Below are 52,849 nucleotides of genomic sequence, written 5' to 3' on the forward strand. Positions count from 1 at the left end.
CGCCGAAAAGCCTCGGTTGAGCGACACGGCCGGGCGTTCGGCGACGCCTGAGAACCGCACCATGTGGCGGCGCTTGCGGACATGGATGACGCCGTCCTCGATGCTGGCGCCCTCGACGCCGCTATACTCCACGGCCTTGCCGCCGGCGCCGATCAGGCCGAAGGCGAGCGGGATGTGCATCAGCCGCTTGCGGCTTTCGGAAGGCGTCGGCGGCACCGACTGCTCGATTTCGAGCGTGAATTCTTGCGCGGCCGGATTGTGCGTCGAACTGATCGTCAGGTTGGGCGTTCCTGCCTGATGATACCAGAGCGCGAACTGCGACAGGTCGCGGCCGGATGCATCTTCGAACACTTTGATGAAATCCTCGATCGTCGCCGCGTCGCCGTCGTGCCGCTCGAAATAGAGGTCCATGCCGGCGCGAAAGACCTCGGCCCCGAGAATCGTACGGATCATTCGCACAACTTCGGAGCCTTTCTCGTAGACCGTCGCCGTGTAGAAATTGTTGATCTCGCGGTAGCGGCGCGGCCGCACCGGATGCGCCAGCGGGCCCTGATCCTCGGGAAACTGGTGGGCGCGCAAGGTGCGCACCTCGGCGATGCGCTTGACCGCCCGCGAGCGCTGGTCGGCGGAGAATTCGTGGTCGCGGAAGACCGTCAGCCCTTCCTTCAGGCAAAGCTGGAACCAGTCGCGGCAAGTGATTCTGTTGCCTGTCCAATTGTGGAAATACTCATGCGCGATGATCGCCTCGATATTGGCGAAATCAGCGTCCGTCGCGGTCTCGCGATCGGCCAGCACATATTTGTCGTTGAAGATGTTAAGGCCCTTGTTCTCCATCGCGCCCATGTTGAAGTCGGACACGGCGACGATGTTGAAGACGTCGAGATCGTATTCCCGTCCGAACGCCTCCTCGTCCCATTTCATCGACCGCTTCAGGGCGTCCATCGCGTAGCCGGCCAGCTTCTCCTTGCCGGGCTCGACATAGATGCCGAGCTCGACCGCGCGGCCGGACAGGGTGACGAAACTGTCGGCGAGCTGGCCGAGATTGCCGGCCACCAGCGCGAACAGGTAGGACGGCTTGGGGAAAGGATCGTGCCATCTGGCATAGTGCCAGCCGTCGCCGAGATCGCCTCTGTCGAGCGGGTTGCCGTTGGACAGAAGCAGTGGCGCCTCGTCACGCAGCGCTTCGATCCGCACGGTGTAGACGGACAGGATGTCGGGGCGATCGAGGAAATAGGTGATGCGGCGAAAGCCTTCGGCCTCGCACTGCGTGCAGTAGACATTGCTCGAGCGGTAGAGGCCCATCAGGGCTTCATTGCCGGCCGGCGCCAGCTCGGTCTCAATCAGCAACTGGAAGCGATGCGCGGCCGGCGGCTTGAGAATGGTCAGCTGATCTGGGCTCGCCAGCAGATCCGCCGGTTTCACCTTCTTGCCGTCGATCTCGATGCGCTTGAGCGTCAGGCCGTCACCGTCGAGCACCAACGGAGCCGACGCGGATACGCCGTCACGTCGCTCGACGGTAAGCAAGGCGGTGACGCGCGTTGCGTCTGGCGAAAGGCGGAAGGTGAGGTTGGTTTGCGGAATGAGGTAGTCGTTGGGGCGATAGTCTTCGAGCTTGAAGACCTGGCCGGTGTCCGTGCGCATTCCGTGGCTTTCCTGTCGATTGCGTTGGCGGCGGATTGTGTCCGCTGGCCAAGAAATTTGAAGTCCGCGCTCTTTACACGAAACGGCCCCTCGACAAAACTAAGGCAATGCCTATTTCAGGCGTTCTTCTCCCGTCATCATCACGAGGCAACTCATGACCGTCGTCACACCGAAATTCGGCATGGGCGCATCCGTGCTGCGGCGCGAGGATGCCGCCTTCATCCAGGGGCAGGGCCGCTATACCGACGATATCCAGCCGGCTGGGGTCCTGCATGGCTATGTCTTGCGCTCACCGGTCGCCAAGGCCAGCTTCACCATCGGTTCGACCGAGGCCGCGAAGACGGCGCCTGGTGTGCATCTGGTGCTGACCGGCAAGGATCTTGCTCATCTGGGAGATCTCAGGTCCGGCGTCATGCAGGAACAGCCGGACGGCACCAGGGCGCCGACGCGCGACATCCCGATCCTGTGCCGCGACCGGGTCCACTATGTCGGTGATGCCGTTGCCTTTGTTGTCGCCGAGAGTCGCGCCTTGGCGCAGGACGCCGCGGAGCTGATCGATGTCGACTATGACAGCGAAGACGCGGCTTCCGGGACGGCAGCGGCGCTTGCCGAAGGCGCGCCGCTGGTCTGGCCGGAACTCGGTTCCAACCGCGCCTTCAGCTACCACATGGGTGACAAGAAAAAGACCGACGCGGCTTTCGCCAAGGCCGCCCATGTCACGCGCATCGAATTCGTCAACAACCGGCTGGTCTGCAACTACATGGAGCCGCGCTCGGCAATCGGCGAGTGGAACGTGGAGGAGAACCGCTTCGTGCTGACCACGGGGTCGCAGGGCGTGCATTCCATGCAGTACATTCTGGCCGGCCTGTTCAAAATCAAGAAGAATCAACTGCGCGTCATCACACCGGATGTCGGCGGCGGTTTCGGGCCGAAGACCTTCGTCTACCGCGAATATCCGCTGGTGCTGGAGGCGGCAAAGCGGCTTGGCCACCCGGTCAAATGGGCCGGCGACCGCACCGAACACTTCCTGACCGATGCGCAAGGGCGCGACAATGTCGTGACGGCCGAGATGGCGCTGGACAAGGATGGCCGATTCCTCGGCATGAAGGTGGACCTGCTCGCCAACATCGGCGCCTATATCTCGCAATACGGCCCGTTCATTCCCTATATCGGCGTCACCATGTCGACAGGCGTCTATGATATCCAGGCGCTCGACGTCTCGGTCACCGGCCTCTACACCAACACCTGCCCGGTCGACGCCTATCGCGGTGCCGGCAGACCGGAGGCAGCGTTCCTGCTGGAAAAGCTGGTCGATGCCTGCGCCCATGATCTCGACCTGCCCGTCGAGGAGATCCGCCGCCGCAATTTCATTCGGCCGGAACAGTTTCCCTACCGCACCCAAACCGGTCGCCTCTACGACACCGGTGAATTCGAAGGCCATATGGAGCGTGCCATCGAACGCTCCGAATGGAAAGCGTTCCCGGCGCGGCTGGCGCAGTCGAAAGCCGGCGGCAAGATCCGCGGCCTCGGCATGGCGACCTATATCGAGGCTTGCGCTTTCCCCGGATCGGAACCGGCCTTCGTCGAACTCAACGGCGACGGCACGGTGACGCTGAAAATCGGAACCCAGACCAACGGGCAGGGGCACGCCACTGCCTATGCGCAGTTCCTGTCGGAAAAGCTCAATCTCGACATCGACAAGATCCATGTCCGCCAGGGTGACACCGACGAGCTGAAGGCTGGCGGCGGCACCGGCGGCTCGCGCTCCGTTCCGCTCGGCGGCGTGTCGGCATCGCGGGCCGGCGAAGACCTGGCCAACAAGATCAAGCGCATCGCTGCCGATGAGCTGGAAGCCTCGGCCGGCGACATCGAGCTGTCTGATGGCGCTGCCCGCATCGTCGGCACCGATCGCTCGATCGATTTTTCCACCATCGCCAAGGCCGCCAAGACGCCTGATGATCTCAAAGGCTTTGGCGAGTTCGTGCAGGACGAATGCACCTACCCGAACGGTACCCATATCTGCGAGGTCGAGATCGACCCGGATACCGGCGCCACCGAGATCGTCCGCTACACCATTGTCGACGATTTCGGCGTCACCGTGAATCCGATCCTGCTCGCCGGCCAGGTGCATGGCGGTGTCGTGCAAGGCATCGGCCAGGCACTGATCGAAGACACGATCTACAGCGAGGACGGACAGCTTTTGACGGCGAGCTTCATGGACTACGCCATGCCGCGCGCCGACAATTTCCCGTTCTTCCATTTCGAGACCCGCAACGTGCCTTCGACCACCAATGCGCTCGGCATCAAGGGGGCAGGCGAGGCCGGCACCATCGGCTCGACCCCGGCCGCACTCAACGCGGTGACCGACGCGCTCTGGCGCGCGTATGGCGTCAGGCACATCGACATGCCGGCAACGCCGGCGCGCATCTGGGCAACCATCCGCGAAGCTGTGGGAGCGTGAAAGCCGGCCACGGCAGCCCCACAGTCAGCGACCATGCTGGCGGGCACAACACGCTCACCGGCATCATGCTCAAGATCGTGTCGGTGGCCGTCTTCGTCGGCATGCAGACCTGCATCAAGGCCGCAGGCACCGTTCCAGCGGGCCAGATCGTCTTCTTCCGTTCTTTCTTCGCTATCTTCCCGATTATCGCGTTTTTGGCTTTCAAGGGAAAACTCGGCACTGCCTTCACCACCAAGCGCCCGCTCAACCACATCGCCCGCGGCCTTGTCGGCGTCGGCGCCATGGGGCTCGGCTTTTTCGCGCTGACCCGGCTGCCGCTGCCGGAGGCGATCACGCTGAACTACGCGCAGCCGCTGCTGGTGGTGGTATTCAGCTCGATCTTTCTCGGTGAAACCATCCGCGTCTATCGCTGGAGCGCGGTCGCGGTCGGTCTGGTCGGCGTGCTGACCATCTCGTGGCCGGAATTGACACTGCTCAGTTCCGACCAGGCGCTCGACGACCAGGAGGTGCTTGGCGTCATTGCCGCCCTTGTCGCCGCGGCGATCTCGGCGGTCGCCATGCTGTTGGTGCGCAATCTCGTGCAAAGCGAACGCACCGCGACCATCGTGCTGTGGTTTTCGGTGACGGCGAGCGTCATGTCGCTCTTGTCGCTGCCGTTCGGTTGGCGGATGCTGACACCGCTCCAGGCGGCTCTTCTGGTTGCCGCCGGCTTCTGCGGTGGCCTCGGCCAGATTCTGATGACGGCAGCCTATCGCCATGCCGAGGCCTCGGTGGTGGCGCCGTTCGAATATAGCTCGATGATCCTTGGCCTGGTTGTCGGCTATCTCGTCTTCGGCGACGTTGCCACGGCTCACATGCTTGTCGGCGGCCTAATCGTTGTTGCCGCCGGGATATTCATCATCTGGCGCGAGCGCCAGCTTGGCCTGGAGCGCACTCGCACCCGCAAGGCGTCTTTGCCAGAAGGCTGATTACGACCGTTCTGCCCGCTCCTTCGCCAAGCGTACCAGAACCGTCCTCGTCTGATCATCGGCCGGGAAAAACGATTCGATCGCCAGTTCCGACAATGTCACGTCGAGCGGCGTGCCGAACACCGTGATGGTGCTGATGAACGACAGCACTTGATCGCCGTGCGCAAGCCGCAGCGGGTGCACGATGGCGTTCGGCTCGACCGGCGCCGGCCGGCTGCCTTTCAAGCCGGACGGGTAGCTGCGCAGTTCGCGCTCTAGCTCGACCAGCACCGGGTCGCCGCTGGCATCATTCTGGTGTTTGAGGCGCTCGAGCAGATGCGTCCGCCATTCCTGGAGATTGACGATGCGCGGTGCGATGCCGCCGGGGTGCAGGCTGAGGCGAAGCACGTTGACTGGCGGCTTGAGCAGCGACGGCTCGCTGACATCGGCTAGGAACGGAGCGATAGCGGCATTGGCCGAAACCAGGTTCCAGTGGCGGTCGACAGCGAGTGCCGGGAATGGCTCATGCCCCTTCAGCACGATCTCGACCGCCGCCATCGCCGGCGCCAATGTCTTGTCGGTCAGCGAGCGCTCGCCGAAGCTCGGCGCAAAGCCGGCGGCGAGCAGCAACTGGTTGCGCTGCCGGAGCGGGATCGAAAGCTGTTCGGCCAGATGCAGCACCATATCGCGCGAGGGCGCGGCGCGGCCGCTTTCGACGAAGCTCAAATGCCGCTGTGAGATCTCGGCCTCCATGGCGAGTTCGAGCTGTGACATTCGTCGGCGCGTCCGCCATTCGCGAATGAGGCTGCCGGCGGAATTTTGGGCTGATGTCATGGAGGCATGGTTAGAGCGGCGGACAGCGCATTTCAATTACCTGCGAGGTTATGGTCCTGTCCTTCTCCCACAAGGGAGGGCCGCCAAGCGTCTAGCCAATCGCCCGCAGTTTCGCCTTCACCTCAAGCAAATCCCGCCACGCCAGCTTCTTGTGCGACGGCGTTCGCAGCAGATACGCGGGATGCAGCGTTGGCATGGCGGGAATGGCGACGCCGGATGCCGTCGTGTGGACGCGCCAGTTGCCGCGCAGGCGCAGGATGCCTTCGCTGGTGTTGAGCAAGGTCTTGGCCGACGGACCGCCGAGGTTGATCAGCACTTTCGGATTGACCAGTTCGATCTGCCGCTCGATGAATGGCCGGCAGATCTCGGTTTCGTGCGGCGTCGGCGTGCGATTGCCCGGCGGCCGCCACGGAATAACGTTAGCGATGTAGACCGAGGTCCGGTCGAGCCCAATCGCCGCCAGCATGCGGTCGAGCAGCCGACCCGAGCGGCCGACGAAGGGCACGCCCTCGATGTCCTCGTCGCGCCCCGGCGCCTCGCCAACCAGCATCACGGCGGCTTCCGGGTTGCCGTCGGCGAACACAAGGTTCTTGGCCGTGGCTTTGAGATTGCAGCCGTCGAACGCCGCCATGTGCTGGCGAAGCTCGTCCAGGGTCGTTGCCGTCGTTGCCAACTGGCGGGCCAGCGCCGCCTGCGCTTCGTCGGGAACCGTCGCCGACGGTGCGCGTGCAACGGGTGGTGCATTTGCCCTGTCGATGGCTTCGGGGCGAGACACGGTCGTTGAACGCTGCTGCGCGGCGGTATTGCCCGAGGGCGTCGCCGTCGGCGCACGCTCCATCGGCTTTGGCACGATCTCGGCGAACCGGTTCACCGGCTGGTCTTCAAGCGGCTCGTCGACGCCCACGCTGGCATAAAAGGCCAGCAGGTCGGCAACGTCTGGTCTGTTATGTGAGGAAGCGGCAGTCATGCCGGCACATTCGCCCCCATGACGGCAATTTGCAAGGCTGGCTGCTTGTTCTACCCGGTCGGTATGCGTGGATCCTGCACCAGATAGAAGGTCCAGCGCGGCGTATAGTCGGTCATCAGGAATTCGAATCTGGCGGTCTTCAGCGGGTCGACCTTGCCATTCCGGAACAGCAGTCGGTCATAGGGTTCGAAATCGCGGTCGAAATCGGCGAAATTGCTCGACCAGATGTTATCGGGCGTCTTGTTGCGCTGGTCGAACGAAAGTCCGTCGCCGAACACGCTCGGCTGATTCAGCATCTCCTGCAGCTCGAACTGGAATTCGATCCAGGCCTGGCCGCTGTTGTTGAGCACGTCGATGCGCATATACATGATGCCATTGGCGAATGCGCCGGCCGGGCCGAAAGCCTGGATCGGCTTTGTCGTGCGGATGGTCAGGGTCACCGGCGTTGACGAATTCAGCTCTTCGGTGATGACCAGCGGATCGTCTCTCGTTCCAACGCCTGAAGCGCCGGTGATGTGGAAGCCGCCAAGCTCGTCGGAGAAGGAGTAGGCACCTGCCGCCCATACTTTCACTTCGTCCGCTGCGGCATGGCGCGGGGCCAGCACCAGAGGGGCCAAAAGGAGCGCCCCGCAGACACGGCCGGGCGTGAAAAGAAAGCGCATCGATGAAAAGCCGGCTGGCTCAGGAAAGCGCATGGTTTGAAGTATGGCCGATAAGCAAGGCGTCGAACAATTAAAAACGTGGGCGCGCTGCGCCTCGACGGGGCAAAACAGCCGCCCAGCACCGCAATGCGCGACTTTTTGGCCAAAACGGCATTGTCACGTTTGCGCCGGTTTCCTGTCGCCGATTGATGCGCTATGCAGCGCAGGAGCCAGCAAGATGCCCGAATGGGATAAGCCAGTGCGGAGGGGTTGATGAGCGACATCGAACGCGAAAGCATGGAATTCGACGTGGTCATCGTCGGCGCCGGCCCGGCCGGCCTTGCCGCCGCCATCCGCCTCAAGCAGGTCAATCCCGAACTCTCGGTCGTCGTCCTGGAAAAGGGCGGCGAGGTCGGCGCCCATATACTCTCCGGCGCTGTCGTCGATCCGATCGGCATCGACCGGCTCTTGCCGGGCTGGCGCGACGAGGATGGGCATCCCTTCAAGACGCCGGTCACAGACGACCATTTCCTCGTTCTGGGCCCGGCAGGCTCGTTTCGTCTGCCCAACATCCTGATGCCGCCGCTGATGAACAATCACGGCAACTTCATCGTCTCGCTCGGCGATGTCTGCCGATGGCTGGCTGGTAAGGCCGAGGCGCTCGGCGTCGAGATCTATCCCGGCTTCGCCGCGGCGGGCCTGCTCTACAATGACGCCGGCGCCGTTACCGGCGTGGTGACAGGCGACATGGGCGTCGAGAAGGACGGCACGCATGGTCCGGGTTTCGCGCCGGGCATGGCGCTGATGGGCAAATATGTGCTGATCGGCGAAGGCGCGCGCGGCTCGCTCGCCAAGCAGCTGATCGCCAAATACAAGCTTTCCGATGGCCGCGAGCCCGGCAAATACGGCATCGGCCTCAAGGAACTCTGGCAGGTCAAGCCAGAGAACCACAGGCCGGGCCTGGTCCAGCATTCGTTCGGCTGGCCGCTCGACATGAAGACAGGTGGCGGCTCTTTCCTCTACCATCTGGAGGACAACCAGGTGGCGGTCGGCTTCGTCCTCCACCTCAACTACAAGAACCCCTGGCTGTCGCCGTTCGACGAATTCCAGCGCTTCAAGACCCATCCGGCAATCAGGGGCACCTTCGAGGGCGCCAAGCGCCTGGGTTACGGCGCGCGCGCCATCACCGAGGGTGGCTGGCAGTCAGTGCCGAAACTTTCCTTCCCCGGTGGCGCGCTGATGGGCTGCGCGGCAGGCTTCGTCAACGTGCCGCGCATCAAGGGCTCCCACAACGCGGTCCTTTCGGGAATGCTGGCGGCCGAGCATGTCGCCGAGGCGATCGGCGCCGGCCGTGCCAATGACGAGCTTTCCTCCTACGAGGCTGCATGGCGGGACACCGACATCGGCAAGGACCTGAAGAAGGTGCGCAACGTCAAGCCGCTCTGGTCGCGCTTCGGCACCATCATTGGCGTCAGCCTTGGTGGCCTCGACATGTGGCTGAACACGCTGTTCGGCTTCTCGCCCTTCGGCACGCTGAAGCATGGCAAGGCCGACTATGCCACGCTCGAGCCGGCCGCCAAGCACGAGAAGATCGCCTATCCGAAGCCGGATGGCGTGCTGACCTTCGACCGCCTGTCCTCGGTGTTCCTGTCAAACACCAATCACGAGGAAAACGAGCCGGTCCATCTGCTTGTCGGCGACATGGACCTGCAGAAGCGCTCCGAGCATGATGTCTTTGCCGGACCCTCGACACGCTATTGTCCAGCCAGCGTCTACGAATGGGTCGACAAGGACGGCAATGCCGCCGCCGATCCCGCGGCAAAAGACGTGCGCTTCGTCATCAACGCGCAGAACTGCGTCCACTGCAAAACATGCGACATCAAGGACCCGAACCAGAACATCAACTGGGTGCCGCCCCAAGGCGGCGAAGGTCCGGTCTACCAAGGTATGTAAGCTACGCGCTGGCTGGACCGTCTCGCCGGCCGCACGCAAAATGCCGGTCATGGCCGGGGTTGCCGGGCATGTGAAATATTAGAACTGTTGAAACTGCCGCGCGCTTGTGGTTCCATCCCCTGACGACAGGGAGATGGCCAATGCGCTTGGCGGTTTTAGTATGCCTTGTGGTGATCGGCGCTGTGTGCGGTTCGGCTTCGATGGCCTCGGCTGGCACCAGGGTGCTGATCAAGACGCGGACCTATGACATCACCGGGAACACTGGCCTGGCGCTGATGAAGGCGATGGACCGCAAGGGGCCGAAGCACGGCTTCATGACGCATGCCATCGCCCAGACGGGCTACACCGTGGATTGGAACCTTGACGCCGGCCAGGACAATGGCTTGTGCCGCCTGCGGCGGGCCGACGGCACGCTCAATCTGTTTTACACGTTTCCGCATCTCGCCTCGGCCACCGCGCCGGCGCTCCAGAAGCACTGGTCGCGGTTCTTCGCCGGCGTCCGCGCTCACGAAGAAACCCATGGTCGCATCGCCAGGGAAATGATGCGGGCCATCGAAACATCCATCTCCGGCCTCAGGATTGCCGACGACCCGTCCTGCTCCAAGACACGTCGCGAGGCGCAGCGGCGCATCAAGGCTACCTATGCCGCGTATGAGGTAAAGCAGATCGCCTTCGACGCCCGCGAGCATCGCGACGGTGGCCATGTCGAGCATCTGATCACCGCTTTGATCAAGCCTTGATCTCTTAACCTGGCGTCCTGCCGGTCTGGACTATCGCTGCGGTCGCGGTTTCATGATCATCGACCGGCTTCTGTTGTGCCCCCCTGAGCGAGAACTCCACCATTACCGGCAGGTGATCCGAGCCAGTGTCCTCCAGCCGTGTTGCGGAATGGATGGTCAGCCCGCCCTTGCTGAAAACCTGGTCGATCGGCAGGCCGGCGAAGCGCCGCACGAAGTCCGGCAGCCTGATTTGGATCCAGGTCGGTCCGGCGGACGGCATGACGGTCAGGCCGCCGAGCGAGGCGACGCGCCGGACGGCAGCACTCCACGGCACGGCGTTGCAGTCGCCCGCCATGATGGCTGTCTCGCCGAGCGCGGAGAGCGATTCAGCAAGTTCGCCGATCTGCCAGTACTGCTCGCGTGGCCACGGCCAGCTGAGATGGATAGCGGCGACATCCACGTCAATGCCGCCGAAGTCGACGGTCGCTGTCGCCATGGCGCCGCGCCGTTCGCAACGCGCCTCGGTGCCGGCGGCAAAGGGCCGCCGCGAGATCAGTGCGACGCCGAATATCCCGTTGGGATAAGGACAGAGGATCCGGTATGGATATGCACTGCTGATATAGCCAAACTCGGTTGTCCACATCGCCGACACCTCGTCGAGGGTGATCACGTCGGGATTGGTCCGGCCGATCAGCGACAGCACCTTCTTCGGCGTCGGATTGTTGTAGCGCAGGTTCATCTGCAGCAACTTATAGATCGCACGATCTTCGACCTTGGCTTCATAGGCAGCCTGAACCGGCCATAGACTGGGCAATGTATTCAAGGTCGTGGCAAAGGCCGCCACGGCAAAAAGCAGTGCCACGGCCGCTTGCAGGCGAAATGTCGTGGCCAGCAGCGGCAGTGCGCAAAGCGCCATCAACACGGCAAGGTGGACACGGAAATGCGAGAAAGAATCGAAGGCCGGATGCAAGGTACCCAAGAACCCGGCGACCAGCGCAACCGAGAACATCATCAGCGCGATAAATGCCAGTGATGCCGCCATGTGTCGACTGCGTCTCATCGGGTCAGGTCCGCGCGGATTGTCGGAAAATACCGGCCTGGTTATCGGCAGAAATGCGGCCCAATCAAGATGATGAGATGCTCGGGCAGCGCACAGATCGTCCTATTGGAACGCGGTCTCCGAAAAACTTCTCAGTTTGCGCGAATGCAGTCGATCCATCGGCATTTCCGCAAGCTTTTCCATCGCCCTGATGCCGATGGTCAGATGCTGCGCCACCTGGCGCTTGTAGAATTCGGTCGCCATGCCGGGCAGCTTCAACTCGCCATGCAATGGCTTGTCCGAAACGCACAGCAGCGTGCCGTAGGGAACGCGGAAACGGAAGCCGTTGGCGGCGATGGTCGCAGATTCCATGTCGAGCGCGATCGCCCGCGACTGCGACAGGCGCTGCACCGGGCCGCGCTGGTCGCGCAGTTCCCAGTTTCGGTTGTCGATGGTGGCGACGGTGCCTGTGCGCATGATGCGCTTCAAGTCGTAGCCGGACAGGCCGGTGACTTCGGCGACGGCTTCCTGCAACGCCACCTGGATCTCGGCCAGCGGCGGGATCGGGACCCAGACCGGAAGATCGTCGTCGAGGACGTGGTCCTCGCGTACATAGGCGTGCGCCAACACATAATCGCCCAAAGCCTGGGTATTGCGCAGCCCGGCGCAGTGACCGAGCATCACCCAGGCATGCGGCCTCAGCACGGCGATGTGGTCGGTAATCGTTTTGGCGTTGGAAGGCCCGACGCCGATATTGACCATGGTGATGCCGCCATGGTTCGGCTTCTTCAGGTGATAGGCCGGCATCTGCGGCAGGCGAGGCGGCGCGACCCCGAGACCGGGCGCGCTTTGTCCGGCCAAGGTGATGACATTGCCCGGCTCGACGAATTCGGTATATCCGCCGCCTCCATCGGCCATCAGGTCGCGAGCGCGGGCAACGAATTCGTCGATGTAGAATTGGTAGTTGGTGAACAGCACGAAATTCTGGAAATGCTGTGGCGTGGTCGCCGTATAGTGCGACAGGCGATGCAGCGAATAGTCGATGCGCTGCGCCGTGAAGGGCGCCAACGGCCTCGGTTCGCCCAAGGCCACTTCGAAAGTCCCGTTGGCGATCTGGTCGTCGGTACCGTCGAGATCCGGCACGTCGAACAGGTCGCGGATCGGCCGCTTGATGCGTTCGGCCGCCGCGCCGTCGACATGGGTGCCTTCGAGAAAGGCGAAATGCAGCGGGATCGGCGTGGTCGATTCCGACACCGAGACCGCAACGCCATGATTGCGCATGATCAGACGCAACTGCTCGACAAGGTAGCTTTCGAACAGGGCGGGCTGGGTAATGGTGGTCGAAAAATGCCCAGGCGTCGGCATATGGCCATACGCCTGACGCGAGTCGATCTGGGTGAACGAGGTGGTGGTGACGCCGATCTCCGGGTAGAAGGCCCGGTAGCGCTTGCCATTGTCGCCGCCCGCCGCCGCCAGTTCAGCAAAGGAGTCGCGCAGGAACTTGGTGTTGCGGTCGTAAAGCAGCCGAAGTGCCGCGACGGCCTTTTCGGCGCGATCAAAGCTTTGCCGGCCAAAAGGCTCCGGCATGACGACAGATTCGATGGCCTGAGGGTAGATTCGCTTTTCCATGACTCAATATAGAGATTTGGATCGGCACTTGGGAGGGGTGTCGCGACCGAAGGCGGCTTAAGGGTCGTTTTTCTTTCCGCTGCATGTCGCCCCAAAGAGCGCAGCGATTTTGGGCGACATGCACGAAACGCGCTTATCCGCGCTGCAGGCTGACCAGGAGCACAAAGCCGATCCCGGACTTCTTCAAAGCCGGCGCTTCGATCGTCGAGCCGGCATCGGCGCGCATCATCGGCACGGCCAGAACCGGAGCGGCCAGAACCGCCAGGATAAGCGCCGCCCGCGGCAGAAGCCGAAGGATCTTTAGTGCGGTGGCGGCGATGCGGTTCATGGTGTTTCAGCTTTTCTTTTTGAGGTCTGGCTCTTTGTTTAGTTGCGAAGGTGGGTGGGGCAGGCGAGGCGGCAGGTTCTGGAACTGGCTTCGTCCCATGCGCGGGCCGGACGACCCGCTTCAGCGACGAGGATGGCGAAGAACATTCCAAACAGGCTCATCAGCAGGCAGACGATGGTGAAGCGGCGAGCAAGCATTGGTCGGGTCTCCTTCAACACGCCGGAGAATGCCCTGATGCAACTGAACCGGCCCTGATGCCGGCGTTCATCTGCGGTTCAAACTGATTGGCGGGCTTTTGGCGTCGACGGCGCCTGTTTCGGCAGGATGCCGAGGTTAGGGCGTTGCGCCGCGACAAACGAAAACGGAGCCCGTCAGAGCCCCGTCTTCATGTCACAAGGATATATATATATATATATATGTAGGTCGATCAGAGCTTGTGCCAGGTCTGGCTTTTGCAGATCAGTCCGCCGAGCACGCAGCCGCTCATCTTGAGCGAGCTGCCCGAAAGGGTCGCCTTGCCCGAATAGGTTCTGTCGTTTGCCGGATCGGTGATGTTACCGGCATATTTGTTGTCGCCAGCCGCCTTGAGCGAGCCGATTGTTTTTCCGGCATACTTGCCGGACTTGAGCGTGATGGAAAACGAGCCGCCGCCAACGATGGCCGCGGTGTCGCCGGCCTGCGTCTTCCAATCACCCTCGATCGGATCGGCCGATGCCGCACCCGCCACGATCAATGTGGCCGCAAGAGCCAGGCTCACTTTTCGAAACATGTCTTCCTCCCTTTGGATGTCCGACCGGATGCTCCGCCCCTCGCCGGTCTGCCGCTTACGCTAACGTAAGCTAATCCAGCTCCTGGCAAAACAAAAGCGGTGCCGCTGCGGAAGACTTTCGGATTCTTGAAGGCGTCCGAATGCGTCCCATCGGCGAGAAAATGAAATGACCGGCGCAGCGCCTTTGTCTCCCGTGGTTAGCAAAGTCTTGACTTGGCAGCGGAGGATTTTTGTCAAATTTGACGCAAGCTCGCTGAATTGCTGGCTTTGTATCCTTAACGAATTTCCGCGTTTACCTCTTGTTTTAGCTTTGTTTTCCTCAAATTAAGCACGCCATTTAACGACGGATTCAAGCCTGCACGGCATTCTCGAAAGCATCGGAAGAGCAGCCGCAAGCACGAAAGAAGGCAGCTCTCAGGAGCCTGACAGGGGCCGGAAAACAGGGGATTGAAATGGCACGTTTTGAAATGCTTGAAGCAGGTTTCGGCGCCATGGGGGCAACTGCCCAGGCCGACATTCTTTTCGAACTGGGCATGATGTATGCGACCGGCCGCGATTGCGAGACCGATGTCGTTGCCGCCCACAAATGGTTCAACATTGCCGCGATCAAGGGCTCGGTCCGCGCCGCGGAACTGCGTTCCGAACTGTCGGCAGCAATGTCGAAGGTCGAGATCGCCAAGGCGCTTCGCGAAGCCCGCGAATGGATGACCATCCACTAAGATCTGCCTACAGACCTATCGAAGACAGGGAAGCTCCGGGATCAAGACCGCACAGACGGCCAGACCCCCGCACGACAGAAGGCCGCGCAAGACGGTCGATGACCTCCAGGAAAAGTGTGAAGCGGGTTTCCGTCCGGAATCGCGTCAAAACAAAGAGTTAGAGCGGTTCGCCGTTTCCGTGAGACGGTGAAATGCCCAATGTGAAATCCGGTTCTCTCCGACAAACGGAAACCGTTTGCCCCGGGATCATGCTCTGAACAAGGAGAACGCGGCAGGCCGCAAGGTCCAGTCGCGCACGACACGGGGAGGGCGAGCGGGATTTTTAGGCGCGGGGCGCTCGGGAACAGCTCGACAGGCAAAAGCCGCGACCGGCCGGAACAAGGCCGGCGCGGCTTTTGCCCTGTTTGCCGCGGCGCGTTGCAGGCCCAATCGAGTGCCGCCAATGCGCCTAGACAGGTCCAAGGAAGGGTGAAATTGTCCCGGCTCTCTGGAAGAAGTGCGGCCGGAACGGCCGCGCGTGAGTGGAGGAGTTCTACTGCAATGAAAAAATTGGGTATTTTGAACGCGGCCATTTTCGGCCTGATGATGAGCACGCCGGTCGCATTCGCCGACGACATCACTTTTGCGGTGGTCGGCCCGATGACCGGACAACTCGCCACCATCGGCGATCAGTTCAAGCAGGGCGCGCAGGCCGCTGCTGACGCGATCAACGCAACGGGTGGTGTCGAGGGCCGCCAGATCAAGCTGAGTATCGAAGATGACCAGTGCGATCCCAAGCAGGCAGTGTCGGTCGCCAACCGCATCGTCGCCGACGGCGTCAAATTCATCGACGGCCATGCTTGCTCGGGTTCCAGCATTCCGGCCTCGGCGGTCTATGCCGAAGCCGGCGCTCTGATGATGACCCCGGCTTCTTCCAATCCGGTGCTGACCGACGCGGCGGCCAAGGCCGGCTGGCCGACGATCATGCGGCTTTATACGCGTGACGATGCGCAGGGCGCCTTCATCGGCCCATGGATCGCCAAGAAGTTTGCCGGCAAGAACGTCGTCGTCCTGCATGACAAGAGTGCCTACGGACAGGGCGTGGCTGACGCCGTCAAGGCAACGATGAATGCCGGCGGCCTCAAGGAAGTCTATTATGACGGCATCAACGCTGGCGAGAAGGACTATTCGGCTCTCGTCACCAAGCTCAAGGACTTGAAAGCAGACGTTGTTTATTTCGGCGGCTATCATCCTGAGGCTGGTCTGATCCTGCGTCAGTCGGCGGAACAGAACCTGAAGTTCCAGTTGATCATGCCGGACTCCATCGCTTCGCCGGAATTCTGGCAGGTTGCCGGCCCGGCAGGCGAGGGCACCATGTTCGTGTTCCCGTCGGATCCGCAGGCAAAGCCGGAAGCCAAGGCCGCCGTCGAGAAGATCAAGGCGGGCGGCTTCGTGCCGGAGGGCTTCACGCTGTTCTCCTATGCCGTGATCCAGGCCTTCGCCGAGGGCGTCAAGCGCGCCGGCAGCGACGATCCGGCGAAGGTTGCCGAAGCGTTGAAGAATGGCACGCCCGTCAGCACCGTCGTCGGCAATGTCACCTTCGACGAAAAGGGCGACCTCAAGAATGCCAGCTACGACATCAACCAGTGGCATAATGGAAAGTACGCACCGATCGCCCAGTAACCGATCGCCCAGTAATCGTCGCCCTTGCGACTGGATAGGATAGCGAAATGGTCGGGGCTACTCCCGGCCATTTTCTCGTTTGCGCCCTCGACGGCTTTCGGCTGTCAGATCGCTACCGCGCTCGGGGCGTTGTGCTCCTCCACGAACCGCACCAGCACCGTCCCGTCGGTGACCTGCGCGCCCTCTGTCGCGATCTCGGCGATCACGCCATCATGTGGCGCGGCGATGGTGTGCTCCATCTTCATCGCCTCTAGGATAAGCAGTGGTTGGCCCTTGATCACCGCATCGCCTCTTGTCACCCGCACCAGCTTGACCAGCCCCGGCATCGGCGCGCGCAAGCTGCCCACACCTGCGGCTGCCTCATCGGCGCGCGCCAGCGGGTCCGGCACGGCGAAGGTGTAGCCAACGGCGCCTTCGAACACGGTGATGTGGCCTGGCCAGCGGGCGATGCGCGGTGAAGCGCGAAAATCATACGAATTTGTACTGTCATGGGGTGCGGTCAGCGCCACCTGGAACCGTCCATCCGGCCGCACCGAAACCCCTGCCTCGATATCGTCATCGCCGAATTTCAGCCGTATGCGCCGCGCCACATTGTGGAAATGCGCATAGCCGGCAAGCGACGACCACGGATCGTCGGATGGCGGCGACGCTCCGGCGCCTGAAGCTGCGACAGCCGCGGCGGCAATGGTTTCTCCGCCCGGTGGCGGGACGATCGTCAATGTCTCCTGGTGCCTGCCGATCAGGCCAGTGTCGACGTCGCCTGTGCAAAAATCCGGATCGGCGGCCAGAGCGGCGAGAAAGGCGGTATTGACGGTGGAGCCGGCGATCTCGGTTCGAGACAGCGCCGCACCAAGCGCTTCCAGTGCCGTCTGCCGGTCCTTCGCATGGACGACAAGCTTGGCGATCATTGGATCGTAATAGGGCGAGATCGCATCACCCGCCCGCACGCCGGTCTCGATTCGCACCGTGGCGCCTTCGGGCGCTGCATCCGGAAATTTCAGGTGATGCAGCGTGCCAGTCGCCGGCAGGAAGCCCTTTGCCGCATCCTCGGCATAGATCCGCGCTTCGAAGGCATGACCGGTCAGCGCGATCTCGCTTTGTGTCTTCGGCAGCTTTTCGCCCGATGCGACCCGCAACTGCCACTCGACCAGATCGGTGCCGGTAACCATTTCAGTGACGGGGTGCTCGACCTGCAGGCGGGTGTTCATTTCCATGAACCAGAAGCGGTCGGCTTTCAGCCCCTGCGAGGCATCGACGATGAACTCGATGGTGCCGGCGCCGGAATAATTGATCGCCTTGGCGGCTTTGACCGCCGCATCCGTCATCGCCTTGCGCAAAGCCGGTGTCATGCCGGGGGCGGGCGCCTCCTCGATCACCTTCTGATGGCGGCGCTGCGCCGAGCAGTCGCGCTCGTAAAGATGCACGACATTGCCAAGACTATCGCCGAACACCTGCACTTCGATGTGGCGCGGCTTGTCGACATATTTTTCGACCAGCACGCGGTCGTCGCCGAAGGCGGCTTTCGCCTCGCGCCGTGCGCTGGACAACGCTTCGGAAAACTCATCGGGATGCTCGACCCTCCGCATACCCTTGCCGCCGCCGCCGGCGCGCGCCTTGATCAGCACGGGATAGCCGATCTCGCGCGCCTTGGAGGCAAGCAGCACGATCTCCTGCGCCTCGCCATGGTAGCCCGGCACCACCGGCACGCCGGCCTTTTCCATTAGCCGCTTGGCGGCATCCTTCAGCCCCATGGCACGGATCGAGGTTGCCGACGGGCCGATGAAGATGAGCCCCGCCGCTACCACCTGGTCGACGAAATCGGGGTTTTCGGACAGGAAGCCGTAGCCGGGATGAATGGCTTCAGCGCCCGTCGAAAGGGCAGCCGCGATGATCTTGTCGCCGCGCAGATAGCTTTCGCCGACAGGCGAGGCGCCGATATGAAGGGCCTCGTCGGCCATCTCGACATGCAGGGATTTCGCGTCGGCGTCCGAATAGGCGGCAACAGTGCGCACGCCCATCGTCTGTGCCGTGCGGATGACACGGCAAGCGATCTCGCCCCGATTGGCGATCAGGATCTTGGTGAACATCGAGCCTCCCTGGACAGAGTTTGCTTGAAGCGACGCAGGCGCTCCGTCGCGCCCCCCTCTGTCCTGCCAAGATGTCCGGCAGGACAGAGGGGGGCGCTGTCCCTCCAACCTATCCGTTCAGACGTTCGCCCAATACCGTAGAGCACTCCCTTACCAAGGGAGTGCTCTACCTGGCGGTCGGTTGTACCTATTTGGACGCGGCGATCTCGCATGTAAGTATCGAGGCGGCCGTCCTCCGGAAATATTTCAGTTTCATTCCCGCCTTGTGCCCATTGCACTAAGCACGACGAGCAGTAGCGAATATTTTTCCTTGCCGCCAGTTCAATGGTGGAGGTTCCAGCTTGCCTATGCTGATGAATCGATTGCGCCATACAGTTCAACCTTCTCGAAGGGCAGCAACGGCATGCCGGTATAGTTCAGCCGTTTGCTCGTCGAAGCAGCAGAAAATGACGATTTCCGGTCTGCTTGTCTCGTTCAGGAATGCGTTGATAGTGCTGACGGCGATCCGCGTCGCCTCGTCTTTCGGGTAGCGGTAAATACCGGTCGAGATCGCTGGAAATGCGACCGAGCGGCAGTCATTGGCGGCGGCGAGTTCGAGCGACCTGATATAGCAGGAAGCCAGCAACTCGGCTTCGCCCTTGCCGCCGCCCTGCCAGACGGGGCCGACTGTATGGATGATGTGTCGAGCCGGCAGTTTGTAACCCCTGGTGATCTTCGCGTCGCCGACCTTGCATCCGTTCAGCATCCGACATTCGAACTCAAGCTCGCGGCCTGCGGCGCGGTGGATGGCGCCATCGACCCCGCCACCGCCGAGAAGCGACGTGTTGGCGGCATTGACGATGGCGTCGACATCCAGTTTCGTGATGTCGCCGGTGTGGATGCGGATCCTGTCCAGCGCCTTGCTCATCTCACATCCTGAACACGCCGAAGCGCGTTTCCTCGATCTCGGCGTTGAGCGCGGCTGACAGGCTGAGTGCCAGCACGTCGCGCGTCTTCGCCGGGTCGATGATGCCGTCGTCCCAGAGGCGAGCGGACGAGTAGAGCGGATGGCCCTCATGCTCGTATTTCATCAGGATCGGCTTCTTGAATTTCGCCTCTTCCTCGGCGATCCATTCCCCGCCCTTGCGCTCGATGCCCTCGCGCTTGACCATGGCGAGCACGGTTGCCGCCTGTTCGCCGCCCATCACAGAGATGCGCGCATTCGGCCACATCCACAGGAAGCGCGGTGAAAAGGCGCGGCCGCACATGCCGTAATTGCCGGCGCCGAACGAACCGCCGATGATGATCGTCACCTTCGGCACCCTGGCGGTGGCAACCGCCATCACCAGCTTGGCGCCGTCCTTGGCGATGCCGCCCGCCTCGTATTTCCTGCCGACCATGAAGCCGGTGATGTTCTGCAGGAAGACAAGCGGTATCCTGCGCTGGCAGCACAGTTCGATGAAATGCGCGCCCTTCAGCGCGCTTTCCGAAAACAGCACGCCATTGTTGGCGATGATGCCGACCGGCATGCCATGCAGGTGGGCAAAGCCGGTGATCAGCGTGGTGCCGTAGTTCTGCTTGAACTCATCGAAGTCGGAACCGTCGACGATGCGCGCGATCACCTCGCGCACATCATAGGGCTGGCGCAGGTCGGTCGGCACGATGCCATAGAGTTCATCCGCCGGATGAAGCGGCGGAATCGACTTCTGTAAGTTCAGGCTTACAGTCTTGTTCCGATTCAGGTTTTTGACGATGCGCCGGCAGATGGCGAGTGCATGGTCGTCGTCCAGCGCATAGTGGTCGGCAACGCCGGAAAGCCGCGTGTGCACATCGGCGCCGCCGAGATCCTCGGCGCTGACGTCCTCGCCGGTGGCCGCCTTCACCAGCGGCGGGCCGCCGAGGAAGATGGTCGCCTGGTTGCGCACCATGATCGTCTCGTCGGACATCGCCGGAACATAGGCGCCCCCCGCCGTGCAGGACCCCATGACGCAGGCGATTTGCGGGATACCCGCCGCCGACATGTTGGCCTGGTTGTAGAAGATGCGGCCGAAATGTTCGCGGTCGGGAAACACCTCGTCCTGGTTGGGCAGATTGGCGCCGCCGCTGTCGACCAGATAGATGCAAGGCAAATTGTTCTGCAGCGCGATCTCCTGAGCCCGCAGATGCTTCTTCACCGTCAGCGGATAATATGTGCCGCCCTTCACCGTGGCGTCGTTAACGACGACCATCACCTCGGTGCCCTCGACGCGGCCGATGCCCGCGATCATGCCGGCCGAAGAAATCTCCTCGCCATACATCGACCATGCCGCGAACTGGCCGATCTCGAGGAACGGCGAGCCGGTGTCGAGCAATTGCGCGAGGCGCTCGCGCGGCAGCAGCTTGCCGCGGGAGACATGGCGCTCACGCGCTTCCTCCGAGCCGCCACGCTCGACGGTGGCGGCTTTTTCCGCGATGTCGGCGACCAAGGTTCGCATGCGCTCGGCATTGGCTCGGAAGGTCTCAGAGGCGGGCGAAATCTGGGTTTGAAGTGCTGCCATATTATACCCCCTCCGCCATGATTTCCCGCCCGACCAGCCAGCGGCGGATTTCGCTGGTGCCGGCGCCGATCTCGTAGAGCTTGGCGTCGCGTAACAGGCGGCCGGTTGGATAGTCGTTGATATAGCCATTGCCGCCAAGCAGCTGTATGGCGTCCAGCGCCATCAGTGTCGCCTTCTCGGCGGCAAACAGCACGCAGCCGGCGGCATCCTTGCGCGTCGTCTGGCCGCGATCGCAAGCGGCGGCGACGGCATAGACGTAGGCGCGTGCGGCGTTCATCGTCGTGTACATGTCGGCAAGTTTACCCTGCACCAGCTGGAACTCGCCGATCGCCTGGCCGAACTGCTTGCGCTCATGCACATAGGGGATGGCCACGTCGAGGCACGCCGCCATCAGGCCGATCGGGCCGCCGGCAAGCACGGTGCGCTCATAGTCGAGGCCCGACATTAGCACCTCGACACCGCGGCCTTCCTCGTGCAGCACGTTGTCGAACGGCACTTCGACATCTGAAAAAACCAGCTCGCCGGTGTTGGAGCCCCTCATGCCGAGCTTGTCGAGCTTTTGCGCCACGGAAAAGCCAGCCATCGTGTTCTCGACGATGAAGGCGGTGATGCCGTGTGATTTCAGCTCCGGATCGGTCTTGGCGTAGACGACCAGCGTCTGGGCGTCCGGCCCGTTGGTGATCCACATCTTGGTGCCGTTGAGCACGTAGCGATCATTGCGCTTTTCGGCGCGCAGCTTGAGCGACACGACATCCGAACCAGCGCCGGATTCCGACATCGCCAGCGCGCCGACGCGTTCGCCCGAACACAGCGGCGGCAAGAACTTTTCCTTCTGCGCCGGTGTCGCCCAGCGGTTGATCTGGTTGACGCAGAGATTGGAATGGGCGCCGTAGGAGAGGCCGACCGATGCCGAGGCGCGCGAGATTTCCTCGACGGCGATCACATGCGCGAGATAGCCCATGCCGCTGCCGCCGAAATCGGGGTCGGCCGTGATGCCGAGCAGGCCAAGCGCGCCGAGTTCGCCCCACAGATGCGCCGGGAATTCATTCGAACGATCGATATCGGCGGCGATCGGTGCGATCCTGTCCTGGGCGAAGCGCCGAACCATATCGCGCAGCGCCTCGATCTCCTCGTCATGCCCGAAGCTGAGCGTGTTCGTGTACATGTTTTCCCTCCCTGCCGCATGACCCCGAAAATCGACTTCGATTTTGGGAAGGGATCATGCGCGAAATTAAAGTGCTACAGCGTCCTTCGCGCGTCCAAAGGGACGCGCGGCGCTGTAGGCGTCGATCGTCGCGCCGACGAGCCGCATGGTCATCGACAGATATGTCGCCGTCACTTCAGCGATCGACAGCCGTTCGCCCGGCCGAAACCAGACGATGACGCCGGTCATCATCTGGATCAGCGCCATGGCCGTCAGCCCGGTGTCGTCGATGCTGAAGGCGCCCGCCTCGGCGCCGTCGCGCAGAATTGTGCGTAGCTCCTTTTCATAGGCTGTCCGCATGCGCAGGATCTGCGTCAGCCGTTCGGGCGACAGGCTGCGCAATTCCATGTTCGACACATGCGTGGCGTGCCGACGCTCGATATGAAAGGCGATGTGGTTTTCGACAAAGGCTGACAGCCGCTGCGCGGGATCCGCACCGATAGGGCGGGCTGCTTCCCACGCGCCTGTAAGACCTTCCATGTGTTCGCGCATCAGCGTGAACAGAAGCTCTTCCTTGGTTGGAAAATAGCGGTAGAGCGCGGCAGCCTGGACGCCGACTTCGGCGGCAAGCTGGCGCATCGACATCGCCTCGTAGCCGAAACGCGCAATCAGATTGACGGCCGCCTCGCGGATGGCTGCTTCGGTCTTTTCACCATCGGATCCAGTCGTGCGTGCCATTGTCGGCCTCGTTTACGAGGCAATAATAAAACGAACGTTCAATTAATTCAAGGGCGCTGAATCAAATCCGCCATCATACAACAATCCTGAACTCGACAAATGTGTTCCCGGGTGCCAACTCCTCGACGTCGACCCTGGAAACCAAAGCTCCGGACGGCCCTTTCCACAGTCGTTCGATCATTGTCGAGACCGCCTCGTCGAGACCAGCAATCCGGGTCGTTACGGAACCGTCAGCTTCGTTGCGAATCCAGCCAGCAAGACCGAGGCTTATGGCCTCGTCCCGGGCCCAGATTCTGAATCCGACGCCTTGAACATTGCCGTAGACGCGCGCCCGCACTTCCCTGCCAGGACCAGCCATGACGATCTCCAAGCCTATCTCCTTGGAATCTGGCGCACTGCGCCGGGAAGGCAACCTGAGCATAGCGCATGACAGCTGTGCTCCCTTGCCTTCGAAATTTAATTGACTCAGTCCACTAATTTTTGAAAAATGCGGCTGTCCGTTGGGAGTTGGACGCAAATGTTGGACGAACGAAAGGCTCTGGTGGCCGATATCAGGCGCTTCAATCGCTTCTACACGCGCACCGTCGGTCTTCTCGACGAGACGCTGACACAAAGCGCATTCACGTTGACGGAGGCGCGCGTACTTTTCGAACTCGGCCACCTTAATCGTCCGGCGGTTTCTGAAGCCGCTGGGGAGCGGGGCTTTCTTGCCAAGGCTTTCCATCTGGAGATGGGCCCAACGGCTTCCGATATTGCCAGGCAACTGCGGGTCGATGCAGCGTATCTGACACGAATTCTGCGCAAATTCGCCAGTGGGGGACTGACCGAGACGCGGACCGATCCGGCCGACAAACGCCGGCGGATTCTGTCGCTCACGGCAAGAGGCGAGGCGGCCCTTTCGGAGCTCCAGGCTGCGGCGGATCGCGATACGGCACGGCTCATCGAGAATTTGCCTGACCGCAGGTTGCAGGAACTGGGTGGCGCCTTGCGCAAGGCCAGGGAATTGCTGGGCGATGCCTGTGAGAGCAGCGAGGTGACGCTGCGGCCGCACCGCATCGGCGACGTCGGCTGGGTCGTGCAGCGGCAGGCCCGGCTCTATGCCGAGGAATATGGCTGGAACATCGAATTCGAGGCCATGCTTGCCGAGATTGGCGCCGATTTCATCCGCAATTTCGTGCCCGGCCGCGATTTCTGCTGGATCGCCGAGCGTGGCGAGGAGCCAGTTGGTGCGGTGTTCCTTGTTCATCAGGACGACGAGGTGGCAAAGCTGCGGCTGCTGCATGTCGAGGCGCCTGCGCGCGGCCTGGGTATCGGCAAACGCCTGGTCGCGGAATGCGTGAACCAGGCCCGCGCCTGCGGCTATAGCAATCTGGTGCTGTGGACCAACGACGTCCTCGTGGCGGCGCGTGCGATTTACGAGCGCGCCGGCTTCAGGCTGGTCTCGCAGCAGCCTCACCACAGTTTCGGCAAGGATCTGACCGGCCAGACCTGGGAACTGGATTTGTAAGCGCGCCCTGTGATTGCGCTTTGCCTACTCCTAGTTCCCTCGCGCTGCGGTGAGTGCGCCCGGCAGTTCCTCGGCAAAGATGTCCAACTCGTGATCGAGGCCGACGCTGACCCGGATGCAGCGGTCGAGCCGTGGCACCATCGGCTTGCGGATGAAAACGTCGCGCGACAGCAGGCCTTGCAGCACTTTCAGCGCAAAGGCGCCATCGCCGCCGCAGTCGATGGTGACGAAATTGGTTGCCGATTCCAGTGGCTTCAACCCGTTCTGCTCGGCGATGCCGGCTATGCGTCGGCGGCCGGCAGCCACCCGCGCCACCACGCTCCTCAGATAGTCCTGATCGGCAAGCGCCTCGACGCCGGCGATCTGCGCCATGCGGCTGACGCCGTAATGGTTGCGGATCTTCTCGAAGTCACGGATCACCTGGGCCTCGGCCACCGCATAGCCGCAGCGTATGCCGGCGAGCCCATAAGCCTTCGAGAAGGTGCGCATGCGGATGACGTTCGGGCGGGAGATATCGATCGGCGGCAATGCCGAGGGCGGCCCGAGTTCGCCATAGGCCTCATCGAGCACCAGCATGGTGGTTTCCGGCAGCGCCTCGATGAAGCGGATAATCTCGCCCGCGTCCCACCAACTGCCCATCGGATTGTCCGGGTTGGACAGGTAGACCAGCGGCGCCTTATCCTTGCGTACTGCCGCCAGCAGGCCGTCCAGGCTTTCGTTGTCGCTCTCGTAGGCGACCGTAACCAGCCGCCCGCCGACACCGGCAATATGGAAGTTGAAGGTCGGATAGGCGCCGAGTGAGGTGACCACGGCACCGCCCGGCGCCACATACATGCGGGCCACCAGGCTGAGAAGGCCGTCTATGCCTTCGCCAACCACGATGTTCTCGGCCTTCACGCCGTGATGCGCGGCAACCGCCACTTTCAGGTCGTGATTGTCGGGATCGCAATACATCCACATGTCGCGGGCGATTCCGGCCATGCGCTCGATAACGCGCGGCGAGGGCCCAAAACTGCTCTCATTGGCACCGATGCGGGCGCGAAAAGCGCGGCCGCGCTCGCGCTCCTGCGCTTCGGGTCCGACAAAAGGCACCGTCGAGGGAAGTGCGTCGACGAGAGGCGTGAGGGGAGGGCGCTGGCGCATGGCGAAGGCTCACTTGAAAGGGGCCTTCTTGCTAGCCTGCCCGCATGATCGGTGCAAGTTGCCGATCAAGCCGCAATTCAATCAAAAAACCCGGCGGTTGCCCGCCGGGTTTTCAATTTCGCCGAAGCGAAATTTATTAGAACGAGCGCTGGAAGCGGAGGAGACCGCCGACGCTGCTCTTCTTGGTGGCGCCAGTCCAGTTGGAGAAGTCGGCGTCGTCGAACTTGCCTGCATTGAGGTAGTCGACTTCGGCCGTGACGGTGAAGCCAGGAACAACATCATAGGCGATGTTCGCTGCGACGCCGAGGTTCTTCCATTCGTCATACGAGATCTGAGCGTTGAACGAGGTCTTCTCGTTGAACTTGTAGGTGCCACCGCCCCACACTGCCCAGTTGCCGCCCCACTGCTTGAAGAAGCCGCGACCGCCAGCCGGAACGGCCCAGGTCGGATCCGAGAGATTGTCATCGGAACCATAGCCGCCCATGACCCACAGCTGTATGGCGTCGCTGGCATTCACGTCCAAGCGCACCTTGCCGGCGACTTCTTCGTAGTTGCTGTCATAAGCCACGACACCGGTGATGGCGCCCCAGCCCTGCGTATACTTCACGCCGCCGACGACATGCGGAACGTAGCTGTCGATCGTGCCAACCTCGCCTGCGCCTTCTTCGAGAGAGACCACGGCCGAGAAGCCGTTGCCAGCGTCGAAGTAGTACTGGACGACGTTGGTGTCGAAATCGCCGTAGGGAACCAGCGTATCCTGGATGACGTTGCCGGCGTAGCCGATGAACGTATTGAAGGCCGATTCGTCCTTACCGACGCGCAGGCCACCAAGCTGGATCCAGGCGAAATTCAACGAAACGCCCTTCATGCCGGCACTGTTGACGGAGCCGCCATTATCCACGCCCTCACCCAGAGGGGTGCTGCCCAGATCGGATTGGTGATTGCCGAAGTTCCAGCGGGTCTCGGTGTAGGTCTTCAAGGTGCCGAGCTCGGTTTCCTGACCGGTCCAGGTCTTCAGCGTGAAGCGGGCGTTCTTGTACCAGGTGTCGTTGCTTTTACCACCATCCTCGTGATCGGCGCTTGTCGCTCCGTCGAACGAGCCTACGTCGCCACCGCCGATGTCGTAACGGACATAGCCGCCGATGCGCAGGCAGGTCTCGGTGCCGGGGATGTAGAAGTAGCCAGCGCCGTAGACGTCGCAGATCTTGACGTATTCAGCGGGTTCCGGCTCGGCGACGACGACGGCGTCGGCGGCGCGCGCACCGGAAACTGCGATCAGGGCCGCAGCGGAGCCGAGGAGAAGGCTCTTAATGTTCATTTTCTGACCTCCAGTCAAAAGTTAAAAAACGGGTCTGGGTATTCTTTGCTGAAGGACAGCGTTCCCTGCCCCATCCCCACTACCGAAAAAGATGCGCACCGCGCCGCTTCCTCGAAACCGACATTACCCATGAGGCGGCGGCGTTCAACCACGATCGTACCGGCGAAAGGGCTGTTCGGCTGCTATCCCCTGGCGTTGTTGCACAAATGACACGATTTGGCCTCACTCAGAAAGCTCTCGTTAACCATCGGGGCCGTCGCAACCCTTGTTTGCCGCCGAATCCGGCGATCGGCTGACGGAATCATGGCCATGTCCCGAGTCGCTAGCCAGAAAACCGCCGCAGAACCGCCGCATCCTTGGAAGCCGCGCAACGGCGCGTTGCTATTTTTTCAGATAATGGCTTCTTTTTCCGAGATATTGGCTGGGGCTTGTTGATTGTGCCCGCGCTTTTCTTTATCCAGCGGCGCAACGGAGAGGTGGCCGAGTGGTCGAAGGCGCTCCCCTGCTAAGGGAGTAGAGGTCAAAAGCTTCTCGTGGGTTCGAATCCCATCCTCTCCGCCATCCTGCTTCGCGCTGCGCGCTTCGCAGGACAAGCCTCCCCTCCGTATAGCAGGATGCCCTACGAAGCCTCGGCGAAGGAGGGCCTTAAATCCTAGCAAAAACAATGCTTCGCGCTGCTTGGGACACGTCTTCCTTCCGCGAAGCGGGAGGTCTTCCTGGACCCTGGAATCCTTGCAAGACAGGTTTGGCAGTCTGCCTGCCGAGTCAAGGAGGGTGGTTCGTGTGGTATGTATACCGGCTGGAGAGCAAGGCAGTGGGAGGTGAACGCTATATCGGCGTGACTTCCGACCTGAAGCGGCGGTTTGCCGAGCATAACGCCGGAAAATCCAGCCATACGTCCAAGTTCCTGCCACGGCGGATCGTCACGTATATCGGCTTCTCGAATCGAGCCAGGTCGACTTCATTCGAGCGTTATCTCAAATCCGGCTCCGGCCACGCTTTCGCCAACAAACATGTGTGGTGATGTCTGCATTGCGCTCTTCGAGGCGGCGAAAAATCCAGCCATTCCCAGAGAAAGCCCAGCAATAACAAACCTTTGCCGCAGAAAAACACGCAGCCGAAGGGCAGTTCTTGTTCGATTCTGACTGGAGGTCAGAAAATGAACATTAAGAGCCTTCTCCTCGGCTCCGCTGCGGCCCTGATCGCAGTTTCCGGTGCGCGCGCCGCCGACGCCGTCGTCGTCGCCGAGCCGGAACCCGCTGAATACGTCAAGATCTGCGACGTCTACGGCGCTGGCTACTTCTACATCCCCGGCACCGAGACCTGCCTGCGCATCGGCGGCTATGTCCGCTACACCATCGGCGCGGGTGACATCAACGGCGTCCAGAACGTTCCGGACCACATGGGTGACGGCGAGCACGACACCTACTACAAGCAAGCCCGCTTCACGCTGAGGACCTGGACCGGCCAGGAAACCGAACCCGGCACCTTGAAGACCTACACCGAGACCCGCTTCAATTTCGCCAACAGCAGCGGCGACTACGCGCTTGGCGGCACTGGCTGGCAGGCTGGCAACACAGCCGTCGCGCTGAACTTCGCCTGGATCCAGCTCGGTGGCCTCCGCGTCGGTAAGGATGAAACGGCATTCCAGACCTTCATCGGTTACGCCGGTAACGTCATCGACGACGATATCGTTGCTGACGGTCCGTACGATACCAATGTCGTCCAGTACTACTTCGACGCTGGCAACGGCTTCTCGGCCGTGGTCTCTCTCGAAGAAGGCGCAGGCGATGACACGATCGACAGCTACGTTCCGCATGTCGTCGGCGGCGTGAAGTACACGCAGGGCTGGGGCGCGATCACCGGCGTCGTTGCTTATGACAGCAACTACGAAGAAGTTTCCGGCAAGGTCCGCTTGGACGTGACCGCGTCTGACGCTCTGTCGCTGTTCATCATGGCCGGTTACGGCACTGGCGACGACAATGTCTTCAGCGGCGGTCATGACTTCTACAAGAAGTGGGACGGCAGTTGGGCGGTCTGGGGCGGCGGCTCCTACAAGTTCAACGAGAAGGCCTCGTTCAATGCTCAGCTTGCGTATGATGAGGGCAAGAAATTCGCGCTGGCTGCCAACATTGCCTACGACATCGTTCCCGGCCTCACGGTCACGGCCGAAGTTGATTACGTCAACCTTGGCGACAGCGAATTCCACGCCAGCGATGACGGCTTCGGCGGTCTCCTCCGCTTCCAGCGCTCGTTCTAAGGGCTGGTTTCTTACAGGTGAAATCCAGCCCGGGCGCTTCAACGCCCGGGCTGTTTTTGTTTCGTGACTGGACTTGGTCAGGAAGAAGGAAAAGGGGGAATCGGTAGCTGAAAAAGTCTGAAGGTGATTTCGTGGGATCCTCCCTCGGGTGGATGAGATCGACCGTCCGACTTAAAACTCTTGAAAGGATGTCTCCGAGCGGCTAGGTCTGGACCTAATCCACTGGGGGGCGTGGCTCACAATGACAAACGAAGCTATTCAAGAGGGTATTCCCTCTGATCATTTTGCGGTATTCTCTTCTCAGAACTCGAAGTTTAAATACACGTACAACAAGATAAGAGAAGTAAAGTCGCACAGGGTTGGAGATCTTTTTTCAGCATATCGGGATATATTGTGGGATGACGGGCGGCATAAGTACAATGTCAGCTCGTTCATCGGCGAAATAGATGAAATTCTCCTTGGGGAGCGTTTCAGCGCCTTTGACCAGAGTACCCTGGACAACCTTATCGGCACCTTGCGCCAGCGCGGCAACAGCAACGCAACCATCAATCGAAAGATGGCTGCTCTCAGCAAACTGCTGCGCAAGGCTCATAAAATGGGAGATATCCACAGCCTGCCCGAGTTCCGCCGCCAGAAGGAGCGGGCGGGGCGGATTCGTTTCCTCGAGAGAGACGAAGAGGCCAGGCTGTTCGCCGCCATCAAGAGCCGCAGCGAGGACGCTTATAGGCTTTCCGTCTTCCTGGTCGATAGCGGATGCCGTCTCGGTGAAGCGCTCGGGCTGATCTGGAATGACATTCAGGAGCATCGCGTCAGTTTCTGGATCACCAAATCCGGTCGCAGCCGCACCATTCCGATGACCGAGCGGGTCAAGGAGGTCATCAAGCTGCCGCCCGCCGAAGGCCGCCGGCCCAAGGGACCGTTCACCAAGCTCAGCCAGGCACAGTTCCGTGCCATCTGGAACGATGCAAAGGCCGAAGTCGGCCTCGGCGCCGACGACCAGGTGGTGCCGCACATATTGCGCCACACCTGCGCCTCGCGTCTTGTCCAGGGCGGCATCGACATCAGGCGCGTGCAAATGTGGCTAGGCCACCAGACGCTGTCGATGACCATGCGCTACGCGCATCTGGCCACCAACGATCTCGACGGCTGTGTCATCGTGCTGGAAACGCCTCGATCGGCCCAGCCGGCCGGCAACTGCGCGCAAGGCTCCGTGTTTTCATCGCCTGTGACGGTGCCTTCGTCGCCGACCGCAGCGCGGAAACCAAGGGGCGAAGCCGCTGCGGCAAAGGAATTGCCGAAAGCGCCCAGGAAAAGTGCAAAAGCCAAATAGCGACTGGAAGAGCAAGTCTATACTATAGTAGTTTTGGCGGGACGCTGTTTCTTCTTGGACTTTATTCAGGGCTATTCTGCTGTTCGGCCCGGTCGAGAAAAGCTGCAATGTCGTCGGGCAGGCTGCTGGTCTCGAGGAATGGTGCATGGCCCTGACCCGCGACGGTTATCGCTTCCATCTTGGAATGGCGCTCTCTCATCCGTTGCAGCGTGTCTGTGGACAGCAACTTCGAATTGGCGCCGCGTATGGTGAGCAGAGGAATCGCGGCCAACGCCTCGAATTGCGGCCATAGATCAGGCAGCGGCTGCGTCAGGTCGAGACTGGCAACTGTGTCGACCAGCTTCGGGTCGAAATCCGGCACCAGGCCACCGTCCGTTTCGCGGTAGAGGGCCCATACCATCCGATCCCAATCCGCCCCGGCAAGGGCAGGGAAGTCCTTGCCATGCACGCTGCGCTGGGCGGCAGTCGCCTGTGCGCGGGTTTTCGGTGTCCGCTCGCGCTCGAGATAAGACTGGATATGGGCAAGCCCATTCGCCTCGATCACCGGGCCGATGTCGTTGAAAACAATGGCTTTCAGCGTAGCCGGCCGCATCATCCCAAGCACATGGATGATCAACCCGCCGCGCGACGTGCCGATGAAGGCCCCCTCGTTGACGCCGAGCGCCGCCAGCCCGGCAAGGACGTCGCCAGCCTCGACGCCGACATTGTAGTTTTTGACGTCCGGGTCGTAGGCGGATTTCCCGCGCCCGCGATAGTCGAAAGCGATGACTTTGCGCGGTTGCTTCGCGCTGCCTGAAAGGTAGAGCGCGAGCTCATGGAAGTCGCGCGCGTTGCGGGTGAGCCCGGGTAGGCAAACGACCGGCCAACCGGTGGCATTTGCCTCGCCATAAATCCGGGCGTGAAGCTTGAGCCCATCCGTTGAGGCATAGAAAAAATCGGAAAAGCCTTCGTGGTTTGGCATGCTGATTCCCCCGTCGTGTAGATCGTCTGCGACTGCTACAGGCGGCGGCACGGACGGTCAAATTGAAGGAAGTAGCGCGGGAAATTTTGAAATTTGGCGGGACAGCACCCCCCTCTGGCCTGCCGGCCATCTCCCCCGCAAGGAGGGAGATTGGCAGCGTCGGCGCTCAGCCCATCCTGTTGTGTTGGAGATTGGCAAAGGCCGGCGTGACATTCGATCTCCCCACTTGCGGGGGAGATGGCCGGCAGGGCAGAGGGGGGTGTGAAGGGACTCGATTCAAAGATGTCGAGCGCTGGGCAAATACCGCAACAAGATGGCGGCCACATCTATCATGCCTCAATTCCGCCCGTTCACCAGGTCTCCAACAATGTCGTATTTGCCCGAAATACGCATCTTGTAGACCTCGTAATTCTCCATCACGCGCTGCACGTAACTTCTTGTTTCTGTGTAGGGAATCCGCTCGATCCAGTCGACGACCGCATCGATGTCCTTACCGCGCGGGTCGCCGTATCGGGCCACCCACTGGCTGGCCCGGTTTGGGCCGGCATTGTAGCCGGCGAAAGTCAGTACGTAGGAGCCGTTGAAGCGTTCGAGCTGCTCGCCGAGGAACGCGGCGCCCAGCGTCGCATTGTAACCGGCGTCGGTGGTCAGCCGCATCTGCGAAAACTGCAATCCGGCCTTCTTCGCCAATTGCTTGGCGGTTCCCGGCATCAGCTGCAGCAGCCCGCGCGCGCCTGCGCTCGAAACGGCGCCGATGTTGAACTCGCTTTCCTGGCGCGCGATCGCATAGGCCAGCGCCTTGCCCGAGCCGGAAATATCGGCCGAATCGGGAATGACGCCGAGCGGATGCGACAGCGCGCCGACATCGATGCCACGCGCGCCGGCAATCTTGCCGATTTTCAGCGCCATGAAATGGTTGCCCTGCTTTTCCGCAAGGACAGCCAGCAGCGCCAGTTCGCCCGGACTGGTCAACTGCCCGGCAAGGTCGCGATAGAGCGTCTCGGCGTAGCGGTCGTAGCCTGCTTCTTGCAGCCGCTTGATGGCGCTGACCGCCTCGCGGCCGGCAAAAGTCTGCCGGTCGGCGGCACTTGGCGAGGGATAGACGATGTTCAGCGCCTGCCGGCCGACACGTTCGGCGGCAAGCTGGCCGTAAAATGTCGTTCCGTAGGCAGCGGCGCGTGCAAAATAGTCCTTGGCGTTGCCCGGGCCACCGACTTCCGCCGCACGGCCGAGCCAGTAATAGGCACGCGACAGCGTCATTGGCCCCTGCGCTAGGTCGGCGATGAGCTCGAAATGCGTTGCCGCGAGCTTGGGGTCGTTCAGGCCACGCAGCGCGTACCAGCCGGCATGGAATTCGGCGTCCACCGCATTGGTGGCACTTTCGGCGGCGTGGCTTGCGACGATCCGGTAGGCCGTCTTCATGTCGCCCTGGTCGACCAGTTGGCGCGACAACACCCGGCGCTCGACCCACCAGGCATCCGGATCGACCAGAGCATCGCGATCGGTCGGTGCCTGCATCACAATGGCTGCGGCGCCGGCAAAATCCTGTTGCTTGCGCCGATATTCGGCTTGCGCGAACAAATAGCCGGCCGAACGTTGTGCCGCCGGCACCGCCTTCAGCAGTTTGGCAGCGCTCTTGTCCCCTTTACCGACCGCTGCCCAGGCGTCCGCAAGCTGGCGCGCGCCGGCGAGATCGGCGATACGCAGTGCGGAATTTGCGCGGTCGGCATAGAACATGCGCTCCATGCGAAAACGGTGATCGGCAGCCGGGATCAAGCTGCCGAACTCCTTGATCAGCGCCGTCTCATCCTTGGCCTCCAGGATAGTGGTGCGCCAGAACGGCGACAGCACCGAACGCGCCGCCTTGACATTGCCCGATGCCACATAGGCGCGGGCAAGCGCCATCACGCCTTCGAATGTCTGCGGCTGGCTGCCGTCGAATGCCGCAATGATGACGTCTGGGGCAGGGTTCTCGCGATAAAGTGCGCGCTCGCTGTTCTTGCGCAGCGCGACGGTGCCCGGCCAGTTGGGCAGCATCTTCGCCGCGGCGGCAATGTCGCCGCTCGGAACCTTGTCGCCGCCGTAAAGCGCGATCGCCCAGGCAAGGATGTGCTGGTCGAGCGAATGGGCGGGAAGGGCATCGCGCACCGCACGGGCGCTGGTACTGTCGCCAGCCGCCAGCGCATCCAGCCCGCTCTTCAAAAGGGCGACGCCGGGCGAGGCATCTTCTTGCGCTTTGTCCCGCAGACCGGGCATCGGAATGGCCGAGCTTGGCAACGGAATGGCCGAAGTGAGCTGTACATCGACGCTACCGCCGATCGCCATGCCCGGCATCAGCGAGAGCGTGGCGCCAAGCAGCGCGAAGAGGTGAGGCCGACTGGCCAGCATGATCTTTACGTCTTTCCCTGTCCTGGCATTCTACCAGCAGGCCGAGAAGGCTCGAAGCCTAAACTTAGGTCGTGAAGAGCTCGTAAACAAAGAGTTAGCGAGGCCGTTCGAATTGCGCGCTGACACCACGGCAATGCTTGCCGCGCAACAATGTCGAGACTATGGTGCGCCGCTTCGCTTTCGGCTAGAAGGCGCGCACGACAAAACACCGATGCATGTCGCCCAAGAACTGGATACCGGTTTTGGGACGATGGCCTGCATAAACAATGAAGTCCCAAGGAGTTGGACGATATGCTGAGAGGCTCGCTTACTGCGCTCGTGACACCGTTCGAAAAGAGCGGGCGTTTCGACGAGAAAGCCTTTCGCGCGTTCGTCGAATGGCAACTCGCGGAGGGCACGGCGGGACTGGTTCCCGTGGGCACGACCGGCGAGTCGCCGACGCTGTCGCATGACGAGCATCGCCAGGTCGTCAAGGTGTGCATCGAGGTGGCCAAGGGACGCGTTCCGGTCGTCGCCGGTGCCGGTTCCAACAACACCGAGGAAGCCGTTGGCCTGGTACAATATGCCGAAAAGGCCGGCGCCGATGCCGCCCTGGTCGTCACGCCCTATTACAACAAGCCGACACAACGCGGCCTGTACGAGCACTTCGCGGCTGTCGCCAGGGCGACCAAGCTGCCGATCATCATCTACAACATCCCGCCGCGCTCGGTGATCGACATGATGCCGGAGACGATGGGCCGGCTCGCGCACGACTTCAAGAACATCGTCGGCGTCAAGGATGCAACCGGCAAGGTCGAACGGGTCTCCGAGCAGCGCGCGACATGTGGCAAGGATTTCATCCAGCTTTCGGGCGAGGACGCTTCGGCGCTTGGTTTCAATGCGCATGGCGGCGTCGGCTGCATCTCGGTGACCTCGAACGTCGCGCCGCGGCTGTGTGCCGAATTCCAGGAGGCGACCCTGTCCGGCGACAGCGCGAAGGCACTGGAACTACAGGACCGTTTGCTGCCGCTGCACAAGGCGATCTTCGTCGAGCCTGGCGTTTCCGGCGCCAAATATGCGCTGTCGCAGCTGGGCAAGGTCGAGAATGTGCTGCGCTCGCCGCTGGTCACGATCGAACAGTCGACCGCCGAGAAGATCGATGCGGCCATGAAGCACGCCGGCTTGATTAATTAGCGATGAGGCGCCACCTCTCCACATCATGAATCAAGTCAGAAAAGCCGATCCCAACAACAAGACTGTTTCGGAAAACCGCAAGGCGCGGTTTTCCTACGAGGTGCTCGACACGGTCGAGGCCGGTCTGGTGCTGACCGGCACCGAGGTCAAGTCGCTGCGCCAGGGCCAGGCCAACATCCAGGACAGCTATGCCTCGGTCGAAGGCGGCGAGATCTGGCTGATCAACTCGTATTTGCCGGAATATCTGCAGGCCAACCGGTTCAACCACGAGCCGCGCCGGCGCCGCAAGCTGCTGCTCAACAAGCGCGAGATGGCGAAACTGGCGCAAAGCGTCGACCGCGAAGGCATGACGCTGGTGCCGCTGAAAATCTATTTCAACGATCAGGGCCGCGCAAAGCTGCTGCTCGCGGTCGGTCGCGGCAAGAAGTTGCACGACAAGCGCGAATCCGAGAAGCAGCGCGACTGGTCGCGCGAGAAGGGTCGGCTCTTGAAAGAGCGTGGGTAGGTAAAACAGCGCGGGTAGGCTGGGGCCATTCGTTTGAAGAACCGGATTGTCCTCTTGGGTTTGGCCAGCCTTGCCGTGGGATGTTTGGTCGCAGCGGGCGGCTATTTCTATTTCAGATCATTCTCGCCGGACCGCGATAGATATCCGGTCAGGGGCATCGACGTCTCCCATCATCAGGGCAGGATCGACTGGCGGCGCGTTGCCGCCGACGATGTCGCCTTTGCCGTCATCAAGGCGACGGAAGGCGGTGACCACATCGACGATGCCTTCGCGAGGAATCTGGAAGAGGCCCGGGCTGCCGGTCTGGCTGTCGGCGCCTATCATTTCTTCACCTTCTGCCGGCCAGGTGCCGACCAGGCGAAGAATTTCATCTCGGTGGTACCACGCGATCGGCCCTTGCTGCCGCCGGTCGTCGACATCGAGTTCGGCGGCAACTGTCCGCAGCGGCCAACGCCGGAGCAACTGAGCGCCGAACTGGCCGCGTTCCTCGCCCCCGTCGAAGCGGCGTTCGGCAAGCCGGCAATCATCTATCTGACCGACGAGGCCGCGCGGACCTATGCCGGGCGCATCTCTGTGCGCGCGCTCTGGCTTCGCTCATTGCTTCAGGAGCCGGACCGTGACGACTGGGTCTTGTGGCAATACCACAACAGGGGCCGCGTCGAAGGCATCGATGGCGATGTCGACCTGAATGTGCTGCAGGGTGGGCCTTCGGTGTTGAACGTGCTGTCTGCGCCGCTACGCTGACAGTCTGCCGACGCGAGACTCTATTCCCGCAGACATCCGCTACGTCCGCAGGAATGTCGCTATCTGGCTGAAAACACCAACGAACATCGCCTCGGTCAGCACGCCGGTATTGGTGTTGTAGCGTGAGCAGTGATAGCTCGAAAACAGCGTGATGTTCCCGGCCGGCAGTTGTCCGCCATGCTTGAACGGATAGGCGGCGACACGCCTACCCAGTGCCCGCACGGTCGACTGGTGCGCGATCGATCCCAGCGCCAGCACGGCGCGCAGGTTGGGGAACCGGGCAATCGTCGGCACCAGGAACGTACGGCATGTGGCGATTTCGGCGCCCGCCGGCTTGTTCTCCGGCGGCACGCAGCGCACCGCATTGGTGATCGCCGTGCCGACCAGTTCCAGTCCGTCATCCCGCCGAGCCTTGAACTCGCCGCGTGCAAAGCCGTGCGAAATCAATGTCGAGTAGAGCAGGTCGCCGGCAAAGTCGCCGGTGAAAGGGCGTCCGGTACGGTTGGCACCGCGCAAGCCAGGCGCCAGTCCGACGATAAGCAACCGAACCGTGGCATCGCCTTCCGGCGGCAGGAAAGTCGGCACCGGCGCATTGAACCAGGACGGTTCGCGCTGCCGCCATTCGGCGATGAAATCATGCAGCCGTGGGCAGAGCGGGCAATCGCGATCGGGTTCGGATGCGGAACGGGCGGTCAAAGCGACCGGCCTCAATAGTCGTCCTCGTCGACTTCGGCCGGCTCTGGCCGGCGCACCGGCCGCTCGGACGGATCGCGGCCAACCTCGTTCTTCAGTGTCGTCAGGTCGATGAAATGGTCGGCCTGGCGACGCAGATCGTCGGAGATCATCGGCGGCTGAGAGGCCATGGTCGAGACGATCGACACCTTGCGGCCACGCCGCTGCAGCGCCTCGACCAGCGTGCGGAAATCGCCGTCGCCGGAAAAGATGACGTAGTGGTCGACGACATCAGCGAGTTCCAGCGCATCGACCGTGAGCTCTATGTCCATATTGCCCTTGATCTTGCGGCGGCCCGTCGAGTCGGTGAATTCCTTGGCCGGCTTGGTAACCACCTTGAAGCCGTTATAGTCGAGCCAGTCGATCAGCGGACGGATCGAGGAGTATTCCTGATCCTCGACCAGCGCCGTGTAGTAATAGGCGCGCAGCAGATAACCACGCTTCTGGAAGCTCGCCAGAAGCTTGCGATAGTCGATGTCGAAGCCTAGCGCGCGCGACGTCGCATAGAGATTGGCGCCGTCGATGAATAGGGCGATTTTTTCACGAGGGTCGAACATGGAAAATTATTCCTTCTCGAAATAAATGGCCGTCTTAACGAAATGCGATAGCGACGTTCGGTCAGGCTCATAATAAACCGGCTGACCTCTATGCCATCCGAGATAGCGCCAGTTTCGCGGCAATCCAAGGGCGTGTTGCAGCACAGCAAGCAATTGTGATCGGCACACCGAACGCATACGTACAGGCTGATTTTGCGGAATCGGGTGTTTGACCCAGGGAATGAGTGCCCTGCAGCCCCGCCATTGCCATGATGCTTGTATTTTGGCGGCGTTCGGGTTATGGACCGCGCCTGTTTTCCATCAAATCCATCGCATGAAAGGGGCATCCATGGCCCGCGTAACCGTTGAAGATTGCATCGACAAGGTCGACAACCGCTTCGAGCTGGTGCTGTTGGCCGGCCACCGCGCCCGGCAGATCAGCCAGGGCGCACCGATCACCGTGCCGCGTGACAACGACAAGAACCCGGTCGTGGCGCTGCGCGAGATCGCCGACGAGACACTGTCGCCCGACGACCTCAAGGAAGATCTGATCCATTCGCTGCAGAAGCATGTCGAGGTCGACGAGCCCGAAGCTGATGGCGAAGCGATTGCCGATCAGACCGGCGCCGCCGTCGCGGCCACCGACGCCGACGACACCGAGGAGAACATCACCTTCGATCGCATGACCGAGGAAGATCTCCTGGCAGGCATCGAGGGCCTGGTACCGCCGGAAAAGAGTGACGACTACTAAGCGAGCACTCTGGACCTGCCTGGAATACGTTTCCGGCACTTCCGTCCAGTCAGTTTCGTGGCTATCTATGAGGTGCGCCGTACGCTAGTGCGGCGCATCAATCATTTCACCGCTGCGAGATCCCGCCCATGATGCGTCAGTATGAGCTTGTCGAGCGCGTCCAGCGCTACAAGCCTGACGTCAACGAGGCGTTGCTCAACAAGGCCTATGTCTATGCCATGCAGAAGCATGGCCACCAGAAACGCGCTTCCGGCGATCCCTATTTCTCGCATCCGCTCGAAGTCGCCGCCATCCTTACCGAAATGCATATGGACGAGGCGACGATCGCGGTCGCCCTGCTGCACGACACGATTGAGGACACCACGGCGACTCGGGCCGAGATCGATGAGCTGTTCGGGCCCGAAATGGGCAAGCTGGTCGAGGGACTAACCAAGCTGAAGAAGCTCGACCTCGTGTCGAAGAAGGCCGAGCAGGCGGAAAACCTGCGCAAGCTTCTGCTGGCGATTTCGGAAGACGTCCGTGTGCTTCTGGTCAAGCTCGCCGACCGCCTGCACAACATGCGAACCCTCGACCATATGCCGGAGGCCAAGCGCCTGCGCATTGCCGAGGAGACGATGGACATCTATGCGCCGCTGGCCGGACGCATGGGTATGCAAGGCATGCGCGAAGAGCTCGAGGAGATCGCCTTCCGCTTCATCAATCCGGAGGCCCATCGCGCCGTCACTGCCCGGCTCGCCGAAATCTTCGAGCGCAACAAGGGTGTGCTGTCCGAGATCGAAAAGGCGCTGTCGGGGCTGTTCGAGAAGCATGCGATCAATGCCAGCGTGAAAAGCCGTCAGAAGAAGCCGTGGTCTGTGTTCCGCAAGATGGAGGCCAAGGCGCTGTCCTTCGAGCAGCTGTCAGACATTTTCGGCTTCCGCGTCGTCGTCGACACCATCGAGGACTGCTACCGGGCGCTTGGCGCCATTCACACGACGTGGTCGATGGTGCCGGGCCGCTTCAAGGATTACATTTCGACACCGAAGCAGAATGACTACCGATCGATCCACACCACGATCGTCGGGCCGTCGCGTCAGCGCGTCGAGCTGCAGATCCGCACCCGAGAGATGAACAAGATTGCCGAATACGGCGTCGCCGCCCATTCGATCTACAAGGATACCGGCGGCAAGACGAACGGTGCCGCCCATGCGATCTCGAAAGAGACCAACGCCTACGCCTGGCTGCGGCGCACCATCGAGCAGCTTGCCGAGGGTGACAATCCCGAGGATTTCCTCGAAAACACCAAGCTGGAGCTGTTCCAGGACCAGGTATTTTGCTTCACCCCGAAAGGCATGCTGATTGCGCTGCCGCGCGGCGCGACACCGATCGACTTTGCCTATGCGGTGCATACCGATGTGGGTGACACCTGCGTCGGCGCCAAGGTCAACGGCCGCATCATGCCGCTGATGACGGAACTGAAGAACGGCGACGAGGTCGAGATCATCCGCTCCAAGGCACAGGTGCCGCCGGCGGCGTGGGAATCGGTCGTCGTCACCGGCAAGGCGCGCTCGGCCATCCGCCGCGCCACCAAGAACGCCATCCGCAAGCAATATTCAGGTCTCGGCATCCGCATCCTGGAACGCGCCTTCGAGCGCGCCGGCAAGACTTTCACCAAGGAGAGCCTGAAGCAGGTGCTGCACCGCTTGGCGCGCAAGGACATCGAGGATGTGCTGGCCTCGGTCGGGCGTGGCGAGCTTGCCTCCGCCGACGTCATGAAGGCAGTATTCCCCGACTACAAGGACGAGCGCATCACCACGGCCGCACCCAAGCCGCGCGAGGAGGGCTGGTCGAAGATCCGCAATGCCGCCGGCATGCTATTCCAGATTCCGGGCCGCGCCGCGCGCAAGGACAAGGACCAGCCACGTGATGGCGCCGTGCCGATCCGCGGCGTGCGCGGCGACCTGCCGGTGCGTTTCGCGCCGGAAGGCGCGGTCCCTGGCGACCGCATCGTCGGCATCGTCCAGCCGGGCACCGGCATCACCATCTATCCGATCCAGTCGCCGGCGCTGCAGGCTTTCGATGATCAGCCAGAACGCTGGATCGACGTGCGCTGGGACATTGACGAGCGCACCAAGGAACGCTTTCCGGCGCGCGTCTCGGTCACCGCCATCAATGCACCGGGTTCGCTCGCCGATATCGCCCAGGTGGTGGCATCGAACGACGCCAACATCCACACGCTGTCGATGGTGCGTACCGCGCCCGACTTCACCGAGATGTTGATCGATCTCGAGGTCTGGGATCTGAAGCATCTCAACCGGCTGCTGTCGCAGCTCAAGGACAATACGAGCGTCAGCGACGCACGGCGTGTGAACGGGTGAATAGTGAATGGTGAATAGTGAATAGTGAATAGTGAATAGTGAATAGTGAATAGTAAATAGTAAATAGTAAATAGTAAAGTAAGGTGCTCACTGCCATTCACCATTCACCATTCACCATTCACCATTCACCATTCACCGCATGGAGCAAACAATGAACACTGATGAAGTGCTGGACATTTTCCGCGAGGCCGGTGCTGTTCTGGAAGGGCATTTCATTTTGACCTCGGGCCTGCGCAGTCCGGTCTTCCTGCAGAAGGCGCGCGTGTTCATGCATGCCGACAAGACCGAACGGCTGTGCACGGCGTTGGCCGAGAAGATTCGCGCTGGCGTGCCCGGCAAGATCGACTACGTCGTCGGCCCGGCAATCGGCGGGCTGATCCCGGCGTACGAGACTTCGCGCCATCTCGGCGTGCCGGCGATCTGGGTCGAGCGGGAAGGGGGCGAGTTCCGCCTGCGCCGCTTCGAGATCACCAAGGGCGCGCGCGTCGTCATCGTCGAGGACATCGTCACCACCGGCCTGTCGATCCGCGAGACCGTCGCGTGCCTGCGCGAGCTTGGCGCCGAAGTGGTTGCCGCGGCCTGCATCATCGACCGTTCGGCCGGCAAGACGGATGTCGGCGTGCCGCTGATCGCACTCGCCGAATATGAGGTTCCGGCCTATCCGGCCGACCGGCTGCCGCCGGAGCTGGCCGCCATCCCGGCGATCAAGCCCGGCAGCCGCAACATCTGACCATCCATGTCGCCCAAAAGTGTGCAGCGGTTTTGGGGTAACGAGATGCATGAAAACAAATTGGATATGATAGCCGGCATCGATCATTTCGTGTTGACGGTCGCTTCGCTGGAAGTGACCTGTGACTTTTATCAGCGCGTGCTGGGCTTTGAACGCATCGATACGCCGGGCCGGCCGACAGCACTGGCTTTCGGCACCCAGAAGATCAATGTGCATGAGGTTAGCCGCACCTTCGAGCCGAAAGCCAAGGCGCCGACGCCGGGCTCGGGCGACTTCTGCTTGATCACAGACCGGCCGTTGGGCGAAGTCAGCACCCATCTTGCTGCCAATGATGTGGTGGTGGAACTAGGTCCGGTCGAACGTGTCGGGGCCCGAGGACCGATGATGTCGGTCTATTTCCGCGACCCGGACGGCAATCTGATCGAGGTCAGCGAATACCTCCCATAGCCGCAGGCCAGGCTACGCCTTTCGGCGATCCGACTGTCCGTTCCTTAAATTCGCCGCTATTGTCCAATGTTCGAAGCAAGGACTGCCACCGCGAAGGCGGCAACAAGCGCGCACGAAAGGGTTTGGTTGTTCTCCCGCCAGCGCGTCGCTATATCAAGGTTGCGATTGCCATAGGGTGATCGTCAAGCGCAAGATGTGGCTGTCACGTCCGGCTGAAAGTGCCGGCGCGGAAGCTGTGGAACGGGAACAGAGTGCTTTTTCGACGCCGCAAGCCTGATGGCCTTTTCGAACGGGTGCGCACCTACCTTTGGCCGCGCCGCTCGTTTTCGCGCTCGCTTCAATATTTTTCCAAACGCATCCTGCGGCTGAAGGCCACACCGCACGCGGTGGCGGCCGGCGTCGCTGCCGGCGTCTTCGCTTCGTTCTTTCCCGTCGGCTTCCATTTCATCATCGCCGCCGTCCTGTGCTGGGTGATTGCCGGCAATCTCGTCGCGGCGGCACTCGGCGCGGTGTTCTTCGGCAATCCGCTGACATTTCCTCTGCTGTGGGGCGCCTCCTGGGAAACAGGCAAACTCATCCTGCATGATCGCCTGCCGCAGCACGGGCCGCCGGCACATCTGGGCGAGATGCTGCATAGCCTGTCCTTTGCGCAATTGTGGAAACCTATCCTTGAGCCGATGCTGATCGGCGCGATTCCGCTCGGGTTGGTGTTCGGACTGCTGTTCTATGGCGTCACGCGCTGGGGCATGAACGCTTTCCGCGAGCAGCGGCGCAAGCGCCTGGCCGAGCGTGCACGCCGACATCAGCAATCGTCTCATCCTGGCGCCAGCATCGGTTCCGCCGCACGATGATCATCGGCATCGGCAGCGACCTGATCGATATCAGACGCATCGAGAAGTCGCTGGAACGTCACGGTCGGCGTTTCATCCAGAGAATCTACACCGAGGTCGAAGAGGCCCGCTCCGAGAACCGCCGGGCGCGTGCGGCGTCCTACGCCAAGCGCTTCGCCGCCAAGGAGGCCTGTGCCAAGGCGCTGGGCACCGGTCTGGCGCAGGGCGTGTTCTGGCGCGACATGGGTGTCGTCAACATGCCCAGCGGCGCGCCGACCATGGCGCTGACGGGAGGCGCACAGGCGCGGCTGGCCAAAATCCTGCCAAACGGTCATCGGGCGGCAATCCATCTCACAATCACCGATGATTTCCCGCTCGCCCAAGCCTTTGTGATCATCGAGGCGTTGCCCGTCGAAGAAGCGCCACATTGATTGCATCTGACGACCGGCATTGACGTTGCCCAGCGCGCGCCGAGACTCTATACCATCCAACGCACAATCGAGGACGACATGAGCGTGGCTGAAAAAACTGTGAAGAAATCCGGCGGCCTTGGCGAGACCGTCAGCGTCATCGTGCAGGCGCTTTTGCTCGCCCTGGTCATCCGCACGCTCTTGTTCCAACCCTTTTCGATCCCATCGGGATCGATGCGGCCGACGCTTTTGGAAGGCGATTATCTGTTCGTCACCAAATGGTCCTACGGCTATTCGCGCTATTCGCTGCCTTTCGGTCCCGACATCTTTTCGGGCCGCATCTGGGGCTCCGAGCCCAAGCGTGGCGATGTTGTGGTGTTCAAGTTCCCGCCGGATCCGTCCGTCGACTACATCAAGCGCGTTATCGGCCTGCCCGGCGACAAGATCCAGGTCAAGGACGGCCAGCTTTTCATCAACGGCGAAGGCGTGCCGCGCGTGAAAACCGGCCAGATCGACAATCCCGACATTACCGAGGAATCGCGCCCTATCGACGTCTATCGCGAGACCTTGCCCAACGGCGTCAGCTACGACACGCTCGACTTGAATTCGAACTCGATCGGCGACAATACGCGCGAATTCGACGTGCCGCCCGGCCATTATTTCATGATGGGTGACAACAGGGACAATTCCGCCGACAGCCGTTTCACCGTCGGCTACGTTCCCGCGGAAAATCTGGTTGGCCGCGCCAATCTTGTTTTCTTCTCTATCGCCGGCAAGGCGAGCCCGCTCGAAATCTGGAAATGGCCGTCGCTGATGCGTGCTTCGCGCCTGTTCCACTTCGTCAATTGATGGCTTTGAAGCGCCCGACAGGCGAAACACTGGCCGGTTTGGTGAAGGCCAAGACCGGCCACGTCTTCAAAGATATCCGCTTGCTTGAGACCGCCTTGACGCATTCCAGTGCGGTCAAGGCGGCAAGCAACAATCAGCGTCTGGAATTCCTTGGCGATCGCGTGCTTGGGCTCGTCGTCGCCGATATGCTTTTCGAAAAGTTCCCTGACGCCCCGGAGGGTGAAATCGCGCCGCGCTTCAACGCGCTGGTCGATGCGAAGACATGCTCCGAGATCGGCATCGAAATGCAGCTCGAGGATCTGGTCCGGGCCGACGCTGCCTTGAAGATGCGGTCGCGTGGCTCGGGCGGAAACTATCTGGCGGATGCGGTCGAAGCGCTGATCGCGGCGGTCTACGTCGACGGCGGCATCGAGGCCGCGCGGCGGTTTGTCCTGCGCTACTGGGAACCGCGCTCGCGGTCGGTGGTGACAAAGCCGCTCAATCCGAAATCCGATTTGCAGGAATGGATTGCCAAGACCAGCGATGCACGCCCCGAATATGTGATCGAAAGGCGCGAAGGCCCGGACCATCAACCTGTCTTCACGGTGTCCTTGCAGGTCCGCGGCTTCGCGCCGATAAGCGGCACCGGCGGCTCACGCAGGGCCGCCGAAGAAGCAGCGGCTTCGGCGTTTCTCTTGCGCGAAGGCGTCTGGGCCACCGCATCGGCTCAAAAAACGGAGGGCGCGGGGCGCTCTAGAGAAGGGAGCGCGGCATGACCGCTACCGAAGAGCAGGCAACGGAAGCTGCCCCCACGCATTCCGGCTTCGTCGCCCTGATCGGCGCGCCCAATGCGGGCAAGTCGACGCTGGTCAACCAGCTGGTCGGCGCCAAGGTGTCGATCGTCACGCACAAGGTGCAGACGACCCGCGCCATCGTGCGCGGCATCGCGACGCATGACAATGCGCAAATCGTTTTCGTCGACACGCCCGGCATTTTCAAGCCGAGGCGGCGGCTCGACACGGCGATGGTGACCACCGCCTGGGGTGGCGCCAAGGACGCCGATATCGTGCTGCTTTTGATCGACGCCGAGCGCGGTATCCGGGGCGACGCGGACGCCATCCTCGAACGGTTGAAAGATGTGCGCCAGCCTATGGTGCTGATCCTCAACAAGGTCGACCGCGTCAAGCACGAGGCGCTGCTGGCCTTGTCGGCGGCGGCCAACGAAAGGGTGCCGTTCAAGCGCACCTTCATGGTTTCGGCGCTCACCGGCTCCGGTTGCAAGGACGTGCTCGATTATCTGGCTGAGGCTCTGCCGGCCGGCCCATGGTACTATCCGGAAGACCAGATCTCGGATCTGCCGATGCGCCAGCTCGCCGCCGAGATCACCCGCGAAAAGCTTTATCTCAGGCTGCATCAGGAACTGCCCTATTCCTCGCATATCGAAACCGAGAAATGGGAAGAGAAGCCGGACGGCTCGGTGCGTATCGACCAGACGATCTATGTCGAGCGCGACAGCCAGAAGAAGATCGTGCTCGGCCACAAGGGCGAGACCATCCGCGCCATTGGCCAAGCGGCGCGTATGGAGATAGCCGGCATCCTCGAACAGAAGGTGCACCTGTTCCTGTTCGTCAAGGTGCGCGAGAACTGGGGCGACGACCCCGAACGCTACCGCGAGATGGGGCTCGAGTTTCCGCGCTAATGCGGGATCCAGAACCGAAGGTCCACGCAACAAAAAGCGGGAACCGGAAAAGACCATGCTCAACAAGTCCGCTTCCGGTCCATGGCCAGCAGGCTGAACATCGACACAGCGCTTGTTAGCCGACTGGTCGCCACGCAATTTCCCCGCTGGAAGGATCTTGCGGTCAGGCCGGTCGAATTTGGCGGCTGGGACAACAGGACCTTCCATCTTGGCGACGAGATGACCGTGCGGTTGCCGAGCGCCGCGGCCTATTTCCTGCAAGTGGAAAAGGAGCACCGCTGGCTGCCAAGGCTGGCGCCACGGGCGTCGGCGATCCCGCCTGCGATCTGGCGATTGCATGGACGCTGTTTGAAGGCAAAAGCCGGGAAGCGTTCCGAGCCGGCGTTACGGCCGATCAGGCGATGTGGGCGCGCGGTCGTGGCTGGACGCTTTGGAAGGCGCTGATCACCGTGGCCGGGCAGATAGACGTCAATCCGGTCGAGGTTGAGAAATCCCGATATGTGATCGACGAAGTGCTTGCCGACCACGCGCAGCGGGCCTGACGCGCCAGGGCGATGCGGCCAAAAATCCCGATCGGTGTCTGAAAGATTCCGTTATTTCGATAGGACGGGCCGATATTGTTCGGCGTTCTCTGGTTGAAATATATGTTTAGCCGCGAAACTATCGGAATAGATATTGAATATATGACGTTGTGCCGATTGTGCCATCGACATGTGCATAAGTGTTATTTGTGCAACACGGAATTAAACTGTTAAATGAATCGCCGTTATTTCCGAAATCGTCATTGAAGGCAGAAGATCGATGGGTATGTTCGCGCTCGAAAAGGGCGAGCGCTGCGAGCTTTTTTCATTGTGGTGGTGAGGCGGGAAAACATTGCCGCCAGCCACAAATCCGAAAGCCATTTAAAACTTTGACTGGAGAGGTCAGAAAATGAACATCAAGAGCCTCCTTCTCGGCTCAGCCGCGGCACTGATCGCGGTGTCCGGCGCTCGCGCCGCGGACGCTGTCGTCGTCGCCGAACCGGAACCGGCCGAATACGTCAAGATCTGCGACGTCTACGGCGCTGGCTACTTCTACATTCCGGGCACCGAGACCTGCCTGCGCATCGGCGGCTATGTCCGTTATGACATCGGCGTCGGCGATGCCGGCTCGCTTGATGGTGTCAACCATGTCCCTGACCATCAGAGCGACAGCACTCATTCGACCTATTACAAGAACACACGCTTCACACTGAAGACCTGGACCGGTCAGGAGACCGAGCTCGGTACCCTTAAGACCTACACCGAGACCCGCTTCAACTACGGCAACAGCAGCGGCGACTATTCTGATCAAAGCGCCACCAACGCGAACGACTGGCAAGGCCGTAACAAGTCTCTCTCGCTGCGTTTCGCTTGGATTCAGCTCGGCGGCCTGCGCGTCGGCAAGGACGATACTGCTTTCGATACGTTCATCGGCTACGCCGGCAACGTCATCCAGGACACGCTGGTTCCGTATGGCGGGCAGGAGAGCAACGTCGTTCAGTACTACTTCGACGGAGGCAACGGCCTCACGGGGTTGGTCTCTCTTGAAGAAGGCGCCGGCAAGATCGGCACCATCGACAGCTATGTTCCGCATGTCGTCGGCGGCTTGAAGTACAAGGGCGACTGGGGCGCGGTCACGGGCGTCGTCGCCTATGACAGCAATTACGAGGAAGTGGCCGGCAAGGTTCGTTTGGACGTCAACGTGAACAAGGAACTGACGTTGTTCATCATGGGCGGCTACGGCACGGACGACAATCTCAACGACAATGCGGGCAACGCCATCGATGCCAGTGGTCGCGGCTTCTACAAGCAGTGGGGTGGCAACTGGGCAGTCTGGGGCGGCGGCACCTACAAGTTCAACGAGAAGACTGCGTTCAACGCCCAGGTCTCTTATGACGACTGGAAGAACCTCGGCGTCGCCGCTAACGTTGCCTATACCGTTGTCCCCGGCTTTACGGTCACGGCTGAAGTCGACTACCTCAATGCTGGTAAGTTCGAGGACGCCGACTTCAACAACTGGACCAAGGCTAACAAGAAGAGCAGCGTCGGCGGCATTCTCCGCTTCCAGCGCTCGTTCTAACGGATCGGCTGACCTTACCAGCCCGCCCGCAGCGATATGCTGCGGGCGGTTTTTTTATGCGCTGTGCCGGCATCAGCCCGTCAAGCACCAAACCCAACCCTTGATTTCGCCATCCAACCGGTGAAATGCTTAGGGCATGGAATGGCGCGACGAGGGAATCATTCTCGGCACCCGCAAGCATGGCGAAACCAGCGCCATTCTCGAGGTGATGACGCGTACGCATGGCCGTCATCTCGGCCTTATTCGGGGCGGCCGTTCGCGCAAGCAGCAGCCTGTCCTCCAACCGGGCAATCGTGTCGACCTGTTGTGGCGGGCGCGCCTTGACGAGCATCTCGGCACGTTCCAGGCCGAGGCGATAGAGATGAACGCGGCCCGCCTGATGGACAGTGCCGTAGCCGTCTACGGGCTGCAGACCATGGCCGCGCATCTGCGGCTGTTGCCCGAGCGCGACGCGCATGAAGGTCTCTACGAAACGCTTGCCGTGATGATCGCCCATCTCGACGATGCCGATGCCGCCGGCGAACTGGTGGCGCGCTTCGAGCTTCTGGTTCTGGACGAACTCGGCTTTGGCCTCGATCTCAGTCAATGCGCCGCTACCGGCACGCGGCAGGACCTGGCCTATGTCTCGCCAAAATCGGGTCGCGCTGTATCGCGTGAAGCAGGCGCACCATGGCGCGACAAGATGCTGGCTCTGCCGGCCTTCTTGCAGCGCGGCTCCGGCCTGCGCGCGGATCCGGCTGATGTCGAAGACGCCTTCCGGCTGACCGGTTTCTTCTTCACCCGCCACGTCTATGAGCCGCGCGGCATCGAGCCGCCCGACGCCCGCGCCGGCTTCCTTGCCGCATTGCGCAAACACCACGCGCGCGGCAAGACCATTGCCGGCGAGGATGCGGCCAGAGAAATCATCACATGAGCGAGGTCGAGCTTTATCCGGGCCGGGTCTCGCCGCTCGGCCTCGGCACCATTCCGCATGCCGACATCCTCAAATACACTGGCTTGGAATTGCTGCAGCGCATCGTCGACGGCAAGTACCCGGCGCCGCCAATCTCCTTCCAGCTCAGCTTCGCGCTGACCGAAGTGTCGGAAGGCCGTGCCGTGTTTCGCGGCGTACCCAATGAGCGCCACCTCAACCCGCTGGGCGGCGTACATGGCGGCTGGGCGGCGACTCTGCTCGATTCGGCCCTGGCCTGCGCGGTGCAGACGCTGCTCGAAAAGGGCGAGGCCTACACGACGGCGGAGTTCAAGGTGAACTTGACGCGACCCATCACGCCGAAAACCGGCGAGGTGGTCTGCGAGGGCAAAGTCATTCACAAAGGTCGCATATTGGCCGTATCGGAAGCGACGTTGAAGGATGCCGGCGGCAAGCTGCTGGCTTTCGGCACCGAAACATGCTCGATCTTTCCGGCCGCCAATCTGACGGTAGTTTGAGTTTTGCGGCCGTTTGGCCGCCGCATTTGAGTGTCATTGAGACTGTCAGCGATGGTTTGGGGGAACCGCCATGTTTGAGAGCCTGATCGGCCTTGTCGCCATCATCGCCTTGTTTGTCATCGTTTCGCGCCAGCAAAGCCGCATCGGCCTGGTTGAGCGCGAGCTTGGCGCGCTGCGCAGCCTCGTGCTTTCAGGCGTCGTGCCGTCCAAGGCCAGGCCGTCCGAACAGGCCCCACCCGACAGCGCGCGTGCCGATGTGGTTCCGGCCGTAGCAGTCGCGGCCGACATTTCCTCGCCAGCGATAAGCGAGCCTGTGGTCGCACAGGCGCCGCCCGCTACGGAAGAGGAAGCCCCGATTGATGAGGCCGGGCCATGGGCGCCAAGCAAGACGGCACCCAAGGCAGCGGAACCTTCCGCGCCGGCCGCTCCGGCGAGAGCCGCCCGCCAGTCGGATGTCGAAACGGCACTCGGCACCCGCTGGGCGGTCTGGGTAGGCGGCATCGCGCTGGCGCTGGGCGGCCTGTTCCTGATCCGCTACACCATAGAGGCCGGTATTTTCGGCCCCGGCGTAAGGCTGACCATGGCCGCGGTGCTCGGCCTGGTGCTGGTCGCCGGCGGCGAGTTCATCCGTCGCACAGGCTTTAGAGTGCCGGTGCAAGGCGTTGCCGGCGCCTACATTCCAGCGATTCTGACCGCCGCCGGTGCGTTCATCCTGTTCGGCACCGTCTATGCCGCGTACGGCATTTATGGTTTCATCGGCCCGGCATTCGCCTTCACGCTGCTCGGCGCCATCGGCGTCGCGACGATCGCCGCCGCCCTTGTCCATGGTCAGGCGCTGGCCGGCATCGGCCTCGTCGGCGCCATGGTGACGCCGGTGCTGGTCGCCTCGCAGGCGCCCAATCCCTGGGCGCTGTTCGGTTATCTCGCGATCGTGCTTGCCGCCACCGGCGTCATCGCCCGCATGCGCGACTGGAAGGCGCTGATGGCGGCCGCCTTTTTCGGCACCGGTGCCTGGACCATCCTCTACATGACCGATGCGCCGCAGGCGAACCTCTCCGCCATCCTGTTCATCGACGCCGTCACGCTGGCCGTGCTCGCCCTTGTCTGGCTCGGCCGCCGTGGCGATGAAAGCGTGCAAGCCAGGGTTTTCGACTGGCCGTCCATCGTGCCTGGCCTTTTCGTTGCATTTTCGGCGCTGGGCCTGTCGGTCGACCCGGTCTTCATCGCCGCCGGCGATGCCTTGCCGGGCGCGGTGGTGATCGCCGCATTGGTGGCCGTGGCGCTCTATCGCCCGCTGGCGCTGCCGCTGCTTTATGCCGCCGGACTGGTCACCGTGCTGATCTACCTCGGCATCATCCCGCCAACGTCGATCGTTTCCGATCTTTCGGGCGGAGCGTTGGGCGTCGATGGACTCCCAGTGGCCACGTCCAATGCGCTGACAATGCGCATAGGCATCGCACTTGGCCTGGTCTTCATCGGCACCGGCTTCTGGGCCGCGCGCAGGTTCGCCGCCGGAACGCAGATCCGCCCCGCCTCATGGGCGGCATGGGGCGTCATCGTTCCGCTGGTCATTTTGCTGGCGCTCTGGTTCACCTTCGGCAATCTCGACCGCGACTTTGTCTATGCCGCCGTCGCGGCACTGCTGGTCGTCGTTTTCGCCGCCGGCGGCGAGTGGATCGCGCGGGCCGAGGATCCGCCCCTCAAGGGTGGTATCGCGGTGTCGTTTGCCTTGGGCGGCGCGGCCGTCGCCGGTCTCCTGATGCTGCATATGGCTTTCGATTCCGGCTGGACCACCATCCTGCTCGGTGCGGCGGCCATCGTGCCGGCGCTGGCGACGCGCTGGCGCTCCTATCCGGTGCTCGGCTGGATTTCGGTCGGCGCGGTGATCGCAGTGCTTGGCCGCGTCGCCTTCGATCCGACCATTGTTGGTGCGGAGTTCCTCTCCACGACACCGGTGTTCAACTGGCTGCTGCCGGGCTACGGCGTGCCGGCGTTGGCCTTCGGCTTCGCCGCCTGGCAACTCGCCCGCATGACCAATGGCCGGCCGCGCCTGGCGATGGAAGCAGCAGCGGCGCTGTTTGCGTTGCTCACGCTCGCCATGCTGGTGCGCCATGCCATGCATGGCGGCGTCATCGACACGGGTGCTATGACGCTGGCTGAACAGGCGATCTACACGCTGATCGCCATCGGCGCTGGCGCCATCCTGGTCGCCATCGATATGCGTTCGCCAAGCTCGGTGCTGCGCTATGGTTCGATGGCCGCCGGTGTGATCTCGGTCGCCTTCATCGTTGTCCGGCATTTCGCGGTGCTGAACCCTTTATTCACAGACGAATCAACAGGCCGGATCCCGGTGTTCAACCTGTTGTTCCTCGCCTATCTCTTGCCGGCGGTCGCCGCCGGCGGGCTAGCGCTCTATGCCAGGGACAAGCGGCCGAAATGGTATGCGCAGATGCTGGCCGTGGTGGCGGCCGTGCTTGCCCTGGCCTATGCCACACTGTCGGTCAGGCGGCTGTTCAAGGGCGAGTTCATCGGCTTGTGGAGCGGGCTCGGCCAGTTGGAGACCTACACCTATTCGGCGCTCTGGCTGATCATCGGCGTCGCACTGCTCACCGCCGGCGTATGGCTGAAGTCGCAGGTGCTGCGCATTGCCTCCGCCGCGCTGATCGCGATCGCCGTGCTGAAGGTTTTCATCTTCGACATGTCGGAGCTGGAAGGTGTGCTCAGGGCGCTGTCCTTCATCGGCCTCGGCGCGGTGCTGATCGGCATCGGACTGTTCTATCAGCGGCTGCTGACGCGGGCGGCCAAATCTGAAGTCGGGTAGGGCTCAAGCCAGGTCGGTCTGCGAAAAATCGTTGCCCTTGTAGAGCAGCGGTATCCGGTGAGCCTTGGCACACGCGTAACTGAAGCAATCTCCGAAATTCAGCTTGGCGGGATGGCCCACATATCGGCCATAGTCGCGAGCGGCTTTGATGGCGAGTTCGCGGATGCGTGCATCTATTGGTATCTCTACAGCTCTAAGCTCGGCCAGGAAGCCTACAACGATCGTTTGGCACCGATCGATTAAGACTGCTGGTGTCAGGGCTTGGTCGCCGTTTTCCGCCAGGGATGTACTGCGGGCTATCCCAATGATCGCTTCGAATGCGGAGCTCGGAGAAAAATAGAGCTTGTCGGCACGTTCAGCTTTTTCTAGCAGACTGTCCGCATCTGCCTCCTGCAGGAGGATCGCGATGATAGCCGAAGCATCAAGGAACATCAGGTTCTCCCCATCCTTCGTCCATGAATTTTTTCATGTCGAAGTTCGGGTCACGAGGACCAAGTGCGCTTGCAGCGTCCTGAAACTTCTTGATGCGCTCGCTCAATGGAAGGACGGCGTTCGTCCGTTCAAGCTCGCGCTTGAGGGCAATCCGGACCGCTTCCGTCTTTGTCGGCGCCTTGATCGCAGACTGCAACTGGCGAGCCAGCGCGTCGACCTCGTCATCACGGATGTAAAGCGACATACTCGGCTTCCTCGTCAGACGTATATCTTAAGTTGAATATACAGAATATACGATTTTGAATATACATTCTCCCGGGCGGATTTTCAATTCTGCCGGATGCGTTTTCGTCTATCGTGCGGAAAGACGAGATACCCTCTCAGTTTTCTGCCGGGAATAATTTAGCCGGTCATGTCGTTATCTCATTGCTTGGGTGACCGGGGCGGCGGACCGCTTCGCGCTGGCCGCTTGCGCCGCGCTCGGAAGGCGCGTTCAATCGGATCAACAAGGGCGACCTCAGAAACAGCGGTCATGGACGAAAAGAAGGCAGCAATCCTTGGCGAAATACCACGCCTGCGCCGCTACGCACGCTCGCTTTTGCGCGACCGCGACGCTGCCGACGAT

Annotated in this window: 49 protein-coding genes, 1 tRNA gene and 1 pseudogene (1 of these 51 cut by a window edge); 28 read left to right on the forward strand and 23 right to left on the reverse strand. The window is 61.7% G+C overall.

Annotation, left to right across the window (positions count from 1 at the left end):
- Nucleotides 1–1,641 carry the 5' portion of an aminopeptidase N gene (pepN, locus tag NKJ01_RS12050; protein WP_352728159.1) on the reverse strand. The gene continues 1,005 nt to the left of window position 1, outside the view, so 1,641 of the gene's 2,646 nt are visible here — the first part of the coding sequence; its start codon is at nt 1,639–1,641; its stop codon lies beyond the left edge, outside the window.
- Nucleotides 1,642–1,795: 154 nt separating this feature from the next.
- Between pepN and NKJ01_RS12055 the strand changes: the two genes are divergently transcribed.
- The gene (locus tag NKJ01_RS12055) at nt 1,796–4,102 is read left to right on the forward strand and encodes a xanthine dehydrogenase family protein molybdopterin-binding subunit (protein WP_352728161.1); all 2,307 of its coding nucleotides are present in this window, start codon (nt 1,796–1,798) and stop codon (nt 4,100–4,102) included.
- Between the two features lie 65 nt (nt 4,103–4,167).
- Nucleotides 4,168–5,070, forward strand: a complete 903-nt coding sequence (locus tag NKJ01_RS12060) for a DMT family transporter (protein ID WP_352728222.1) — start codon at nt 4,168–4,170, stop codon at nt 5,068–5,070.
- Here NKJ01_RS12060 and NKJ01_RS12065 read toward each other — a convergent pair whose 3' ends face one another.
- From NKJ01_RS12065 to NKJ01_RS12075, 3 genes are all read right to left on the reverse strand, one after another.
- The gene (locus NKJ01_RS12065; RefSeq protein ID WP_352728163.1) at nt 5,071–5,883 is read right to left on the reverse strand and encodes a helix-turn-helix domain-containing protein; all 813 of its coding nucleotides are present in this window, start codon (nt 5,881–5,883) and stop codon (nt 5,071–5,073) included.
- A gap of 91 nt (nt 5,884–5,974) precedes the next feature.
- A complete protein-coding gene (locus NKJ01_RS12070; RefSeq protein ID WP_352728165.1) occupies nt 5,975–6,850 on the reverse strand; it encodes a uracil-DNA glycosylase in 876 nt (291 codons plus the stop codon).
- A 50-nt stretch (nt 6,851–6,900) separates the two neighbouring features.
- Complete coding sequence (locus NKJ01_RS12075; protein ID WP_352728167.1) at nt 6,901–7,545, reverse strand: hypothetical protein; 645 nt, start codon at nt 7,543–7,545, stop codon at nt 6,901–6,903.
- Between the two features lie 219 nt (nt 7,546–7,764).
- Here NKJ01_RS12075 and NKJ01_RS12080 point away from each other — a divergent pair, with 219 nt between their 5' ends.
- A complete protein-coding gene (locus tag NKJ01_RS12080) occupies nt 7,765–9,444 on the forward strand; it encodes an electron transfer flavoprotein-ubiquinone oxidoreductase (protein WP_352728169.1) in 1,680 nt (559 codons plus the stop codon).
- A 140-nt stretch (nt 9,445–9,584) separates the two neighbouring features.
- Complete coding sequence (locus NKJ01_RS12085) at nt 9,585–10,184, forward strand: DUF922 domain-containing Zn-dependent protease (RefSeq protein ID WP_352599266.1); 600 nt, start codon at nt 9,585–9,587, stop codon at nt 10,182–10,184.
- Nucleotides 10,185–10,188: 4 nt separating this feature from the next.
- On the opposite strand, the gene NKJ01_RS12090 is transcribed toward NKJ01_RS12085, so the two are convergent.
- The 5 genes from NKJ01_RS12090 to NKJ01_RS12110 form a co-directional block, all read right to left on the reverse strand.
- Nucleotides 10,189–11,223, reverse strand: a complete 1,035-nt coding sequence (locus tag NKJ01_RS12090; RefSeq protein WP_023760439.1) for an endonuclease/exonuclease/phosphatase family protein — start codon at nt 11,221–11,223, stop codon at nt 10,189–10,191.
- 102 nt (nt 11,224–11,325) lie between these two features.
- A complete protein-coding gene (locus NKJ01_RS12095; RefSeq protein ID WP_352599262.1) occupies nt 11,326–12,789 on the reverse strand; it encodes an AMP nucleosidase in 1,464 nt (487 codons plus the stop codon).
- 175 nt (nt 12,790–12,964) lie between these two features.
- Nucleotides 12,965–13,159 carry a hypothetical protein gene (locus tag NKJ01_RS12100; protein WP_352599260.1) on the reverse strand — a complete coding sequence of 65 codons (195 nt, stop codon included), beginning with the start codon at nt 13,157–13,159 and terminating at the stop codon, nt 12,965–12,967.
- Nucleotides 13,160–13,197: 38 nt separating this feature from the next.
- Complete coding sequence (locus tag NKJ01_RS12105; protein WP_168992200.1) at nt 13,198–13,356, reverse strand: hypothetical protein; 159 nt, start codon at nt 13,354–13,356, stop codon at nt 13,198–13,200.
- Between the two features lie 230 nt (nt 13,357–13,586).
- Nucleotides 13,587–13,928: a DUF2147 domain-containing protein gene (locus NKJ01_RS12110; protein WP_352599258.1), complete on the reverse strand. Its 342-nt coding sequence runs from the start codon at nt 13,926–13,928 to the stop codon at nt 13,587–13,589.
- A gap of 452 nt (nt 13,929–14,380) precedes the next feature.
- On the opposite strand from NKJ01_RS12110, the gene NKJ01_RS12115 reads away from it, so the two are divergent.
- Nucleotides 14,381–14,647, forward strand: a complete 267-nt coding sequence (locus NKJ01_RS12115; RefSeq protein ID WP_023760434.1) for an SEL1-like repeat protein — start codon at nt 14,381–14,383, stop codon at nt 14,645–14,647.
- Nucleotides 14,648–15,187: 540 nt separating this feature from the next.
- Nucleotides 15,188–16,309, forward strand: coding sequence for an ABC transporter substrate-binding protein (locus tag NKJ01_RS12120; RefSeq protein ID WP_352599257.1), 1,122 nt, complete (start codon nt 15,188–15,190; stop codon nt 16,307–16,309).
- Between the two features lie 104 nt (nt 16,310–16,413).
- Here NKJ01_RS12120 and NKJ01_RS12125 read toward each other — a convergent pair whose 3' ends face one another.
- The 6 genes from NKJ01_RS12125 to NKJ01_RS12150 all read right to left on the reverse strand — a co-directional run bounded on the left by NKJ01_RS12125 (nt 16,414) and on the right by NKJ01_RS12150 (nt 23,152).
- Nucleotides 16,414–18,396 (reverse strand): acetyl/propionyl/methylcrotonyl-CoA carboxylase subunit alpha, encoded by a 1,983-nt coding sequence (locus NKJ01_RS12125; RefSeq protein WP_352728173.1) that lies wholly within the window; start codon nt 18,394–18,396, stop codon nt 16,414–16,416.
- Between the two features lie 376 nt (nt 18,397–18,772).
- The gene (locus NKJ01_RS12130; protein WP_352728175.1) at nt 18,773–19,303 is read right to left on the reverse strand and encodes an O-acetyl-ADP-ribose deacetylase; all 531 of its coding nucleotides are present in this window, start codon (nt 19,301–19,303) and stop codon (nt 18,773–18,775) included.
- 1 nt (nt 19,304) lies between these two features.
- Nucleotides 19,305–20,912: a carboxyl transferase domain-containing protein gene (locus tag NKJ01_RS12135; RefSeq protein ID WP_352728177.1), complete on the reverse strand. Its 1,608-nt coding sequence runs from the start codon at nt 20,910–20,912 to the stop codon at nt 19,305–19,307.
- 1 nt (nt 20,913) lies between these two features.
- A complete protein-coding gene (locus NKJ01_RS12140) occupies nt 20,914–22,077 on the reverse strand; it encodes an isovaleryl-CoA dehydrogenase (RefSeq protein ID WP_352599249.1) in 1,164 nt (387 codons plus the stop codon).
- A gap of 66 nt (nt 22,078–22,143) precedes the next feature.
- Nucleotides 22,144–22,794: a TetR/AcrR family transcriptional regulator gene (locus tag NKJ01_RS12145; protein ID WP_352728179.1), complete on the reverse strand. Its 651-nt coding sequence runs from the start codon at nt 22,792–22,794 to the stop codon at nt 22,144–22,146.
- A gap of 73 nt (nt 22,795–22,867) precedes the next feature.
- Nucleotides 22,868–23,152: an acylphosphatase gene (locus tag NKJ01_RS12150; RefSeq protein ID WP_352728224.1), complete on the reverse strand. Its 285-nt coding sequence runs from the start codon at nt 23,150–23,152 to the stop codon at nt 22,868–22,870.
- 159 nt (nt 23,153–23,311) lie between these two features.
- On the opposite strand from NKJ01_RS12150, the gene NKJ01_RS12155 reads away from it, so the two are divergent.
- Nucleotides 23,312–24,301, forward strand: coding sequence for a bifunctional helix-turn-helix transcriptional regulator/GNAT family N-acetyltransferase (locus tag NKJ01_RS12155; protein ID WP_352728181.1), 990 nt, complete (start codon nt 23,312–23,314; stop codon nt 24,299–24,301).
- 30 nt (nt 24,302–24,331) lie between these two features.
- Here the strand turns inward: NKJ01_RS12155 and NKJ01_RS12160 are convergent, their stop codons facing one another.
- Both NKJ01_RS12160 and NKJ01_RS12165 read right to left on the reverse strand, forming a co-directional pair.
- The gene (locus NKJ01_RS12160; RefSeq protein WP_352728183.1) at nt 24,332–25,444 is read right to left on the reverse strand and encodes a pyridoxal phosphate-dependent aminotransferase; all 1,113 of its coding nucleotides are present in this window, start codon (nt 25,442–25,444) and stop codon (nt 24,332–24,334) included.
- A 136-nt stretch (nt 25,445–25,580) separates the two neighbouring features.
- Nucleotides 25,581–26,762, reverse strand: coding sequence for a porin (locus NKJ01_RS12165; RefSeq protein WP_352728185.1), 1,182 nt, complete (start codon nt 26,760–26,762; stop codon nt 25,581–25,583).
- A gap of 470 nt (nt 26,763–27,232) precedes the next feature.
- On the opposite strand from NKJ01_RS12165, the gene NKJ01_RS12170 reads away from it, so the two are divergent.
- From NKJ01_RS12170 to NKJ01_RS12185, 4 genes are all read left to right on the forward strand, one after another.
- Nucleotides 27,233–27,323 (forward strand) — tRNA-Ser (locus NKJ01_RS12170).
- A gap of 220 nt (nt 27,324–27,543) precedes the next feature.
- A complete protein-coding gene (locus NKJ01_RS12175) occupies nt 27,544–27,786 on the forward strand; it encodes a GIY-YIG nuclease family protein (protein ID WP_352728187.1) in 243 nt (80 codons plus the stop codon).
- Nucleotides 27,787–27,921: 135 nt separating this feature from the next.
- Nucleotides 27,922–29,022, forward strand: coding sequence for a porin (locus tag NKJ01_RS12180; RefSeq protein ID WP_352728189.1), 1,101 nt, complete (start codon nt 27,922–27,924; stop codon nt 29,020–29,022).
- A gap of 241 nt (nt 29,023–29,263) precedes the next feature.
- Nucleotides 29,264–30,352 (forward strand): tyrosine-type recombinase/integrase, encoded by a 1,089-nt coding sequence (locus NKJ01_RS12185; RefSeq protein WP_352728191.1) that lies wholly within the window; start codon nt 29,264–29,266, stop codon nt 30,350–30,352.
- Nucleotides 30,353–30,413: 61 nt separating this feature from the next.
- Here the strand turns inward: NKJ01_RS12185 and NKJ01_RS12190 are convergent, their stop codons facing one another.
- Both NKJ01_RS12190 and NKJ01_RS12195 read right to left on the reverse strand, forming a co-directional pair.
- Nucleotides 30,414–31,313: an alpha/beta fold hydrolase gene (locus NKJ01_RS12190; protein WP_352728193.1), complete on the reverse strand. Its 900-nt coding sequence runs from the start codon at nt 31,311–31,313 to the stop codon at nt 30,414–30,416.
- 336 nt (nt 31,314–31,649) lie between these two features.
- On the reverse strand, nt 31,650–33,701 hold the full coding sequence (locus NKJ01_RS12195) for a lytic transglycosylase domain-containing protein (protein ID WP_352728195.1): 2,052 nt from the start codon (nt 33,699–33,701) through the stop codon (nt 31,650–31,652).
- A gap of 291 nt (nt 33,702–33,992) precedes the next feature.
- On the opposite strand from NKJ01_RS12195, the gene dapA reads away from it, so the two are divergent.
- From dapA to NKJ01_RS12210, 3 genes are read left to right on the forward strand one after another with little or no spacing between them, the layout of a single operon-like run.
- Nucleotides 33,993–34,874, forward strand: a complete 882-nt coding sequence (dapA, locus tag NKJ01_RS12200) for a 4-hydroxy-tetrahydrodipicolinate synthase (protein ID WP_031261019.1) — start codon at nt 33,993–33,995, stop codon at nt 34,872–34,874.
- Between the two features lie 25 nt (nt 34,875–34,899).
- Nucleotides 34,900–35,379 carry an SsrA-binding protein SmpB gene (smpB, locus tag NKJ01_RS12205; protein WP_256745670.1) on the forward strand — a complete coding sequence of 160 codons (480 nt, stop codon included), beginning with the start codon at nt 34,900–34,902 and terminating at the stop codon, nt 35,377–35,379.
- 33 nt (nt 35,380–35,412) lie between these two features.
- Nucleotides 35,413–36,123, forward strand: a complete 711-nt coding sequence (locus NKJ01_RS12210) for a glycoside hydrolase family 25 protein (RefSeq protein WP_352728197.1) — start codon at nt 35,413–35,415, stop codon at nt 36,121–36,123.
- A 39-nt stretch (nt 36,124–36,162) separates the two neighbouring features.
- Here NKJ01_RS12210 and NKJ01_RS12215 read toward each other — a convergent pair whose 3' ends face one another.
- Complete coding sequence (locus NKJ01_RS12215; protein ID WP_352728199.1) at nt 36,163–36,819, reverse strand: uracil-DNA glycosylase; 657 nt, start codon at nt 36,817–36,819, stop codon at nt 36,163–36,165.
- An 11-nt stretch (nt 36,820–36,830) separates the two neighbouring features.
- The gene (locus NKJ01_RS12220) at nt 36,831–37,412 is read right to left on the reverse strand and encodes a LabA-like NYN domain-containing protein (protein ID WP_023762095.1); all 582 of its coding nucleotides are present in this window, start codon (nt 37,410–37,412) and stop codon (nt 36,831–36,833) included.
- Between the two features lie 328 nt (nt 37,413–37,740).
- Here NKJ01_RS12220 and rpoZ point away from each other — a divergent pair, with 328 nt between their 5' ends.
- The 14 genes and pseudogenes from rpoZ to NKJ01_RS12290 all read left to right on the forward strand — a co-directional run bounded on the left by rpoZ (nt 37,741) and on the right by NKJ01_RS12290 (nt 51,792).
- Nucleotides 37,741–38,142: a DNA-directed RNA polymerase subunit omega gene (gene rpoZ, locus NKJ01_RS12225; protein WP_023762094.1), complete on the forward strand. Its 402-nt coding sequence runs from the start codon at nt 37,741–37,743 to the stop codon at nt 38,140–38,142.
- 128 nt (nt 38,143–38,270) lie between these two features.
- Complete coding sequence (locus NKJ01_RS12230; protein WP_023762093.1) at nt 38,271–40,499, forward strand: RelA/SpoT family protein; 2,229 nt, start codon at nt 38,271–38,273, stop codon at nt 40,497–40,499.
- 151 nt (nt 40,500–40,650) lie between these two features.
- A complete protein-coding gene (gene pyrE / locus NKJ01_RS12235) occupies nt 40,651–41,229 on the forward strand; it encodes an orotate phosphoribosyltransferase (RefSeq protein ID WP_023762092.1) in 579 nt (192 codons plus the stop codon).
- Nucleotides 41,230–41,295: 66 nt separating this feature from the next.
- Nucleotides 41,296–41,676, forward strand: a complete 381-nt coding sequence (locus NKJ01_RS12240) for a VOC family protein (protein ID WP_352728226.1) — start codon at nt 41,296–41,298, stop codon at nt 41,674–41,676.
- Between the two features lie 251 nt (nt 41,677–41,927).
- A complete protein-coding gene (locus NKJ01_RS12245; RefSeq protein ID WP_352599223.1) occupies nt 41,928–42,527 on the forward strand; it encodes a DUF2062 domain-containing protein in 600 nt (199 codons plus the stop codon).
- Nucleotides 42,524–42,937: a holo-ACP synthase gene (acpS, locus tag NKJ01_RS12250; protein ID WP_023762088.1), complete on the forward strand. Its 414-nt coding sequence runs from the start codon at nt 42,524–42,526 to the stop codon at nt 42,935–42,937. Before NKJ01_RS12245 ends, acpS begins: the two co-directional genes overlap by 4 nt.
- A gap of 78 nt (nt 42,938–43,015) precedes the next feature.
- Complete coding sequence (lepB, locus tag NKJ01_RS12255) at nt 43,016–43,765, forward strand: signal peptidase I (RefSeq protein WP_352599221.1); 750 nt, start codon at nt 43,016–43,018, stop codon at nt 43,763–43,765.
- Nucleotides 43,765–44,520, forward strand: a complete 756-nt coding sequence (gene rnc / locus NKJ01_RS12260) for a ribonuclease III (RefSeq protein WP_352728203.1) — start codon at nt 43,765–43,767, stop codon at nt 44,518–44,520. Before lepB ends, rnc begins: the two co-directional genes overlap by 1 nt.
- On the forward strand, nt 44,517–45,443 hold the full coding sequence (gene era, locus NKJ01_RS12265; RefSeq protein WP_352728205.1) for a GTPase Era: 927 nt from the start codon (nt 44,517–44,519) through the stop codon (nt 45,441–45,443). The genes rnc and era overlap by 4 nt, the downstream gene beginning before the upstream one ends.
- Before the next feature lie 81 nt (nt 45,444–45,524).
- Nucleotides 45,525–45,985: pseudogene (locus NKJ01_RS12270) on the forward strand (phosphotransferase).
- A 388-nt stretch (nt 45,986–46,373) separates the two neighbouring features.
- Nucleotides 46,374–47,543 (forward strand): porin, encoded by a 1,170-nt coding sequence (locus tag NKJ01_RS12275; protein ID WP_352728207.1) that lies wholly within the window; start codon nt 46,374–46,376, stop codon nt 47,541–47,543.
- A gap of 136 nt (nt 47,544–47,679) precedes the next feature.
- The gene (recO, locus tag NKJ01_RS12280) at nt 47,680–48,456 is read left to right on the forward strand and encodes a DNA repair protein RecO (protein WP_352728209.1); all 777 of its coding nucleotides are present in this window, start codon (nt 47,680–47,682) and stop codon (nt 48,454–48,456) included.
- A complete protein-coding gene (locus NKJ01_RS12285; protein ID WP_352728211.1) occupies nt 48,453–48,971 on the forward strand; it encodes a PaaI family thioesterase in 519 nt (172 codons plus the stop codon). The genes recO and NKJ01_RS12285 overlap by 4 nt, the downstream gene beginning before the upstream one ends.
- Before the next feature lie 70 nt (nt 48,972–49,041).
- Complete coding sequence (locus NKJ01_RS12290; RefSeq protein WP_352728213.1) at nt 49,042–51,792, forward strand: DUF2339 domain-containing protein; 2,751 nt, start codon at nt 49,042–49,044, stop codon at nt 51,790–51,792.
- Between the two features lie 3 nt (nt 51,793–51,795).
- On the opposite strand, the gene NKJ01_RS12295 is transcribed toward NKJ01_RS12290, so the two are convergent.
- Nucleotides 51,796–52,224 carry a type II toxin-antitoxin system VapC family toxin gene (locus NKJ01_RS12295; RefSeq protein ID WP_023762079.1) on the reverse strand — a complete coding sequence of 143 codons (429 nt, stop codon included), beginning with the start codon at nt 52,222–52,224 and terminating at the stop codon, nt 51,796–51,798.
- Nucleotides 52,214–52,468, reverse strand: a complete 255-nt coding sequence (locus tag NKJ01_RS12300; RefSeq protein ID WP_023762078.1) for a type II toxin-antitoxin system VapB family antitoxin — start codon at nt 52,466–52,468, stop codon at nt 52,214–52,216. The genes NKJ01_RS12295 and NKJ01_RS12300 overlap by 11 nt, the downstream gene beginning before the upstream one ends.
- Nucleotides 52,469–52,849: the final 381 nt, after the last annotated feature.

Source organism: Mesorhizobium sp. M0276, assembly GCF_040321755.1.
Lineage (GTDB): Bacteria > Pseudomonadota > Alphaproteobacteria > Rhizobiales > Rhizobiaceae > Mesorhizobium.

Bases quoted from the DNA above. Each gene is read 5' to 3' on its own strand.
- NKJ01_RS12180 (WP_352728189.1), top strand. From the start codon at position 27,922: ATGAACATTAAGAGCCTTCTCCTCGGCTCCGCTGCGGCCCTGATCGCA.
- NKJ01_RS12085 (WP_352599266.1), top strand. From the start codon at position 9,585: ATGCGCTTGGCGGTTTTAGTATGCCTTGTGGTGATCGGCGCTGTGTGC.
- dapA (WP_031261019.1), top strand. From the start codon at position 33,993: ATGCTGAGAGGCTCGCTTACTGCGCTCGTGACACCGTTCGAAAAGAGC.
- NKJ01_RS12240 (WP_352728226.1), top strand. From the start codon at position 41,296: ATGATAGCCGGCATCGATCATTTCGTGTTGACGGTCGCTTCGCTGGAA.
- pyrE (WP_023762092.1), top strand. From the start codon at position 40,651: ATGAACACTGATGAAGTGCTGGACATTTTCCGCGAGGCCGGTGCTGTT.
- NKJ01_RS12075 (WP_352728167.1), bottom strand. From the start codon at position 7,545: ATGCGCTTTCCTGAGCCAGCCGGCTTTTCATCGATGCGCTTTCTTTTC.
- NKJ01_RS12290 (WP_352728213.1), top strand. From the start codon at position 49,042: ATGTTTGAGAGCCTGATCGGCCTTGTCGCCATCATCGCCTTGTTTGTC.
- NKJ01_RS12300 (WP_023762078.1), bottom strand. From the start codon at position 52,468: ATGTCGCTTTACATCCGTGATGACGAGGTCGACGCGCTGGCTCGCCAG.
- smpB (WP_256745670.1), top strand. From the start codon at position 34,900: ATGAATCAAGTCAGAAAAGCCGATCCCAACAACAAGACTGTTTCGGAA.
- NKJ01_RS12165 (WP_352728185.1), bottom strand. From the start codon at position 26,762: ATGAACATTAAGAGCCTTCTCCTCGGCTCCGCTGCGGCCCTGATCGCA.
- NKJ01_RS12195 (WP_352728195.1), bottom strand. From the start codon at position 33,701: ATGCTGGCCAGTCGGCCTCACCTCTTCGCGCTGCTTGGCGCCACGCTC.
- NKJ01_RS12230 (WP_023762093.1), top strand. From the start codon at position 38,271: ATGATGCGTCAGTATGAGCTTGTCGAGCGCGTCCAGCGCTACAAGCCT.
- NKJ01_RS12150 (WP_352728224.1), bottom strand. From the start codon at position 23,152: ATGGCTGGTCCTGGCAGGGAAGTGCGGGCGCGCGTCTACGGCAATGTT.
- NKJ01_RS12135 (WP_352728177.1), bottom strand. From the start codon at position 20,912: ATGGCAGCACTTCAAACCCAGATTTCGCCCGCCTCTGAGACCTTCCGA.
- NKJ01_RS12155 (WP_352728181.1), top strand. From the start codon at position 23,312: ATGTTGGACGAACGAAAGGCTCTGGTGGCCGATATCAGGCGCTTCAAT.
- rpoZ (WP_023762094.1), top strand. From the start codon at position 37,741: ATGGCCCGCGTAACCGTTGAAGATTGCATCGACAAGGTCGACAACCGC.
- NKJ01_RS12285 (WP_352728211.1), top strand. From the start codon at position 48,453: ATGAGCGAGGTCGAGCTTTATCCGGGCCGGGTCTCGCCGCTCGGCCTC.
- lepB (WP_352599221.1), top strand. From the start codon at position 43,016: ATGAGCGTGGCTGAAAAAACTGTGAAGAAATCCGGCGGCCTTGGCGAG.
- NKJ01_RS12100 (WP_352599260.1), bottom strand. From the start codon at position 13,159: ATGAACCGCATCGCCGCCACCGCACTAAAGATCCTTCGGCTTCTGCCG.
- NKJ01_RS12275 (WP_352728207.1), top strand. From the start codon at position 46,374: ATGAACATCAAGAGCCTCCTTCTCGGCTCAGCCGCGGCACTGATCGCG.
- NKJ01_RS12110 (WP_352599258.1), bottom strand. From the start codon at position 13,928: ATGTTTCGAAAAGTGAGCCTGGCTCTTGCGGCCACATTGATCGTGGCG.
- NKJ01_RS12090 (WP_023760439.1), bottom strand. From the start codon at position 11,223: ATGAGACGCAGTCGACACATGGCGGCATCACTGGCATTTATCGCGCTG.
- NKJ01_RS12125 (WP_352728173.1), bottom strand. From the start codon at position 18,396: ATGTTCACCAAGATCCTGATCGCCAATCGGGGCGAGATCGCTTGCCGT.
- NKJ01_RS12115 (WP_023760434.1), top strand. From the start codon at position 14,381: ATGGCACGTTTTGAAATGCTTGAAGCAGGTTTCGGCGCCATGGGGGCA.
- NKJ01_RS12185 (WP_352728191.1), top strand. From the start codon at position 29,264: ATGACAAACGAAGCTATTCAAGAGGGTATTCCCTCTGATCATTTTGCG.
- NKJ01_RS12140 (WP_352599249.1), bottom strand. From the start codon at position 22,077: ATGTACACGAACACGCTCAGCTTCGGGCATGACGAGGAGATCGAGGCG.
- NKJ01_RS12105 (WP_168992200.1), bottom strand. From the start codon at position 13,356: ATGCTTGCTCGCCGCTTCACCATCGTCTGCCTGCTGATGAGCCTGTTT.
- NKJ01_RS12120 (WP_352599257.1), top strand. From the start codon at position 15,188: ATGAAAAAATTGGGTATTTTGAACGCGGCCATTTTCGGCCTGATGATG.
- NKJ01_RS12055 (WP_352728161.1), top strand. From the start codon at position 1,796: ATGACCGTCGTCACACCGAAATTCGGCATGGGCGCATCCGTGCTGCGG.
- NKJ01_RS12130 (WP_352728175.1), bottom strand. From the start codon at position 19,303: ATGAGCAAGGCGCTGGACAGGATCCGCATCCACACCGGCGACATCACG.
- rnc (WP_352728203.1), top strand. From the start codon at position 43,765: ATGGCTTTGAAGCGCCCGACAGGCGAAACACTGGCCGGTTTGGTGAAG.
- NKJ01_RS12065 (WP_352728163.1), bottom strand. From the start codon at position 5,883: ATGACATCAGCCCAAAATTCCGCCGGCAGCCTCATTCGCGAATGGCGG.
- NKJ01_RS12080 (WP_352728169.1), top strand. From the start codon at position 7,765: ATGAGCGACATCGAACGCGAAAGCATGGAATTCGACGTGGTCATCGTC.
- NKJ01_RS12095 (WP_352599262.1), bottom strand. From the start codon at position 12,789: ATGCCGGAGCCTTTTGGCCGGCAAAGCTTTGATCGCGCCGAAAAGGCC.
- NKJ01_RS12070 (WP_352728165.1), bottom strand. From the start codon at position 6,850: ATGACTGCCGCTTCCTCACATAACAGACCAGACGTTGCCGACCTGCTG.
- NKJ01_RS12295 (WP_023762079.1), bottom strand. From the start codon at position 52,224: ATGTTCCTTGATGCTTCGGCTATCATCGCGATCCTCCTGCAGGAGGCA.
- NKJ01_RS12160 (WP_352728183.1), bottom strand. From the start codon at position 25,444: ATGCGCCAGCGCCCTCCCCTCACGCCTCTCGTCGACGCACTTCCCTCG.
- NKJ01_RS12145 (WP_352728179.1), bottom strand. From the start codon at position 22,794: ATGGCACGCACGACTGGATCCGATGGTGAAAAGACCGAAGCAGCCATC.
- era (WP_352728205.1), top strand. From the start codon at position 44,517: ATGACCGCTACCGAAGAGCAGGCAACGGAAGCTGCCCCCACGCATTCC.
- acpS (WP_023762088.1), top strand. From the start codon at position 42,524: ATGATCATCGGCATCGGCAGCGACCTGATCGATATCAGACGCATCGAG.
- recO (WP_352728209.1), top strand. From the start codon at position 47,680: ATGGAATGGCGCGACGAGGGAATCATTCTCGGCACCCGCAAGCATGGC.
- NKJ01_RS12220 (WP_023762095.1), bottom strand. From the start codon at position 37,412: ATGTTCGACCCTCGTGAAAAAATCGCCCTATTCATCGACGGCGCCAAT.
- NKJ01_RS12060 (WP_352728222.1), top strand. From the start codon at position 4,168: ATGCTCAAGATCGTGTCGGTGGCCGTCTTCGTCGGCATGCAGACCTGC.
- NKJ01_RS12190 (WP_352728193.1), bottom strand. From the start codon at position 31,313: ATGCCAAACCACGAAGGCTTTTCCGATTTTTTCTATGCCTCAACGGAT.